We start from the raw sequence: 52,855 nt of genomic DNA on the forward strand, positions 1-52,855 counted from the left end.
CCGCCCGCAGCGGCCGCGCGTCCAGCAGAGCGGTAGGATTCCTTGTGGCGCTCACCGGGTTCGCAAACCTTCACGCCCATATCAACGATGCCCGGAGCGAGGCACATGCCGCCGCAGTCGATTACCTCGGTCGCGGTCACGTTGTCGGCTTCGTTTCCGCGATAAACGGCGGAAATCTTTCCATTCTTGACCGCAATCGAACCGCTCTCGTCGGTGAGAGTGACCGGATCGATGAGGCGTGCGTTCTTGAAGAGAATATCGTTCATGTCCAACCCCTCGGGCAGGCGGCCCGTTAGGCGGGGTCTAACGCTTATCGGCGGCAGTGAAAAGGTCGCAGAGGTGCCACGTCAGGACGCGGCGCGCTCGATTTCGGCTTTGGTCTCTGCGGGATCGGGGCGGTAGCGGATCAGAATCTTGTCGCCGGTGATGGTGACAACCTGCACGGCGGTCCAGATCACATTGACCGCTTTGATGTTGGACAGCGTCGTGCTGCGGTTCATCGGCCCCATAAGGCGGTAGTTGGTGAGAACCCACACGTCTTTGCGTTCGTCGGGGCCAAGGTACAGCGTCCGCACACCGATTGCGGCCATCGCGCCGACCACGCCCGTCCACCAGTACGCATTGCCGATACCGATCAGGATGCCGGCCGCGAGGATCGAAAAGAACAGCGCGATCCACGCCTGCGACCGCCAAAAGGTCATGGTGTCGGCCTGATAGCGGGCAAGCTCGACTTCGCCATCTTCGAGCGGGAGCGTCGGAACGAAAGTGCGGTTCATGCCCAGAACCGCATTGTGTTGGTGGTGCTGACGCTGGGCCATATTTTATCCTGCGATGAACACCATCAGGATAACCAGCAGAGCCATGACGGCAAGCGCGGCCATTGCGACCATTCCGCCTATCCGCGCGTCGGATTTGGGCTTCTTGGTGGTGTTAGGCGCGCTGACGCCGAACCCTTCGCTGTCGTGTTGACCGTCAATTGACGCCTGCACGGGCTTGGTTGGCTGGTTGTCGTAGCGGCCCACGAAATCCACCGGCGCTTTCGGATCGAAATCCAGCGGGCCATCACGGAGCGACGAGGAATAGATGATCAGCACAGGCTTGGTGATGGCATCGAGATTAGCGGCATCGGCAGCGACCTGTTCATGATGGAGGCCATTCGCCTCCGACAGATAGCGGCTCAGGCTGTATCCGGCGAGGTTCGCGGGATCGAACAACTCGATGAAATCCGTGTCGATGATCTGGCCGGTGGCGGCGTCGATTCCGCTGGCCTTGAAGGCGTCAAACTCGCTCTCCGGAATGTCGACCGTGAAAACCCAAGCGGTTCCGATGTGGCCATTCGGGATGTGGAGCGGGTTGTCGGTCATACCATCGTGTCCTGTTGCTCTGCCGCGCGGCGGGCGCGGAGGTTGCGAGCCAGCAAATCCATGGCGGCCATGCGGACGGCAACGCCCATCTCGACCTGCGTCTGGATCACGGAGTGGTTGATATCGTCAGCAATCGTGCCGTCGATTTCCACACCGCGGTTCATCGGCCCCGGATGCATGACGATAGCGTCTTCCTTGGCGTAGGCAAATTTCTCGGCATCGAGGCCGAAGCGGTGGAAATACTCGCGTTCCGACGGAATGAAGCCGCCGTCCATGCGTTCTTTCTGAAGGCGGAGCATCATGACGACGTCGACGTCCTTCAGACCTTCGCGCATGTCGTCGTACACCTCGACGCCGAATTCCTGCACGCCCGAGGGCATCAGGGTCGGCGGAGCGATCAGGCGGATGCGGTTCTCCATCTTGCCGAGCAGCAGAATGTTGGAACGGGCCACGCGGCTGTGGGCGATGTCACCGCAAATCGCGATGTTCAGGCGATGCAGGCGGCCTTTGGCGCGGCGGATGGTGAGCGCGTCAAGCAGCGCTTGCGTCGGATGCTCGTGACGGCCGTCACCGGCGTTCAGGACGGCACAGTTCACTTTCTGCGCCAGAAGGTCGACAGCGCCCGAGGAGCCGTGACGCACGACCAGCAGATCGGGGTGCATCGCGTTCAGCGTCAACGCGGTGTCAATCAGCGTCTCGCCCTTTTTGACCGAAGAAGTCGCCATCGACATGTTCATCACGTCCGCACCGAGGCGCTTGCCCGCAAGCTCGAAGCTCGACTGGGTGCGGGTCGAATTCTCGAAGAACATGTTCACTTGGGTCAGGCCCGCGAGCACGTCCTTGTGCGCGATGCCTGCACGGTTGTCGTTGGCGTAAGTGTCCGCCAGATCGAGCAAAGTCGTGATTTCCGTCGGGTGGAGGTGTTCGATTCCCAGAAGGTGGGCAGCGTTGAAAGTCATTTTGTCCTCCGATGGCGCGGCTGCCTGCTTATAGGAACAGGTCAACACGGCGGCAAGCGGCGCAGGCGCGTTTGCCTCTGCACATCGGTTCAAAAACCGAATAGTGTCGCCGCTATGGATTCTGCGGTTGATTATTGGACAGCACGGGCCCTGCTGGAATGGCAGGTCGAGCTTGGCGTGGACGAGGCTATTCTCGACGCGCCCGTTGACCGTTTCGAAAAGGTCGAAGAGCCTGTTGCCGTCGAGGCGAAGCCCAAAGGCCCGCCTGTTCCTCCGCAGCCCGTGGAGGTCGACCCCGCTCAGGAAGCCACTACTGCCGCATCCGCTGCCGTGTCCCGAGAAGCGCTGGGCGATGCGATGCAGGCGTTCGAACATTGTGAACTAAAGCTGGGGGCGAAGAACTTCGTCTTCTGCGACGGCAATCCCGATGCCCGCGTGATGATCATCGGCGAAGCGCCGGGCCGCGAGGAAGACCTCGCCGGTAAGCCGTTCGTTGGCCGCGCGGGTCATCTGCTGGACAAGATGTTCGGCTGCATCGGCCTCACGCGCAGTTCGCCCGATCCGGCAAAGTCGATCTACATCACCAACGTGATGCCGTGGCGCCCGCCTGCGAACCGCACGCCCGATGCCAAGGAAATCGCGATGATGCTGCCGTTCCTGAAGCGGCACGTTGAACTGGTGTCGCCCGACTTCATCGTCCTGATGGGCAATACGCCGTGTCAGGCGCTGCTCGGCAAGGGCGGGATCACCCGTATTCGCGGCAACTGGACCGAGGCGCTGGGCAAACCCGTGCTGCCGGTGTTCCACCCCGCTTATCTGCTCCGCCAACCGCTCGCCAAGCGCGAGGCTTGGGCGGACCTCCTCGATTTGAGTGCAAGACTGGAAGACTGACTATGAGCCGCATCGACCAAACCAAAGAGTTCATTCCGGTGCGGATCGCCGTTCTGACAGTCAGCGACACCCGCTCGCTCGCTGATGACCGTTCGGGCGATACGCTGGTGGAGCGCATTGCGGAGGCCGGTCATGTGCTGGCCGCTCGCAAGATCCTGCCCGATGAGCGCGACGCGATTGCCTCGCAGCTCCGTGCATGGTGCGTGGATGACGGCATCGACGTCGTCATTTCGACCGGTGGCACAGGTCTGACAGGCCGCGATGTGACCGTCGAAGCGCACCGCGATGTCTACGAGAAAGAAATCGACGCCTTCGGGACGGTGTTCACCATCGTCTCGATGCAGAAGATCGGAACAAGCGCTGTGCAGAGCCGTGCGACCGCTGGTGTGGCTCTGGGCACGTACCTCTTCGCACTGCCGGGAAGTCCGGGTGCCTGCCGCGATGCTTGGGATGAAATCTTGGTCAAACAGCTCGATTTCCGGCACCGCCCCTGTAACTTTGTCGAGATCATGCCGCGCCTCGATGAACATATGCGACGGAAATAACGTAAACCCGCGTATGTAGACTTGAGCTCGGCCGGTGACCTGTCACAGTCCCGCCGACGTCAGTGACGGGAACACTACATATGCGATTTCTACGCAGAAGCCTAACAGGCTTATTTCTACTGGGATTAACGCTTGCTCTATTGGTCTTGGCAGGCAACACGCTGCGGCTCGCCGTGGCCGAGAAAATGGCGCAGGAACCGCGATCGTTCGGTCAGCGCGAGAGGGTCGCGTCTGTTGATGTCGTGACCGTGACGCCTGAAACAATTGCTCCTGAAATGACGGTCTTCGGCGAAATTCGTGCGCTGCGGACACTGCTTTTGCGTAGTCCCGTGGCAGGCACAGTGATTGAAACCGATCCGGCGTTTGTTGAAGGCGGCAGCGTCGAGGCCGGTCAGTTGCTAGTCAAGATCGACCCTACCGATGCCGAGTCTGATCTGTTCCGCGCCGAGGCCGATCAGCGTGATGCCGAAGCCGAACTACGCGACGCTCAGAGCGCGCTGGAGATTGCCCGCGACAGCCTCACCGAAGCGCAGGGCCAGGCCGACCTTCGCCAAGCCGCGCTGGATCGCGCAAGGTCGCTGCGAGAGCGCGGCACGGCCACCGCTGCCGACGTTGAAACCGCCGAGCTTGCCGTGGCATCCGCCCAATCCACCGTCCTGTCGCAGCGCAATTCCGTCGCTCAGGCCGAGGCGCGCGTAGATCAGGCGATGACCTCGCTCGACCGTGTGAAGCTGACCGTCGAAGAGGCAGAGCGCACCGTCGCCGACACCGACATCAACGCGAATTTTGACGGCACGCTTTCGGGTGTCTCTGCGCTTCAAGGCGGCCGCGTCACAGCCAACGAACAGATTGCGGAACTCATTGACCCGTCCGCGCTTGAGGTCGCTTTCCGCGTTTCGACCGCCCAATACGTCCGTCTGCTAGGTGACGATGGCGATCTGCTTGATCTGCCAGTGACCGTTGCGCTTGAGGTCTCCGGCTTCTCGCTCGAAACGACGGGCCGTATCACACGCGAAAGCGCCACTGTCGGTGATGGCCAGACTGGCCGTTTGCTGTATGCGCAGCTTGATCCCGCGCCGGGCCTGCGTCCCGGTGACTTCGTTTCGGTCAAGATTACAGAACCCGATCTTACCAATGTGGCCAGCGTCCCGTCGACTGCTGTTGGTTCGGATGGCGGTGTTTTGGCCCTTGGCGAAGATAACCGTCTGGAATTCGTGATGATCGAGCTGCTCCGCCGTCAGGGCGATGACGTGATTATCTCCGTGTCCGACCTCGCGGGTCGCCAGATCGTCGTGACCCGCTCGCCGCTTCTTGGCTCCGGTATCAAAGTGGAGCCCGTTGGCGGCACAACCGAGGAAACCGCCGAAGCGACCGAGATGATCGATCTCGACGATGAGCGTCGCGCCAAGTTGGTTGCCTTCGTGACTGCTAGCCAGATGCCGGACGAGATGAAGTCGGGCATCCTCGCGCAGCTCGAACAACCGTCCGTCCCCGCCGCGACTGTAGAGCGGCTCGAAAGCCGGATGGGAGGCTGAGATGGCCAAAGGTTCCGATATCTGGGGGCGGGGTGCTGGCGGTATCCTGTCTTATTTCACGCGCCACCGGACTGCAGCCAACCTGTTGATGGTGCTCATGGTCGTGGCTGGCGCGTTCTCCTACCCGAACCTGCGGGCACAATTCTTTCCTGACGTTGTAACCGAATCCATTCGCGTGTCGGTCCAGTGGGACGGGGCAGGGGCCGAAGACGTCGACCGCGCTATTGTGCAGGTGCTTGATCCGGTCCTGCTCGCCGTCGACGGGGTGAGCGGCACCAGTTCCCGTTCTTCCGAAGGGTCTGCCCGCATCACGATGGAGTTCGAGCCGGGTTACGATCTGGACCAAGCCGAGAAAGACGTCGAAGCAGCACTGGCCTCGGTGTCCAACCTGCCGGACGAGGCCGAAGACCCGACGATTTACCAGTCTGCATGGCGTGACAGCGTGACGGACGTGGTCATCACCGGTCCTGTGGGTGTCGACCAACTGTCCCGCCTCGCGGACGAAATGGTCACGCGGCTCTTCGCCGCTGGCGTGACCCGCACCACTATCCAGGGTGTCGCTGCGCCCGAAACGGTGATCGAGGTTACCTCGTTATCGCTCATGCAGCACGACGTGACGCTGAGCGAGATTTCCAGCGCCATCGCGGCAGAAGTCAACGCCTCGCCAGTGGGTGATGTCGCCGGTGCAAGCCGTGTGCGGACAGGCGTTGAAAAACGCAGTGCCGAGGCAATTTCGGGCATCGTCCTGCGCTCCGAAGACGACAACAGCGAGCTGACCATCGGGGATGTGGCGACGATTACAGTTCAAGGCCCCGACCGTGACCGCGCTTTCTATGTCGGTGAGAATCCCGCTATCGAGATCGGCGTGGTCCGCACCGCACAAGGCGATGCCATCGGTCTGCAACACTCGGTCGAAGACGTGGCGGAGGCCATGCGCCCGACCCTTCCCGCAGGCGTCAGCATTGATCTGGTGAACACACGGGCGGAGCAGATCACGTCCCGCCTCGATATTCTGTTGGTGAACGGTGCCGAGGGTCTCGCGCTCGTAATCCTGCTGCTGTTCCTGTTCCTGAATGCCCGCACCGCGATCTGGGTTGCGATGGGTATTCCGGTGTCGATGCTGGCGGCGATTGCGCTGATGTATGTGGGCGGGCTGACGATCAATATGATCTCGCTTTTCGCGCTGATTATTACACTCGGCATCATTGTGGATGACGCGATTGTCGTGGGCGAACATGCCGATTTCCGTGCGCGCCACTTGGGCGAGCTGCCAGTCGTGGCCGCCGAGAACGCTGCGCGCCGCATGTTCAGCCCTGTGTTCTCCGCGACGATCACAACCAACATCGCGTTCTTCGGCCTGATGATCATCAGCGGCCGGTTCGGAGACCTGATTTCCGACATTCCGTTCACCGTGGTCGCCGTGCTTACCGCGAGTCTGTTCGAATGTTTTATCGTCCTGCCCCACCACCTGTCGCACAGCGTCGGTGGGCGCGAGCGGTGGTATGATCTGCCGTCGAAGTGGGTGAACGCGGGCTTTGGCTGGTTCCGCGAGAACGTGTTCCGCCGCATTATCACTGCCGTCATTACGGCCCGCTACGCTGTTATTGCGGGTGCGATTTTCCTGCTCGCCACGCAGATTGCGGTGTTCGTGCGCGGCGACGTGCAGTGGCGGTTCTTCTCCTCACCCGAGCAGGGTCAGGTCAGCGGCAATATCGCCATGCTCGCCGGTGCGACGCGTGAAGATACGCTTGATATGATTGCGGAGCTACAACGCGCGACCGATGCCGTCGCGGAGACCTACGAGGTCGAAACAGGCGTAGACCCGATCAAATACGTCATCGCGCAGGTTGGCGGGAACTCCGGTCGCGGTCTGACGGGGGCCGAGGACAAGGAAACCTGGCAGCTCGGCGCGATCACTATCGAACTGATCGGTCAGGACGAACGCCCCATGACGTCGAGCGAATTCGTCGCGGCGTTGCAGGCCGAGGTGCAGACCAGCCCGATGACCGAAACGCTCAGCTTCCGTTCGTGGGGCGCAGGGCCGGGGGGTAACTCGCTTGAGGTCGAACTGGGCGGCGCGGATGCCGACACGCTGAAGGCCGCTGCCGAAGCGCTGAAGACCGAACTTGGCCAGATCCCCGAAGTCTCGGGTCTTGAAGATTCGCTGTCCTACGACAAGGAGGAGCTGGTCCTGACGCTCACCCCGCAGGGGCAGGCGCTGGGCTTTACCATCGACCAGCTAGGTGCCGAACTGCGCCGCCGTCTGTCAGGCATCACTGCCGCGACCTATCCTGACGGGACACGCAGCGCACAGATTACGGTGCAACTGCCCGAGGACGAACTGACGGCAGACTTCCTTGACCGGATGATGATGCGTGCCTCGTCGGGTGACTACGTGCCGCTCGCGGATATCGTCACGGTCAGCCGCGAAACGGGTTTCAGCACCGTGCAGCGCGAGGACGGGATCATGCTGATCTCTGTCACCGGCGATCTGGATGACGAAAATCCGGACCGCGCGGTCGAGGTCAAACTGTCGATGAACGAGGACATCCTGCCCAAGCTGGAGACGAACTACGGCGTCACCGCGACGCTCGGCGGTCTGAGCGAGCAGGAAAACCGCTTCCTCAATGATGCGCGGCTCGGCCTGATCTTCGTCCTCTCGGGCATCTACCTGACCCTGTCGTGGATTTTCGCAAGCTGGACCCGTCCGCTCGTCGTGATGTCGGTTATCCCGTTTGCGCTTGTCGGCACGATCTGGGGACATAACCACTGGTCCGAGCCGATGAGTATGTTCACGGTCGTCGGCCTGCTCGGGATGGTGGGGATCGTGATTAACGACTCCATCGTTCTGGTGACGACGGTCGATGAATACGCCGAAGAAAGGGGCCTGTTCCCTGCCATCATCGACGGCGTGTCGGATCGTTTGCGTGCCGTGTTATTGACGACGGCGACGACTGTGCTTGGGCTCGCGCCGTTGCTCTATGAGCGGTCGAGCGATGCGCAGTTTCTCAAGCCCACGGTGATCACACTTGTCTACGGTCTGAGCTTCGGTCTGGTGATTGTGCTGCTTGTCGTGCCGTCGCTGATGGCGATCCAAGCGGATATCTCGCGGCAGATATCATCCTTCCGCCATGCGCTCCGCGCGCCGCGACGGATTTGGGTGCCGACGGTGCTTGGCGTCCTGCTGATGCTTGGTGCGCTTGGTGCGGTCGTCGTTCCGGCGATGCTGGGTGCACCACTTGCTGGGCTGCCGGCAAGTGTGGCAGCGTCCTTCGGACTGTTCGCTGCGATTTTGGGTGCCGGCCTGCTGGCGATCTACGCCATCTCGGCCATTGCGTTGGGGAGGAGGGCTTAACCGCCCACTCCCGCGCAGCCTTTGATGTCTACGGCACGTTCGCTGCCCAGAACGGTGAACCGCAGCCGCGAACGGTCGAGCGCAATCGGCTGTCCGCGCGGCGCAACGATATCCGCCTCTGCGACAAGGGTTTGGCCTTCACGCCAGCTTTCTGTCTCCGAAACCCAAAGCTGCGGATCGGGCGTTTCAATGACCACGACTTCTTCGCTGCCCGCCGAGGGCATCGGGATATGCGCGGTGACAGTGATGCCATCTTCGCTAGGCTCGGCCTCGCATTTCACGGGACCGACGTTCGCCCGCTGCGCGGGCATGGGGCGATCCATCAACGCGCCGGCGATAGCGGGCGTGGGCCGGTTGCCGTCAGGCAGAAGCGCATCGAAGCTGAGCTGCACGGGCATACAGATATCGTCGCAAACGCCCAGCTCGACCTGTCCCTTGAGGTGGACCTGACCGCCAGTTGCGCCAAGCTCCAGCGGGATGACGACCGAATCGTGGTAGCCGATGGTCTGCATTCCGTTCGAGTCGAACACGTCCGGCGTGGGCCAGTGGATCGAAACGCTGTCGAAGTTCTCCGACCCCGCCCAAGAGAAGAGTGGCGGGATTCCCGCATCCCCCGGCGCACGCCAGTAGGTTTTCCAGCCCTGCTGAAGGTTGATCCGGATACCGGTCATGTAAGTGCCAGTGCGGGTCGTCCAGCCGGGCAGCACTTCGATATGCGCAATCGGGTCGTCCGCATGGGCAGACGTCGCGAGCAGAATAGAAGTGATGAAGGAAAGAGCAGCGTTTCTCATGAGATGCAATTTACGCGGCGCGGCGAGCATGGAAAGTCACGTTGCAGCGAGACTAATTACAAGCCGCCCTTGATCGTGGCTCTTTCGCACCACATCATCAGGGTATGGAATTTGCTTCGACAAACCTTTCGGGAAAACTTCTCGTCGCCATGCCCGGTATGGGTGATCCGCGTTTTGAAAACGCTGTTGTGTATGTGTGTGCCCATACGGAAGAGGGCGCGATGGGACTTGTGGTGAACAAGCCCGCGCCTGAAATCCGGTTCAAAGACCTTCTCGGGCAATTGCAGATCGAGGCCGATGCGCCGCGTGATCTGCGCGTCCATATCGGCGGTCCCGTCGAGCACGGTCGGGGATTCGTCCTGCACTCGTCCGATTATCATTCGGAGCACGGCACGCTTGAGGTCGATGAAAACACCTCCATGACCGGCACGACCGATGTGCTGCGCGAACTGGCGCATGGCAACGGGCCGAAGGCGTCGCTACTGGCGCTGGGCTATTCCGGTTGGGGGCCGCTCCAGCTTGAGGAAGAGATCGGCCAGAACGGTTGGCTGACCTGCGATGCGCGCGACGACATCGTGTTCGGACGTGCGAATGACCTGAAATGGAGCGCCGCGCTCAAGCACATGGGGATCAACCCGCTCACGCTTTCCAGCGAAGCGGGTCACGCCTGATCAGTCGACCATTGCCTGAATGAGCGCCTTAGCTTCGGCGCTATTCCAGTCCGCGCCGCCAGTGAGGCGGGCGACTTCGTTGCCCTCTTTGTCGACAACAATCGTCACTGGCAGGCCAAGCACCGCCATCGAACGGGCGACCTTCATCGAATTGTCCATGTAGATCGGCAGACTATCGACGCCGATCTCTTCGAAGAAACGGTCGACGGCGGCGGGCGGGTTGCGTCCGGTCGCGATGGTGATGACTTCGAAATCCTCGCCCCCCATTTCATCCTGAAGCGCGGCCAGTGACGGCATCTCTTCGCGGCAGGGCGCGCACCACGTCGCCCAGAAGTTCACGACGAGTACTTTGCCCTCGTGATCGGCAAAAGTGGTCTCCGCGCCATCGCGGCTCTGGAAGGCCATATCGCTGAGCTCTCGCGGCTCGCTGTGCCAGTTCAGTGCGCTCATCTCGCCAGTCAGTTCTGCTGGCGGGGTGCTTTCTGCCAGCGCGCCGTTTGCAACAAGCGCGAGTGACGTATAAAGCAGCGCAGACACAAGTTTCCGCATGGGACCTCCGATTATGACCAAGACTTCGAACGCGATGTGGGGCGGGCGTTTCTCCGCCGGACCGGACGCCATCATGGAGGCGATCAACGCTTCCATCGATTTTGACAAGCGTCTGGCACGACAGGACATCGAGGGTTCCCGCGCCCACGCCGCGATGCTCGCCGCGCAGGGCATCATTACCGATAAAGATGCCGAAGCCATTCGGGAAGGCCTGCTCACCGTATTGTCAGAGATTGAAGCAGGTGATTTCCAGTTTTCAAAGGCGCTCGAAGACATTCACATGAATGTCGAAGCCCGCCTGAAAGAAATCATCGGCGAGCCTGCAGGTCGTCTTCACACTGCACGTAGCCGCAACGATCAGGTCGCCGTCGACTTCCGTCTGTGGGTTCGCGACCAGTGCGATGCCGTCGATGGCGCGCTCGAAGCCCTGATGAAGGCACTCATCGGTCAGGCCGAAGCCGCCGCTGATTGGGTGATGCCGGGCTTTACGCACCTGCAAACCGCGCAGCCCGTGACTTGGGGCCATCATATGCTGGCCTATGTCGAGATGTTGAACCGCGACCGTTCGCGTTTTGCCGATGCCCGCAAGCGCATGAACGAAAGCCCGCTGGGCGGGGCTGCGCTGGCAGGTACCGGTTTCAATATCGACCGCCACATGACCGCAGAGGCGCTGGGCTTCGACCGTCCGTCGGCCAACTCGCTCGATTCGACTTCGGATCGCGACTTCGCGCTCGAATTCCTCGCTGCCGCATCGATCTGCGCGATGCACCTCAGCCGTTTTGCCGAAGAGCTGGTCATCTGGTCCTCGGCCCAGTTCCGCTTTGTCGTGATGTCGGACCAGTGGTCGACCGGTTCGTCGATCATGCCGCAGAAGAAGAACCCCGATGCAGCCGAACTGATCCGCGCCAAAATCGGCCGTATCTTCGGTGCCAACGTCGCGCTGATGACCGTGATGAAGGGCCTTCCGCTGACCTATTCAAAGGACATGCAGGAAGACAAAGAGCAGGTCTTCGACGCCGCCGACAACCTGATGCTGTCGCTCGCCGCGATGACCGGCATGGTCGAAACCATGGCGCCGCAGCGTGAAAACCTGCGCAAGTCGGCGGCTTCGGGCTTCTCGACCGCGACCGACCTTGCCGACTGGCTGGTGCGCGAACTGGGCATGCCGTTCCGCGATGCCCACCACGTCACCGGCGCGCTTGTCGCGATGGCCGAGGGCAAGGGCTGCGACCTGCCTGACCTGACCATCGAAGACATGAAGTCCGTTCACGATAACATCAACGAAGGCGTCTTTGACGTTTTGACCGTTGAAGCATCGGTCATGTCGCGTCAAAGCTACGGCGGTACTTCACCTGTTCAGGTGAAAAAGCAGATCGCACGCTGGAAAGAGTTGCTCGCATGAAAACCGTTGTCGCTGTCCTGACCCTTGTCGCCCTCGCCGCTTGCGGTGCTGACGGTGCCCCGATCCGCCCTGTGGCGAACCTCGGGCTTACGGTGAACCAGAACGGACAGCTGGCCACTTCCTGCAACGTCGGCGGCACGAACGGTACCGTTTCGCTGAACGTGGCCTGCTGATGTCCCTGCTGCGCGGCATCTATATCGTCTTGGCTGTGTGGGGCGCGGTGCGTCCCATGCAGCACTTCATCACCTACATGCGCGAAAACCAAACCGGCCTCGGCGGTCTGATCGACGCATGGTATGTGAACGAGGCGACGACGGGCCTGACATGGGACCTGACGATTGCCGCGATTGCTCTGACGGTCTGGGTGCTGGCCGAGGTTTCGGTGCGACGCAACTGGTCCGCGCTGATCGCGATCCCCGCGACCTTCTGCATCGGTGTGAGCTGCGGCCTACCGCTCTACCTTTTCATGCGGACACGCCCTGTAAACTAAGGGCTTGGGGTTTCCGCCCGATTTGATATGAGACGTCCCGAAGCGCGGAGGGTCTCATGGATCATTTTATCTACCAGAATGGCGTGTTGCACGCCGAAGACGTTGCCATCACCGACATCGCCAAAGAGGTCGGAACGCCGTTCTACGTCTATTCCAAGGCCACACTTCTGCGTCATTTCCAGGTTTTCGATGAATCGCTCGAAGGCATGGAGCACCTCGTTTGCTTCGCGATGAAGTCGCTGTCGAACATCGCCGTGCTCAAGCTGCTCGGTCAGGCGGGGGCTGGCATCGACGTTGTGTCAATTGGCGAATACCTCCGCGCCAAGGCCGCCGGTATCTCGGGCGACAAGATCGTGTTTTCGGGCGTCGGCAAAACCCGCGAAGAAATGCGTATCGCCATCGAAGGCGGCATCCGTCAGTTCAACGTGGAATCCGAGCCGGAGATGGAAGCGCTGTCCGAAGTCGCCGTATCGCTCGGCGCTGTGGCTCCGATCACTATCCGCGTGAACCCCGACGTCGATGCGAAGACCCACGCCAAGATTGCGACCGGCAAGAAAGAGAACAAGTTCGGTATCCCGATCAGCCGCGCGCGCGAGGTCTACGCACGCGCCGCCGAGCTGGACGGTCTGAAGGTCGTCGGCATCGACGTGCACATCGGCTCGCAGTTGACCGACCTCGAACCGTTCCGTCTGGCCTATCGCAAAGTAGCCGAACTGACGGAAACGCTCCGCGCAGACGGTCACCAGATCACCCGCCTCGATCTGGGCGGCGGTCTGGGCATTCCCTACACCCGCTCGAACGAGGTGCCGCCGCTGCCGATGGACCTCGGTCAGGTCATCCGCGAAGAAGTCGGCCACCTCGGCTGCGAGGTCGAGATCGAACCGGGCCGACTTATCGCGGGTAACTCCGGTCTTCTGGTGTCCGAGGTTATCTACGTCAAGGAAGGCGAGGACCGCCGTTTCCTCATCATCGACGCAGCCATGAACGACCTGCTGCGCCCCGCGATGTACGATGCTCACCACGATATCGAGCCCGTTATCGAACCTGCTGCGGGTGCCGAGAAGACCAACTTCGATGTAGTCGGTCCGATCTGCGAGTCCGGCGATACCTTCGCCAAGGGCCGCGAGATGACCGACCTTAACCCCGGTGATCTGATCGCGTTCCGCTCTGCCGGTGCTTATGGCGCAGTGATGGCGAGCGAATATAACTCGCGTCCGCTGATACCCGAGGTGCTGGTCGACGGCGATAAATTTGCAGTTATCCGCCGACGCCCCACCTATGAAGAGATGATCGCTCGCGATATCGTTCCCGAGTGGCTCTGACGTGTTAAAGGTCGGAGCGAACCGACCGGAGTAAGCACACTGACCGATCCAACACGCAGTCTATCGCACTTGCGTCTACCAGTACTCGCAACCCGCATCGGCCTCTTGGCCGAGCGCATCGTGCGTTCGTACTGGCCGGTCTGGACGGTGGCTTTCTTCCTACTCGCGCCGCTGATGTTCGGCTGGCAGGATTTCCTGCCGCTGGAAGCGTTCTGGGCAATTATCGCCACAGGCATCGTGGCGCTCGCGGTGACGCTCTACCTCGGTTGGCGCAAATTCCATTTCCCGACCGAAGCCGAAGCCATCGCCCGCGTCGACGGTGCGCTCGAAGGCCGCCCGATTTCCGCGCTGAACGACGCGCAAGCGATCGGCAGCACCGACGAAGCGTCGAAAGCCGTCTGGGCCGTGCACCTCGAACGTATGCTCCACCGCACCCGCGACGCGCGGCCCGTGTCGCCTGACCTGCGGGTATCGGAGCGCGATCCGTTTGGCGTCCGCTATATGGCGCTGCTGTTTTTCCTCGTTGCTGTGATGTTCGGATCGGTCTGGCGCATCGGCACTGTGGCCGAGATTGCACAGAACGGCACGCCGACCGCTGCCGTGATGGGGCCGACGTGGGAGGGCTGGATCGAACCGCCCGCATATACCGGAATGCCGACGCTGTATCTTCCCGACCTGACGACCGACCGGATCGAAGTGCTCTCCGGCTCGAAAATCACCGTGAGGTTCTACGGCGATATCGGTGATCTGACGCTGGCCGAGACGGTCTCTGCCCGCGCAGGGTCCGACGTTCCGCCCGCGTCGCAACAGCAGCAATCGTTCAACGTCCAGCAGGGCGGGAAGATTGACATCACGGGGCAAGGTGGCCGCAGCTGGGACGTGACGCTTTTGCCCGACAATGCTCCTTCGGTGAGGTTGGATGGAGAGATAGAGGTCGACGCAAAGGGCGTCATGACCCAGCCGTTCCATGCCAGCGATGACTACGGTGTGGTCGGCGGGACCGCCACATTCACGCTCGATATGTCCCGTTTGGACCGCCACCACGGCCTGCTGACCGACCCCGATCCGCACGAGCCGCTGATTGTCGATATCCCGCTTCCGATTACAGGTGACCGCAGCGATTTCGACGCCTCGCTTGTCGAGGATTTCAGCGAAGAACCGATCGCCAACCTTCCCGTCGTGATGCAGATCGCGGCGGAAGATGCAGCTGGCAATGTCGCGACGAGCGAACCCCACGAAATCATCCTTCCCGGTCGCCGCTTCTTCGAACCTATCGCCAAGTCAGTGATCGAGATGCGCCGCGATCTGCTTTGGGCCAAGGCCAATGCTCCGCGTGTTACGCAAATCCTGCGCGCGCTGTCGGCCAAGCCCGAAGAACTGTTCACCGACATGGAGCCTTACGTCGCCATCCGCGATGCCATCGTGACGCTTGAAAACGGGATTGAGGCGGGCCTCAGCGATGAGGTCCAGAACGACGTGGCCGCGCAGCTGTGGGCGATTGCCGTCGATCTAGAGGAAGGCTCTCTGGCGAACGCGCTGGAGCGTCTGAACCGTGCCCGCGAGCGTTTGAATGAAGCGATGCGCAACGGCGCCAGCCCTGAGGAAATTCAGGAACTGATGGATGAACTGCGCGAGGCGACCGAAGCCTACACGCAGATGCTTGCCGATCAGGCCGGCGCGCCCGAAGACCAGACAGACAGTCCCGATCAAAGGCAGGGCAATTCGATGACGTTCACTCAGGACGAAATCAACGCTCTGATGGACCGCATTCAGGAGCTGATGTCCGAAGGCAAAATGGCCGAGGCGCAGGAGTTGATGCAGCAACTCAACGACCTCATCGACAATATGCAGGTCCAGCAGGGCCAAGGGCAGGACGGGCCGCGCACGCAGGGTGAGCGGTCGATGGAAGAGCTTGGCGATACCTTGCAGGAACAGCAGGAGCTGTCCGACGATGCCTTCCGCGACCTGCAAGAACAGTTCAATCCTGGCATGACACAGGACGGCGAGCCGCAGTTTGGTCAGGAAGAGGATGGCGGCGAGCAAGACGAAGGCCAAGGCGAACAGAGCCTTGCGGATCGCCAGCAGGCCCTCCGTAACATGCTCGAACGCCAGCGTCACAATCTGCCTGCGCTGACCGGCGAGGAAGCCGAGATTATGCGACGCTCGCTCGAAAATGCAGACCGTGCGATGGACGAGGCAGAACAGGCGCTCCGCGACAACAACATGTCCGAGGCGCTGGATCGTCAGGCCGAAGCGCTCGATAGTCTGCGCGAAGGGATGCGCAATCTTGGTCAGGCGTTGACCAACAATCGCGAGCGTGAAGAGGGCTCGGGCAATGACCGCGCAGGTGCGACGCGCGGCAGTGACCAACAGGCGCAGAACACCGATCCGCTGGGTCGCCAGCTGGGTCAGTCGGGCCGTTCGGATACCGACCGCGGGATGCTTCAGGACGAGGACGTTTACCGCCGTGCGGGCGAGTTGCTCGATGAAATCCGCCGCCGTGCAGGTGAGCTTAATCGTTCGGAAGACGAACGCAGCTATCTTGAGCGGCTACTCGATCAGTTCTGATCAGGCAGCTTCGGCAAGAAGCCCCTGCACCCATATATCAAGCGCATTGCGCAGGCCGTCGACCCACACAACGTAGCTGTCGAGGTAAGGCTCAGCCATCGGCAGCGACAACGCTATCTGCGCGGCAAGCACGTAGACGGTCACCGCGACAGCAGAGATCAGGATCATGCCGAAGAAGCCAGTACGGAAACCGCGACGGCGATCCTGAACGGCTTCGGTCGGCGACGGCTCGTTCTCTGCGCGGTCACTTGCTGGGCGCAGGGTCGAATTGATCTCTTCGATATCCGGCAGCAAATCACGGCGGGGCGTGTCAGGATCGGCCGGCTGCTCACCGCGAAGACGCGCCATTCTCGCGCGCGCTTCGGCAGCGCGGCGCTCTTCGAGCGAAGACGGCTCTTCGAGGCCAAGCTCGGTCTGGGTTTCAAAAAAACCTTCAGGTTCGGGATTGGCGGCGCGGCGTTCGGCCTCGCGTTCTGCCTCAGCCTTCAGGATTTCGGCGACATCGGGGTCGATCGACCGACGCGGACCGGAGGGCGCAACGAAATCGTCGTCATCATCCTCGTCTTCGTAGTCGTCGTATTCGGGCGCCACCGGAGGCGCGACAGGTGCGGCAGGCGCAGCACGTTCGGTGGCGCGGGGCGGAACGGGCGGCGGAGGAGCAACGGGCTCTTCGACTTCGACTTCGGGGATCGAAATACCAGCGTCGGACAATTCGAACGTCTCGGAATCGCCCGGCTTTTCGAACCAGGTGTGCGCACAGTTCGAACACTGGACGTCGCGGCCCCCATCGGGGATCACGTCATCGGGTACTTCGTATTGTGCTCCGCAATTCGGGCAAATCAGACGCATTACAGTTTCCCAATCTGCCGCGAGAACGCGGACGGTCTTGAATTCCTTCCATTACTAACAACCACAAAGCGCGGACAAAAGCAAAACCACGCCCAACCGATGTCGGGACAATTGAATTCGGCTGATCTTTTGGGCAGAAGACACAGGCACCGGGGCGAAAGGACCAATCTTTGATAGAACTCGACCGAGTCGCATACTCTTACGGCGGGGCTGAACTGTTTTCGAACGTGTCGCTTACACTTGCCCCCGGCTCATTCCAATTCCTCACCGGCCCGTCTGGCGCGGGCAAGACGACGTTGCTGAAGCTCTGCTACGGCGAGCTGGTCGCGACCGCTGGTCATGTGCGCCTGTTCGGGAAAAACGTGCGCGAATTGCAGCGTGACGATATCGCGCTCTCGCGCCGGAACATCGGGGTCGTCCATCAGGACTGCCAGTTCCTCGACCACCTGAGCGTTGCCGAGAACGTCGCGTTGCCGCTCACTGTTGCTGGCCGTGCGGATGAGGCGAGTGAATACCTTGAGGATCTGCTGAGCTGGGTGGGTCTGCGCAATCAGGCTGGCCAGCGTCCGCCAGAACTGTCCGGCGGTGAACGTCAGCGGGCGGCACTGGCCCGCGCGGTCATCATCTCGCCCGACGTCATCATCGCGGACGAGCCAACCGGCAATATCGACTGGGAAATGTCCCAGCGTCTGCTGAAGCTTCTTGTCGAGCTGAACCGCATGGGCAAAACGATCCTGCTGGCGACGCACGATCTGAACCTGATCCGTCAGGCGTCCAAGATGCAGGTGCAGGCCCGCGTTCTGCGCCTGATGAACCAGCGTCTGCATGTAGCTGGGGTCGATCTATGATCGCTGTCATCCGCCGTTATTTCTCGATGCTCGCAGGCGACCCGCTAGCTGACCGTTCGGTTCCGCCAACGGGTTTCACCGCGAACCTGACCGTTTTCACTTCGGGCGCGATGGCGTTCCTTGCGGTGTTTGCGCTGGCGCTTGGCCTAGCTGCTGGCCAGCTCGCGGACCGCTGGGCATCAGAGCTTGCTCGCACTTCGACGCTCCGTATTTCGGCGCCTGCCGATCAGCTGGATGCGCAGGTGGCGGCTGCGGTGAACCTGCTCGAAACGACTCCGGGCGTGGCGAGTGCCCGTGCATTGGACATGGCCGAGCAGCAGGCACTGCTGGAACCGTGGTTCGGTCCCGACTTGCCCATCGACACCCTGCCGATCCCGCGTCTGATCGAAGTTGTGGAGGAGGGCGCGGGCTATGATGCCACCGGCCTTCGTGCGCGTCTTCAGGCCGAAGTTCCGGGTGCGATCCTTGACGACCACACTCGTTGGCGGGAGCCGCTGGTTGCCGCTGCCGACCGCCTTCGCCTTCTGTCGATCCTGTCGATTGCGCTGATCGCAACAGCCACCGCTGCCATGATCACTCTGGCGGCAAATGCTGCGCTTGCTGCGAATGCGCAGGTGATCAAAGTGATGCGCCTCGTCGGCGCGCGCGACATCTACATCGCGGGTGCGTTCGTGCGCCGCTTCACCATTCGCGCGTTCGGTGGCTCTGCCATCGGTGCGCTGGCTGGCACGCTGGCCGTTCTACTCCTCCCAAGCAGTGACGTTGCGGGCGGCTTCCTGACGGGGCTGAGTTTCAGCGGTGCGTCGTGGTTCGCGCCTGCCTCCATTCCGCTGCTGGCTGCGGTCGTCGCGTTCCTCGCGACCCGTTCGGCTGCGCTTCGTACATTGAGGGCACTTTCATGAGCAACGCGATCCAGTGGGTTCGTTCCTTTATTTTCATCGTGATCGCCTATTTCCTGATGCTGGTCATCGCGATCGTCTTCCTGCCTTGGGCGCTCTTTGACCGTCGCGGCGCATTCGCTGCTGCCCACGCGTGGTGCAAATGGGTGCGGTGGTCCGCGCGGTGGATGGTGGGCCTCGACACCGAAATTCGCGGCACTCCGCCGACCGGAGAGGTGCTGATCGTCGGCAAGCACCAGTCGTTCCTCGATATCATCCTGATTTACTCGGCCGTTCCGCGCGGTAAGTTCATCATGAAAAAGGAACTGATATGGGCGCCGATCGTCGGTCAGTACGGCAAGATGATGGGCTGCATTGCCGTGGATCGCGGCAAGCGCGGCGCGGCGATCAAAAAGATGGTCGCCGAGGTCAACGCCGGTCGTCGAGATCCGGGCCAGCTGATCATCTTCCCGCAGGGCACCCGTGTGGAGCCAGGTGACAAGAAGCCGTACAAGATCGGTTCTGCGGTGCTCTACGGCGAAATGGGCACTGACTGCGTACCTGTGGCCTGCAATGTCGGGATGTTCTGGCCCGCCCACGGCATCATGCGCCGCAAGGGCACTGCGGTGATCGAGTTCCTGCCGACCATCAAACCGGGTCTGAGCACCAAGGAATTCATGGCGACGCTCGAAAACACCATCGAGACGCACTCCAACGCACTGATGGACGAAGCCCGCGCCCAACTTTCGCGCTGAAGCGTCCGGCACACGAAAAAGCCGCGCGGCCCATTCGGATCGCGCGGCTTTTTCGTGTCTGGAGTTGCTTAGGCGGCCAGGCCCTTGGCGCCCATGTTCAGGAATTTCTTGCGGCGGGCATCGCGGATCTCGGTGCCGTCCTTGCCGTTCATGTCTTTCAGCATCGAGGCGATGGTGTCTTTAACCGCGTTGATCGCAGCGTCCGCGTCGCGGTGTGCGCCGCCAAGCGGCTCTTTGATGATGCGGTCGATGATGCCCAGCTCATTGAGGTTCTGGGCGGTCAGGCGCAGCGCCTCGGCGGCTTCGCGCATCTTGTCCGAATCTTTCCAGAGGATCGACGCGCAGCCTTCCGGCGAGATGACTGAGTAGATCGCGTGCTCCAGCATCGCGACGCGGTTGGCGGTCGCGAAGGCGACAGCGCCGCCCGAACCACCTTCACCGATGATGATCGAAATCATCGGAACTTTGATCGACAGGCATTTTTCGGTCGAGCGGGCGATAGCTTCGGACTGGCCGCGCTCTTCAGCGCCCTTGCCCGGATATGCGCCAGCGGTGTCGACGAGCGTGATGACCGGCAGGCCGAAACGGTCCGCGAGGTCCATCAAGCGGATCGCTTTGCGGTAACCTTCGGGGCGGGCCATGCCGAAGTTGTGCTCGATGCGGCTCTTGGTGTCGTGGCCTTTTTCGTGGCCGATGACGACGACAGGCTGGCCGTTAAAGCGCGCGAGGCCGCCCATAACGGCAAGGTCGTCGGCAAAGTTACGGTCACCGGCGAGCGGGGTGTATTCGTCGAACAGCGCGTCGATGTAGTCGCGGCAGTGCGGGCGCTCGGGGTGACGGGCGACCTGACATTTGCGCCACGGGGTGAGCGAGCCATAAAGCTGTGCAAGCAGGTCGGACGCTTTCTTGTCCAGGCCGGCGGCTTCTTTTTCGACATCCATCTCGGGATTGTTGCGCGCCAGTGCGCGGAGTTCTTCGGCCTTGCCTTCGATTTCGGCGAGCGGTTTTTCAAACTCGAGGTAGATGGTCATCGGGTGCCTTCCGGACTGCTATAATGCGTTCGATATAATGGTGCATCGGTGGGGTTTGCAACTCGGCTACCGATAATGGGCATAAAGCCGAGGAACAAGTTGTTCCCGTAGGGGCAATTTGGCAGGCTTTCACCATACGGCAAGGGAGGACGTCATGAAACGTATCATCACCGGCGCGATTTGCTCGCTTATGCTTGGATCGCCCGTCTGGGCGCAGGGTAAGGTCGACTTCGGCAGCGACTCGAGCATGTTTGCGAACGATGGCGAATGTGACGACCCCCGCTTTGAAGGCACGGGCATGACGGCGACGCCTTTGCTTGATGACGATATCATGGCGGATGCGACTGACTGCCGGAACGCGTTCAACGCCGGAACGATCACGATAAAACCCGCTCCTGGCACCGACGAGCTGGCGGTCTACGAGATGATCGACGGTATCATCTTTGGCGATGACACCAGCGAGTGGGCCAAGGACGGGGAGTGCGACGACCGCCGCTTCTTCGGGCGCGGCATGGCGTCGGTTCTGGACTGGAGCAATGTTGGCATGGACCGCACCGACTGCCTAAACGCCTATGTCGACGGCAATCTGGAGCTTTGGAATGCGGAGCGGTCAATGCGGGCGACCAGCTGTGATGCGATCGATTTCGGCGACGACGAAGGGGAGTACCCCTTCGACAGCCAGTGCGACGATCCGCGGTTTGAGGGTCTGAGCGAGGCGATGTCGGTCGTGTCGGACACGATTGGTCACGACGCGACCGACTGCCAGCGGGCTTGTGTGTTCGGGACGGTGTCGCTCCGAAATTACTGAGCGGCGATCATTTCCGACTGACGGACGATGACTTCGGCCTGCTTGATCGACGCGATGTCGACGAGGCGGCCTTTGTAAACGGTCGCGCCTTCGCCGCGTGCTTTGGCGTCTTCCATCGCGGCGAGGATTTCGCGGGCCTCTGTGACGGCCTCATCCGACGGGGTGAAGACTTCGTTGGCGAGTGCGATCTGCTTGGGATGGATCGCCCATTTGCCGACCATGCCGAGCGTGGCCGAGCGGCGGGCCTGAGCGCGGTAACCTTCGTCGTCGGAGAAATCGCCGAACGGCCCGTCGACCGGCAGAACGCCGTGGGTGCGGCAAGCGGCAACAATGGCGGCCTGTGCCCAGTGCCAAGGGTCCGAGAAGTGGCGGTTCTCGCCGTGCTGCATGTAGTAGTTTTCCTGCGTGCCGCCGATGCCTGTGGTCTGCATTCCCATCGAGGCAGCGAAGTCGGCAGCGCCGAGGCTCATGGCCTGAAGGCGGGGGGAGGACGCTGCGATTTCTTCGACGTGCGCAATGCCCGCGGCGGATTCGATGATGACTTCGAAGCTGATCGGCTTGGTGCGGCCCTTGGCGCGCTCAATGGCGGTCACGAGGGCATCGACGGCGTAGACATCTGCCGCACATCCGACCTTGGGGATCATGATCTGATCGAGGCGGTCGCCGGCCTGCTCCATCAGGTCGACGACATCGCGGTACCAATATGGCGTATCAAGGCCGTTGATGCGAACGGACAGATATTTGTTGCCCCAGTCCACCGTGTTGATCGCTTCGATAGCGTTGGCGCGGGCCATATCCTTGTCAGAGGGCGCAACCGAATCCTCGAGGTCGATGTTGATGATGTCAGCGGCGCTCGCAGCCATTTTGGCGAACAGCTTCGTGTTCGAGGCGGGGCCAAATAGCTGGCAACGGTTCGGACGGGCGGGAGCAGCGGGCTGGATTCGGAAGGACATAAAATTCTCCGAGCAATGATGTTACTTAACAGTTCTGCTTTTGGTTATTAAATTGCCCGATGGTGTGCAAGGTCATTTTGCATTTGCAGCATAAATACGCAGCTAAGGACGCAAGCGGATAGGGGCCAATACTTTCGAGATGTGGAAAACGTAAAGAACAAGACCTTCTGGCAATAGGAGGCATATTATACGAGTGAAATATTAGAGCCGATATTTTTGAACCCTTGGATTTGCTAGAAATATAAGTGCTATGAGTACCACTTTTCGCGAGTTGTTGACCCGGGTCGATGGCCCGACGCTGCTGGAGAAACTCGATCTCGGGCCCAGCGAGGTTCTTGATGACCTATGTGCGCTCGCTTGTGATCTGACCGGCATGGACGCCGCCGCTGTCGCGATGGCGCTCGACAAAGACATTTCCGTGATCGGGCATCATAAGATGCCTGCCACCCGCTTCCGTCGTTCGATCTATAATTCGATCCAGTAAAAGAATTTCATCGAAACAAACGAGCCACTGAAGGTTTTCCCGAACGCGCCGCTGTTTGACGGCGAAATCGCTCGCTTTACTTACACCGCCCGCGCCCGCGTGATGGTCGAGGGCGAGATGGTCGGCGGGTTCTTTGTCTACAGCAACAGGCAGCAAAAGCTGCGTGATCGCGAACTGCAAATGACACTGACCGATTTCGCAGGGATTGCCGCCGAAGTCGTGCTGTCCAAAGCGAGCCTCAAGTTGATGCTCAAAGACGTTTTCTCATTGGCGAGTAGGTGAGTAGATGCCGTCGATTGTAATCAGGAACCTTCTTAGATCCACGGACTCGGTTCGTATTCTGCAAGGGCTGAACCTCGGTCGACGTGCCACGTTCGACCGGCTCGCATCACTCGCGTGTCGTGCCACGGGCCGTTCGCGGGCTGCGTTCTACCTCAACCTCCGCTCGGTCGAATTCGTCATTGGTGCGCATGGAGATATAGTGAAGGAGCAGTGGGAGCGCGAATTGCCGCCGCATATCCATGACGCGGAATTCTTCGACATTGCCGATGCCATGCTTGTGCTGGGCGATCTGGATAGCGTGAACGGTAATTATTCCGTCACGAAAGGTCTGACGCTGGTGGGCGTCATGCATGAGGGTGTGAAGCTGGGGAACCTCGTTGTCGCGGATAGCGAAAATGCCGGACCATTGACGGACGCCGAAAAGTCGAGCTTGCTGAAGATCGCAAAGATGGCGGGCGAGATGATCGACTACTATTCGCAGATCGCGCTGCTGGCGCAGGATGCGCGGAAGATCGTCACCGAAACTTCAGTCTATTCGGTGTTGCCGCCTCACGGGGCTTGACGGTGGGTCAGGGTTGCCCGATGACGCTAGGCGTCACTTTTATCGGAGGATCCCATGACCCGCACCGTCTATGTCAATGGCGAGTATGTGCCCGAAACGGAAGCCAAAGTATCGATCTTTGACCGAGCGTTTCTCATGGCGGATGGCGTCTATGAAGTAACCTCCGTCATCGACGGCAAGCTCGTTGATTTCGACGGCCACGCCAAACGTCTGGAGCGTTCGCTTTCCGAGCTGGAAATGCGCAACCCCGTCACCATGGACGAGCTGCTGGAAATTCACCGCGAGCTGGTCAAGCGCAACGACCTCGAAGAGGGCGGCATCTACCTTCAGATCACCCGCGGCGCACCGGCTGACCGTGATTTCGCATGGCCGGATCCGGACGAAGTACCGTCAGGCATCGTGCTGTTCACCTTCGCCAAAAAGCTCGTTGAAATGCCGTCGATCAAGACTGGCATCAAAGTCATCTCGATCCCCGACGAGCGCTGGTCGCGCCGCGATATCAAGACAACCCAACTGCTCTACCCGTCGTGGGGCAAGATGATGGCCAAGAAGAAGGGCTGTGATGACGCGTGGATGGTCGAGGAAGGCGTCGTGACCGAAGGCACCTCGAACAACGCGTACATCGTCAAGGGCAACACGATCATCACCCGTGCTCTGTCGAACGACATCCTGCACGGCATCACCCGCGCTGCCGTTCTGCGTTTCGCCGAAGAAGCCCAGTTCAAAGTCGAAGAGCGCGATTTCACCATTGCCGAAGCGCAAGAGGCCGACGAGGCGTTCATCACCTCGGCAACGACCTTCGTGCAGCCGGTGGTGGAGATCGACGGCGCGGCCATCGGCACGGGCAAACCCGGCGATGTGTCGCTGCGCCTGCGCGAGATTTACATTGAGGAAAGCCTCAAGACCGCCAAGTAAACGAGAGGCCGCCTTCGGGCGGCCTTTTTATTTGAAGGCCACGAGGGTGATGTTGTCCAAGGTGATGACGCCGCCTTCGATCGCGGCGAGGATCTGATCGCCGTTGTAGACGACGGTCGCGGCCCCTTCGGTCACGAGGCGGATGTCGGCGGTTTCAGGCGACTCCATCTCGATCATGAGGGTATCCTCGGCTGGGACGAAATCCTTGATCCACGCCGGATCATTTTGGACATCCTCGACGCAGAACACATCTGCGCCTTCGCCGCCAATGCCGATGGCGCCCATCAGGTGCAATACGTCGTCTCCCGCGCCGCCGCTCAGGGTCGACATCAGGCCGCCGCGCATCACATCATCGCCGTTGCCGCCAAACAGGTGATTCCGCCCGAACACGTCGAAAATCCGGTCGTCGCCATCATCGCCGTAGAGCCAATCATAGCCGCTGCCGCCGTAGATGATGTCGTCGCCGTTGTCTCCGTGGACAGTGTCGGCGTCCGTGCCGCCTTCGATAAAGTCGTTGCCGTCCCCGCCGGAGATGATGTCGTCCCCGCCGTCACCTGCGATGATATCATTGCCACCATCGCCGGCGATCACGTCTTCATCCGCGCCGCCGCTGATCGTGTCTTCGCCGTTGCCGCCGTAGAGCGTGTCGTTTCCGTTGCCGCCTGCAAGCATATCGTCGCCATCACCGCCCGTAGCAGTGTCATCGCCGTTGCCAAGAAAGAAGCTGTCCGCGAGCGAGGTGCCGACGTAGTTATCGTCGCCATCATTGTCGTTGGTTCCGGTCGAGCCGCCTTCGTTTCCGTCGTCCGTGTTATCATCGGTCGACGAATCCATGACGATTGCGCTCGAGAAGAGCGCAACGCCAAGTGAAGCCAATAACAACGTGAGCAGCATAGTTCGTTACCATGAATCTATTCTGGCAACGGTAACGGCGGCTCAATGGCCCATTTGAGTCCCGTTATGCAAAAAGAGGGCCAGAACTATCCATCCTGGCCTAAAATCATAAACTATTTTGCCGTGTCACCGACGTTGCGCGCGAAAGCCTCTTTGAATTCGGCTTGTTTGCCCGCGTCCGCTTCGGTCTGGTGCAGGTCGCGCCATTCCTCGAATGGCATTCCGTAGAAGATTTCTCGCGCTTGGGCCTTGTCCATTTCGATGCCGCGCTCGTTCGCGGCCTCTTGATACCAACGCGACAGGCAATTGCGGCAAAAGCCTGCGAGGTTCATCATGTCGATGTTCTGCACATCGGTGCGATTTTCCATCAGGTGTTCGCGCAGGGCGCGGAATGCTGCGGCTTCGAGTTCGATGCGCGTCTGGTCGTCCATGATTACTCCTCCTGAAATGCCTTTTGGCGGTCTGCCGCTTAAGGATAACGTTCGTGACACTCTGTAAGGTAGGGATTTGAGGTCACATCTCTAGGCGGGTGGTGTCATATTTTCGTAGGTTCGAATAGTCTAGTTGAGGCCGAAGAGCTTTTGCGCAATAAGGGGCGCAAATGGTGCGTTAGCGTTAACGGACCTTATCACACGGCAGATACGAGGACTTAGGGATGAAACGTCACCGCAACGTAAAGATCGTTGCTACGCTGGGCCCGGCTTCCAGCAGCTACGAAATGATCCGCGCACTTCATGAGGCAGGAGCCGACGTGTTCCGCCTGAACATGAGCCACGGTGAGCACAGCGAGATCCAAGCGCGCTACGATATCATCCGTCAGGTCGAGAAAGACTGCGGCGGCGCGATCGGCATTCTCGCCGACCTTCAGGGACCGAAGCTGCGCGTCGGCGTTTTCAAAAACGGCGAAGAGATGCTAGAAGTCGGTCAGGACTTCCGCCTCGACCTCAAGGACGAAGAAGGCGACAGCACCCGAGTCAAACTTCCGCACAAGGAAATCTTCGACGCTCTCGAGCCGGGTGCGAACCTGCTGGTGAACGACGGTAAAATCCGCCTCAAGGTCAAAGACTGCGGCCGTGATTTCGCTGATTGCGAAGTTACCGTCGGCGGCATTATCTCGAACCGCAAGGGCGTGAACGTTCCTGACGTCGTGCTGCCGGTTCCCGCACTGTCGGACAAGGACCGCAAGGACCTCGAGTTCGTTTGTGGCCTCGGCGTCGACTGGCTGGCTCTGTCGTTCGTTCAGCGTCCGTCGGACATGGAAGAAGCCCGCGCGCTGTGCAACGGTCGCGCTGCTATCCTCGCGAAAATCGAAAAGCCGGCCGCTGTCAAAGCATTCGACGACATTCTCGCAGTCTCCGACGGCATCATGGTTGCTCGTGGTGACCTTGGCGTCGAACTGCCGGTTGCCAACGTGCCGCCGATCCAGAAGCGCCTGATCCGCAAGTGCCGCGCTGCTGCCAAGCCGGTTATCGTTGCGACCCAGATGCTCGAATCGATGATCGAAAGCCCGATGCCGACCCGTGCGGAAGTTTCGGACGTTGCGACCGCGATTTACGAAGGCGCAGACGCGATCATGCTTTCGGCAGAATCGGCCGCTGGTCAGTTCCCGGTCGAAGCTGTGACCACCATGAACAACGTCGCCAATGAAGTGGAATCGGACCCGACCTACGTCGAGATCATCGAATCCCAGCGCCGTATCGCGCACGAGACCGTCGCCGACGGCATCGTTTCGGCGGCTCGCGAAATTGCTGAAAAGACCAAGATCGCCGCGATCTGCTGCTTCTCGCAGTCGGGTACCACGGCTCTGCTCGTGTCGCGTGAACGTCCGCGCGTTCCGATCATTGCCCTCACCACGTTCGAGCGCACCGCGCGCCGTCTGTGCCTGAGCTGGGGTGTGAACACCGCGATGACCGACAGCGTTGACCGCTTCAAGTCGGCCGTCATCGGTGCGATCCGTGCAGCCAAGGCCGAAGGCTTCGCCGAAGAGTCGGATAAGATCATCGTCACCGCCGGTGTTCCGTTCAACACGCCGGGTTCGACGAACATCCTGCGCGTCGCTCCGTGCGAAGAACGTTTGATCCACAGCGCCGATAATGAGTAAGGTATCCTTATTCATTAGGTAATGTGGATATGGACACAGATTTATTACTGGTAGTTGGCCTGATTTTGCTAGGCCTCGCGCTCCCACCCATTGTGGGGGCGCTTTCCGAAGGAAGAGCTCCGAAGGCTGCATCGATCATGGTGTTCGCCGGAGGATCGTTGGTCGTTCTTGCCCTGAACAACCACACATACAAGCTGGATGAAGTGCCCGAAGCTTTTATGCGGGTCGTGGCGCGTTTCATCCACTAACGCTCTTGCCAAAATCGCCGAGCAGCCCTATACGGCCCGCTCTAACCGTGTGACCGGCTCATGTGGCATGCCGAGTCGCGCGTAAACCGCACCTTCCGAAGGAGACGGAAATGCCCAAAATGAAGACTAAATCGAGCGCCAAAAAGCGCTTCAAAGTGACCGCGTCCGGCAAGGTCAAAGCTGGTCAGGCTGGCAAGCGCCACGGCATGATCAAACGCACCACGAAGTTCATCCGTGACGCTCGTGGCACCACGACGCTCTCCGCACCTGATGCGAAGATCGTCAAGTCCTACATGCCCTACGACCGCTAAGGAGGCCTGAACCATGTCGCGCACCAAAGGTGGTACCGTCACTCATCGTCGTCACAAGAAGGTCCTTGACGCGGCCAAAGGTTATTATGACCGCCGCTCCCGCACCTTCAAAGTCGCTCGTCAGGCCGTAGACAAGGCCAACCAATATGCGACCCGCGACCGTAAGACCCGCAAGCGTAATTTCCGCGCTCTGTGGATCCAGCGTATCAACGCTGCTGTCCGTGCATATGACGAATCGCTGACCTACTCGAAGTTCATCAACGGTCTGGCCAAAGCCGGTATCGAAGTTGACCGTAAGGTACTTGCTGATCTGGCCGTCCACGAGCCGGAAGCATTTAACGCCATCGCTGAAAAGGCACGCGCCGCTCTGGCCGCCTAATCACTCGCGTTAGCACACGATTGAAAAGGCCGTCCTGCGGGGCGGCCTTTTTCTTTGCCCGCAGCCCAGCTTAAGGCGCAATGCTTGTGCCTTCGGGGTAGGCGGGGTAATTGCAAGCCAAGCAAGTTGCAAAGGGCATGTCATGGACGACCTGAAAGCCAAATATCTGGACCTGATTGCCAATGCCTCGGACGAGGCGGCCATCGAAGAAGTCCGTCTTGCCGCCGTTGGCAAGAAGGGTGAAGTAAGCCTCAAGATGCGTGAGCTGGGCAAGATGACGCCCGAAGAACGGCAGGTCGCCGGTCCCGCTCTGAACGCGCTGAAGGACGAGATCAACGCCGCGCTGACCGCCAAGAAAACTGCGCTGGCCGATGCCGCGCTGGAAGAGCGTCTGAAGTCCGAATGGCTCGACGTCACGCTGCCGTCGCGCCACGCACGTCAAGGCACGGTCCACCCCATCAGCCAAGTGACCGAAGAGGTCATGGCGATCTTCGCGGACATGGGCTTCACCGTGGCCGAAGGCCCCCAGATCGAAAGCGACTGGTACAACTTCGACGCCCTGAACATCCCGAGCCACCACTCGGCCCGCGCTGAGATGGACACCTTCTATATGAAGACGCCGGAAGGTTCGAACGACGCGCCGCCGGTGCTGCGCACGCACACCTCGCCGGTACAGATCCGTGCGCTGGAAAAGAACGGCGCCCCGATCCGCGTGATCGCGCCGGGCCGCGTTTATCGCGCCGACTACGACCAGACCCATACCCCGATGTTCAATCAGGTCGAGGGCCTCGCCATCGGCAAGGACATCAGCATGGCGAACCTGAAGTGGGTGCTTGAGGAATTCCTCTCGGCCTTCTTCGGCAAGCGCGTGAAGACCCGTTTCCGCGCCTCGCACTTCCCGTTCACCGAGCCGTCGGCAGAAGTCGACGTGCAGTGCAAATGGGAAGACGGCAAGGTCACCGTTGGTGAGGGCGATGATTGGCTCGAAATCCTCGGCTCCGGCATGGTGCACCCGAAGGTTCTGGAAGCCGCCGGCGTCGATCCGAACGAAGGGCAGGGCTTTGCCTTCGGTATCGGCATCGACCGTATCGCCATGCTGAAGTACGGCATCCCCGATCTGCGCGCCTTCTTTGACAGCGATCTGCGCTGGCTGCGCCACTACGGTTTCTCTGCCCTCGACGTGCCGACCCTGCACGGCGGTCTGAGCCGCTAAGGAGATATTACGATGAAATTCACTCTTTCCTGGCTCAAGAAGCACCTCGATACTGATGCGTCGCTGACCGAAATCGAAGAAGCCCTGACCGATCTCGGCCTCGAAGTCGAAGGCGTCGAGAACCCCGCCGATGCGCTGAAAACCTTCACCATCGCCAAAGTCACCAGCGCAGAGCAGCACCCCGACGCCGACCGTCTGCGCGTCTGCAAGGTCGCTTCGGACGAAGGCGAAGTGCAGATCGTCTGCGGCGCACCAAACGCCCGCGAAGGCATCACTGTCGTTCTGGCCAAGCCGGGCGACTACGTTCCGGGTATCGACGTCACGCTCAGCGTCGGCAACATCCGCGGCGTCGAAAGCCGCGGCATGATGTGTTCCGAGCGCGAGCTGGAACTGTCGGACGAGCACAACGGCATCATCGAACTTTCCTCGGGCGAAGTCGGCCAGACCTTCGTTGACTGGCTTGCGCAGAACGACCCGTCGAAGATCGAACCGGTTATCGAGATCGCCATCACGCCGAACCGCGGTGACGCTCTTGGAGTTCGCGGCATCGCGCGCGACCTTGCTGCACGTGGTCTGGGCAAGCTCAAGCCGCTATCGGTCGAGCCGGTTCAGGCTTCGTTCAAATCGGAAATCGACGTCACCATCGACGACGACACGCTGGACGGCTGCCCGCTGTTCTGTGGTCGCCTGATCAAAGGCGTGAAGAACGGCCCGTCGCCGCAGTGGCTTCAGGACCGTCTGACCGCTATCGGCCTGCGCCCGATCTCGTTCCTCGTGGACGTGACGAACTTCTACACCTACGACCTGAACCGCCCGCTGCACGTCTTTGACGCGGACAAGGTAAACGGCAACCTGCGCGTTCACCGCGCTGCGGGTGGTGAAGAGATTATTGCGCTCGACGAAAAGAGCTACACCATTCCTGTCGGCACCATGATCATCTCCGATGACACCGGTGTTGAAAGCATCGCGGGCATCATGGGCGGCGAACTCACCGGCTGCACCGACGAGACGGTCAACGTCTTCGTCGAAAGCGCATGGTGGGATCCGATCCAGATCGCCTACGCGGGCCGTGCGCTGAAGATCAACTCCGACGCCCGCTACCGTTTCGAACGCGGCGTCGATCCGGAATTTACGCCCGAGGGCCTCGAACATGCGGTGCGCATGATCGTCGACATCGCGGGCGGTGAGGCGTCCGAACTGGTCCAAGCCGGTGCCGTTCCGGATCACAGCCGTGCCTACAAACTGGATTCGAAGCGCGTGCAGAGCCTCGTTGGCATGGACATCCCCGAAAGCGAACAGCGTCAGACGCTGACCGCGCTCGGTTTCCGTATGGAAAAGGATATGGCGCACGTGCCGTCGTGGCGTCCGGACGTTCAGGGCGAAGCTGACCTCGTCGAGGAAGTCGCCCGCATTGCGTCGCTGACGAAACTCGAAGGCAAGCCGCTATCGCGTGCCTCGGCAGGCGTGCCGAAGCCGGTTCTGACCCCGATGCAGGTGCGCACCTCGACTGGCCGCCGCACCGCTGCGTCGCTCGGTTACAACGAGTGCGTCACCTATTCGTTCATCGACGAAGCGGCCGACAAACTGTTCGGCGGCGGCACCGATGTGACCCGTCTGGAGAACCCGATCTCGTCCGACATGAGCCACATGCGTTCGGACCTGCTGCCGGGGCTGCTGCGTGCTGCTGCTCGCAATCAGGCGCGCGGTATTTCGGATCTGGCGCTGTTCGAGGTTGGCCATGTCTTCCAAGGCGTAGAGCCGAACCAACAGAACCTGCAAATTGCAGGTATCCTCGTTGGTCGCACTGGCCCCAAGGACGTCCACGGCGCATCGCGTCCGGTCGATCTTTATGACGCCAAGGCCGATGCCGAGGCGATCCTTGCGGCTATCGGCGCTCCGGCAAAGATGCAGATCATGCGCGGCGGTCCGGATTGGTTCCACCCCGGTCGTCACGGTCGCTTCTGCCTCGGTCCGAAGAAAACGCTCGGCATCTTCGGTGAGCTTCACCCGAAGATCATCAGCGAGTTCGATCTTAAGGGGCCGGTCGTGGCCTTCACGATCTTCCCGCAGGACATCCCGCTGCCGAAGAACGCGACCTCCAGCCGTCCGGCCATGGACATCTCCGAACTGCAAGCGGTCGAGCGTGATTTTGCGTTCATCGTCGATGCGGATGTCGAGGCGCTGACGCTGGTCAACGCCGCTGCCGGTGCCGACAAGGCGCTGATCGAAGAGGTTCGCGTGTTCGACGAATTCATCGGTGGCAGCCTCGGCGAAGGTAAGAAATCGCTTGCGATTACTGTCCGCCTCCAGCCCAAAGATGCGACGCTGAAGGACAAGGATATCGAGGCCGTAGGTGCCAAGATCATCGAGAAAGTGACTAAGGCGACGGGCGGCACGCTCCGAGGCTAAGACTAGAAAGGGCGGTTCAACGAGCCGCCCTTTTTCGTTATGACTGGGGCCGTTCGGCCCATCCGGCAAATATCTTCTCCAGCGCGACAACCGCGTAGTAGAGGAGTATGCCGAGCACCGCCAAGGCGATCAGGACGGCGAACATCAACGGATAGTTCGCGTTGGTTTCTCCCGACTTGAAGAGCGCACCGAGCCCGCGTCCGTGCGGGGATACAATCTCGACCAGATTGGTGCCGATGAAAGCCAGCGTGACCGCGACCTTCAGTGCGCCGAAGAATTCGGGCAGCGTTTTCGGCAGCGCGATTTTCCAGAAAATCGTCATTTTCGACGCGCCAAGCGCCCGTAGGATGTCGCGGTATTCGGGTTCCAGTGTCGACAGGCCAATGCCCACCGAGACGGCAATCGGGAAGAAGCTGATCAGGAACGCCATCAGCACCGTGTTGAAATCGTGCTGGCCAATGAAAATCAGCGCGATGACAGGGACGAGCGTCGCCTTGGGCACCGCGTTGAAGCCGACGAGCAGCGGGTAGAGCGCATCGCGGGCCGTTCGCGAAAAGCCCATGATCATGCCGATCAGCGTGCCCACGACGACCGCGATCAGCAGGCCGACGACCGTCCGCCAGAGCGTCTGCCAGCCCATGACAAGGAATAGCTTCCAGAAGCGGGCGTAAGCTTCGGGCAGGTCCGAGGGCGATGCCATGACGTAGTTCGGCCAGTCGTTGACCCAGACGATGAACTCCCACAGCAGCAGGAACACCACGATTGCGATAAGCGGAGTGAGGATCTTACGCATGTGTTTCCTCCCGCCCTTGAGCGATGCGGATCTGGTCGCGGAGCGTGTGCAGCATTTGGCCCGCCTGCTGTTCATAGAGCACATCAATGGTCCGGTCCGCAGGCAGCGTCACGTCGAGCACGTATTGGGTGCGGGCAGGGCGGCCCGACAGCACGACCACCTGATCACCGAGGAACACACTTTCGCGCAGGTCGTGGGTGATCAGCACGCATGTGAACGGTTCCTTGGCGCGAAGGTCACGCATTGTCTGCCACAGGTCTTCACGCGTGAAGTTGTCGAGCGCGCCGAAGGGTTCGTCCATGATCAACACTTGAGGCTTATGAACGATGGCACGGCAGAGCGAAGCGCGTTGGCGCATCCCGCCTGACAATTCGCTGGGGCGCTTATGCTCGAAACCGGCGAGGCCGACGAGCTCCAGCAGCTCCATAGCGCGCTTTTCGCGGTCGGCTTTTGACATCGACGGCGCAACGATTTCCAGCGGCAGCATGACGTTCTGCATGATCGTCCGCCACTCGAGCATAACGGGGTTCTGAAACGCCATCCCGACCGTCTTGCGCGGGGACTTTACCAGCTCGCCGTGGAGCCAGACCTCGCCGCTGTCGGGCTTCATGAGGCCGGTCACAAGGCGGGTGAGGGTGGACTTGCCGCAGCCGGAAGGTCCGACGACAGCGCAGAATTCGCCCTCCGGCACCGATAGATCGAGGCCGTCGAGCACGGGGAGCGGTCCATTCGCCGTTTGGTAGGCGTGATGGACGTCTTTGATTTCGATAAGGTTCGTCATTCAGGGGAGGCCCCCGCCGCGTGGACGGGGGCAACCATCTTATTCGAGCGAGAACCCGCCCTCAGGCAGGTAGCTGCTGTCGAAATACAGGCTCGCGTCGGGTTCGTTGGAGAACTCGTAGACGGTCTTGGTCTGTTCGATGGCGTTTGCCATGCGCTCGTCATCAATGCCGCCGAAGCCGTTTTCCTGCACATAGGCGGTGTTCACGTTGTCCGAGATCGCCATTTCGAGGCGCTCTTTTTCGAGGTCCGCGTCAGCCGCCGGATTGCGGGCGATCAGGGCTTCGATTGCTGCATCTGGGTCGGCGATGGCGTCTTTCCAGCCTTCACCGATCGCTTCAAGGAAGGCGGTCACCACATCAGGGTTTTCAGCAGCGAAGTCGGTGTTCACGATGATCGCGTTGCCGTAAAGGTCCACGCCATAGTCGGTCATCAGAAGGACCGACAGGTCATCCTCTGCCACGCCGAGGCGCTTGAGGTTGAGGGTCGACGAGAACGAGAAGCCGGTGACGGCAGCGACTTCACCAGCGGCTAGCATCGGCTCGCGGGTCGGGAAGCCCACCGGCTCCACGGTGATCGCGTCCATGTCGAGGCCGGTTTGCGCGGCGAAGATCGGGAACTGCGCCCATGCACCGTCGGGCGGTGGAGCGCCGAGAACTTTGCCAGCTAGGTCGGCGGGCTCTTCGATGCCAAGCGACTTGCGGCCAACGACTGCGAAGGGCGGCGCGTCATAGATCATCATGATCGCGGTGACCGGCGCGCCGGGGTTCTGGTCGAGGAAGCGCATCAGCGAGTTGATATCGGCAAAGCCGAGCGGGAACGCACCTGTGGCGACTTTCGGAATCGCGTCGAGCGAACCTGCGCCTTCGGAGATTTCCACCGACAGGTCCTTTTCAGCAAAGGTGCCGTTGTCGACTGCGAGGAAATAGGGTGCGGACGGGCCTTCGAATTTCCAATCGAGCGCGAAAGGAATGTTGGTTTCCGCGAACGCCGGAGCAGCCATGGCAGTCAGCGCGGCGAGTGAGATGATTGATTTCTGAAACACAGGAATCTCCGCTGTTGAACGTGATGGCTCAGCCTAGTCTTTTTGTTCGCACCCATGCCGATGGTCAGATTTGAACGGATGGTATAATTCGAACCTTATGCACTGATGCTAGGCTGATTCTCGTCATTGCGCTCTAATTCTGTGCAGCTTGGGTACAGCGCAGATGGGCAATGAACGGGCAATTGAGCGAGACGCGAGCACAATGGCGTTGAGTTGGGCAAATCGCCGTGGCAGAGATTTTCCATGATGTACCCTCTTTCCTTTGCCGGTGACGGCTTCGACCGCTCTGCCGAGGAGCGCGATCAGGCCGATGTGATTTATACCCAAGCCGAAACGCGCAGCATTGCTTTGTGGCGTGGTAAGCCGCTGGTAGAAGAGGACAGGCTGGTCCGTTTGCCAGTCGATCACGAGATTTTCGACGACAAAGGCGACTGCATCTATCTGGGCCGCCCCGAAGGGCAGCCGCTGTTCGCGACCGACATTTCCAGATGGGAACCTGCGGATATTGAGGATGCCGCCCTTGGCGCGTTCCTCGACGACTCGCGCCAGATCCACCCTCTACTGCCGAGCGAGCAGAGCTTTATCGACATGCGGGCAATGCTCACGGTGCTTGATCCATTCGAGGCAGATATCGCCGCGACGGCGAAGGCCGTGCTCGAATGGCAGCGGAGTCACGGGTATTGCGCCAAATGTGGAGACAAGACCGAAGCCGTCAAAGGCGGGTGGCAACGGAGCTGTAGCGCCTGCGGTGCCCAGCACTTCCCGCGCACCGATCCCGTCGTCATCATGATGGTCGAGCGCAACGACCGCGTGCTGGTCGGTCGCGGTGCGACGTGGCCCGAGCAGATGTATTCGGTCCTCGCCGGCTTTGTCGAACCAGGTGAAACCATCGAAGCTGCCGTCCGCCGCGAGGTGTTCGAGGAGACCGGTATCACGGTGGGCGAAGTCCACTATGCCGCCAGCCAATCGTGGCCGTTTCCGTCTTCGCTTATGATCGGCTGCACGGCTGTCGCGACGAGCGACGAGATCAGAATCGATCCCGAAGAACTGGCCGATGCCAAATGGTTAACGCGCGAAGAGCTAGCATTGGTGTTCTCCGGAGGGCACCCTGAGGTTGCCCCGCCACGCAAGGGACCTATCGCAGGTCGATTGCTGGCAAATTGGCTTGCGGCCACGCGCGATTAAGCACAATCTGCGCGAAATCTTGCAGTCCTAAAGAGAGGGTCTAGGGTGCGTTTCTCGACCAAAGAAGACATCGAAGCTCCGATCGCGCACGTCTACGAACGTGTCACCGATTTCCGGATGTTCGAACGGTCTATCCTGCGTCGGGGAATCGATCTGCGCCGCAACGACGATAGCGAGACTGTCGGCGTCGGGACTGCATGGGACGTGAAGTTCCGCTATCGCGGCAAGGAACGCGCTGCCCACATCGAAATGACCCGCCTTGATGCGCCTGCGCACATGGAAGCCAAATTCGAATCCGGCGGTATCGACGGTCAGACGACGCTCGAACTGGTGCCGTTGTCGCCGTCGCGCACGCGGATGATGCTTGTCGTGGATCTGTCGCCGCGCACGTTGGCGGCGCGTCTTCTGCTCCAGTCGCTGAAGCTGGCAAAGGGCAACCTGACCCACCGCTTCAAGAGCAAGGTTGCCGATGTGGCCGAGGACATCGAAACGGCCTACACCGGCATCTAATCCTTAGCTGCGCTCGTAGCGACGCGCGGCTGCGGGGAACACACCCATCAGTTTGATGTGGTCGGTGAAGTAGTCGAGCTCTTCCATCGCCAGTTGCACATTGCGATCGTCGGGGTGACCTTCGATCTCGGCGTAGAATTGCGTCGCGGTGAAATGGCCGTCGACCATGTAGCTTTCCAGCTTGGTCATGTTGACGCCATTCGTCGCGAAACCGCCCATCGCTTTGTACAAAGCTGCGGGGATGTTGCGGACGCGGAAGACAAAGCTGGTCATCATCCCGAACTTCCCGCGGCGGCGGAAGTCAGCGTCACGCGCCATGATCAGGAAGCGGGTGGTGTTGTTGGCCTGATCCTCGATGTGACGCGCAAGAACGTTCAAGCCGTAGATATCTGCGGCCAGTTCGCTGGCGAGCGCACCGCGGCTCACATCGCCGAGTTCCGCAACTTCGCGCGCGGCGCGGGCATTGTCGCTGCTGGCAACGGGCTTGATACCGTGCTCACGCAGGAAGCCTGCACACTGCGGGAGGATAACCGTGTGACCGTGGGCCTCGCGCACGTCTTCGACCTTGGCGCCTTTGACGCCAAGCAGGTTCACGTGAACGCGGACAAAGGCTTCGTCGATGATATGCAGGCCGCTTTTCGGCAGCAGATGGTGCACGTCAGCGACGCGGCCATAGGTCGAATTCTCGACCGCGACCATGCCAAGCTCGGCCTCGCCTTTGCGGACGGATTCGATCGTGTCCTCGAACGAAGTGCAGGGAAATGGTTCAAAATCGGGACGAGTCTCGACGCAGGCCTGATGGCCATAGGCGCCCAGTTCCCCCTGAAATGCGATACGTCCGGTCATTTGTGCACCTCCTCAGCCCCTCAATATTGTTTTTTGGGCAATAAGTCGCGGTTCTATTGCTTGCAAGAGTGGACAGGAACCATGTAGATAGCCCCGAAACTGCGAACAGAATGGAACGCGACATGTTCGACACAATGACGATGACCAAGGTTCTGGGCGGTGTATGTGGCGCCTGGCTTGTTTTTCTGCTGGGCGGCTGGGCCGCTGACGAAATCTACACCGCCAACGAAGGTGGCCATGGCGATCACGCGCAAGCGTATTTGATCGACACCGGTGCTTCGGATGAGCCGGTTGAAGAAGGTCCGTCGTTTGAAGAAGTCTTCGCAAGCGCCGACGCTGCTGCTGGCGAGAAGGTTTTCCGCAAGTGCTCATCGTGCCACAAGCTAGAAGAGGGCGTAAACGGCACCGGCCCGACCCTTTACGGCGTTGTTGGCCGTCCGGTCGACAGCATCGAAGGCTTCGCCTACTCGGGCGCGCTGGAAGAAGTCGTCGATGTCTGGACCCCGGAAAACCTGAGCCACTTCATCGAGAACCCGCGCGGCTTCGCACCGGGTACCGCAATGGGCTTTGCCGGTCTGCCGAAAATCCAGGACCGCGCCGACCTGATCGCGTACCTGTCGACCATCGGCCAGTAAGCTTTACTGCTGACAGAATTTACAAAGGCCGTCCTTCGGGGCGGCCTTTTGCTTTGCGTAGATCACGAATTGGTCAAATTCCATTCATCCACCGTGTCAAAATCCAATCATCGCTTGAAACGGATGTGTGACGGACCGTAGCCTGAGAGAAACGCCACTCTTCAAGGGATTACGTTTATGAAGCATCGCCGCGCCGCCAGTTCGATTGCACTTGCCAAACCAACTCAGAGCGGACATCTCATGCTTCTTGGCGGGGTCGTGCTCGCCGCCGGTGCATTTGCGAGCCAGGCCTTTGCGCAGGATGAGCGCATCATCACGCACGGCATCTCGACCTACGGCAATCTGGTCTATGACGACCCAGATTTCGAGCACCTCGACTACGTAAACCCCGATGCGCCCAAAGGCGGCGAGATCTCGGTCTGGATGGCCGGCGGTTTCGACAACATGAACCCCTACGCGACCCAAGAGGGCACCCCCGGCTATCTGTCGTCGATGATGTACGAGAGCATGTTGGTCGGCACTGCCGACGATCCGGATGGCGCTTATTGTTACCTCTGCACCACGATGGAATATCCGGAGAGCAAAGACTGGGTGATCTTCCACCTGCGTGATGATGTCGAGTTCTCTGACGGCACCCCGCTCACCGCTGCGGATATCGAATTCAGCTTCAACCTGCTGCTGGAGCAAGGCACCGAATCCTACCGCTACGGCGTGAGCAAGATGATCGACACTGTCGAGGTCATCGACGATCAAACGATCAAGTTCACCTTCAACCCCGATGCGCCGCGCAACGGTCTGATCGAACAGATGGGCGCGACCTCGATCTTTTCTAAGAAATGGTACGAAGAGACCGGCGCCCGCCTCGACGAGGCCCGTTTTGAAACGAGCCCCGGCACCGGCCCGTACACGGTTGGCAGCTACGAGGTGAACCACCAGATCATCTACGAACGTAACCGCGATTTCTGGGGCGAGGACGTGCCGCTGAACATCGGGCGCAATAACTTCGACAGTATCCGTGTCGAGTATTTCGCCGATACCAACGTTGCCTTCGAGGCGTTCAAGGCAGGTGAATTCACTTTCCGTCAGGAGAACTCTTCTCTGTCGTGGGCGACGGCTTACGACTTCCCCGCCATCAACAACGGCTGGGTGAAGAAGGAAGCGCTGGATAAGGGCAACGTTCCGAGCGCGACCGGTTTTGTGTTCAACCTGACCAAAGAGAAGTTCCAAGATCCGAAGGTCCGCGAAGCCATTTCGCTGATGTTCAACTTCACTTGGACCAATGACAACCTTCAGTACGGGCTGTTTTCGCAGCGTGAAAGCTTCTGGCAAGGCACCGACCTTCAGGCGAATGGCGTGCCGGAAGGCCGCGAGTTGGAAATCCTCGAGTCGGTGTCTGATCTGATCGAACCGTCGATCCTCACGGATGAAGTCACGACGCCGCATACTTCTGGCGACAGCCAGCTGGACCGCCGCAACCTGCGCCAAGCGCTCGCGCTGATGGAGGAGGCAGGCTACGTATCTGGCCCGAACGGGATGCTCGAAAAAGACGGCCAGCCGCTCACGCTCGAATTCCTTGGCTATGCGCCGACCATCGAACGTGTCGTAGCGCCGTTCATCGACAACCTGCGCCGCCTTGGCGTGGATGCTGAATGGAACCAGATCGACTCGGTCCAGTATATGGAGCGGACCCGTAGCTTCGACTTCGATATGACTCTCGACGGTTACAATGTCGGCCTGATCGAGGGTGAGAGCCTTGGCCAGCGCTTTGGTAGCGACGGTGCGGGCGACGTCTTTAACCCCGCGCACTACAGCAATCCGGCCGTCGACCAGATCATCGAGATCGTGAAGAATGCCGACAGCTACGATGAGATGACGGCTGGCGTGCGCGCTATCGACCGCATCATGCGCAAGGACCTCTATGTCGTGCCGGTCTGGTACCTGCCGAACTACTGGGTCGCCTACTACGACATGTACGAGCATCCCGATCCGCTGCCGCCGTATGATCTGGGCTACCTCGACTTCTGGTGGTACAACGCCGACAAAGGCCAAGCGCTGAAAGAGGCAGGCGCACTGCGGAACGGCCTGTAAGGCAGATCAATGGGCGCATATATTTTCCGACGGCTTTTGCTGATGATCCCGACGTTGCTCGGGATCATGGTACTCAACTTCGCCGTCATTCAGTTCCTTCCGGGTGGTCCGATCGAACAGAAGCTGGCCGAGCTTGAGGGTATGGGTGATGCGTTCGCCAATATCTCTGGCGGGTCCGCCGATTTTGAGATCGAGGCGACGGGTACAGCCGCAACGAGCGCCTATCCGGGCGCGCAGGGTATCGATCCCAAGTACATCGAAGAGCTCGAAATCCGCTACGGTTTCGACAAGCCTCCGCTTGAGCGGTTCCTCATCATGATGTGGGATTACATCCGCTTCGATTTTGGCGAGAGCTGGTCGCGCAAAATCTCGGTCGTCGATCTGGTGCTGGAAAAGATGCCTGTGTCCATCACGCTCGGCCTCTGGTCGACGCTGATCGCCTACTGCATTTCCATCCCGCTCGGGATCAAAAAAGCGGTGCGTGACGGCACGTCGTTCGATACGTGGACGTCGGGCATGATCATCGTCGCCTACGCGGTGCCGGGGTTCCTGTTTGCGATCCTGTTGATCGTGCTTTTCGCCGGTGGTTCGTATTTCAGCATCTTCCCACTGCGGGGCCTCACCAGTTCCAACTGGGAACAGCTAAGTCCTATCGGGAAAGCACTGGACTACCTGTGGCACATCACGCTGCCCGTTCTGGCCTCGACGATTTCCGCGTTCGCGACGCTCAGCCTGCTGACCAAGAACAGCTTCCTCGACGAGATCAAGAAGCAGTACGTCGTGACCGCGCGGGCCAAGGGCTTGGGCGAGCGGCGGGTGCTCTACGGGCACGTTTTTCGCAACGCGATGCTCATCGTGATCTCGGGTTTTCCGGCGCTGTTTATCTCGGTGTTTTTCGGTGGCTCGCTGATTATCGAAACGCTCTTCAGCCTCGATGGGCTCGGGCGTATGGGCTACGAGGCCACCCTGAACCGTGACTATCCAGTGGTATTCGCAACACTCTACGTGTTCTCGCTGATGGGCCTGCTGGTCGGGATCATCACCGACATCACCTACATCTTCATCGATCCGCGGATCGACTTCGAGTCGAGGGGCTAAAGGATGCGGCTTTCTCCTCTGAACCAACGCCGCTTGCGCAACTTCAAGCGCAATCGCCGTGCCCTGTGGTCGCTGATTATCCTCGGCACGCTGTTCTTCATCAGCCTGTTCGCCGAGTTTCTGGCCAACGACAAACCGATCCTCGTGTCCTATCGCGGCGAGTTACGTAGTCCCGTGCTGACCTTCTATTCGGAGCGTGACTTCAACGGCGACTTCCCGACCGAGGCTGTCTATTCGTCCCCCGAGGTAAAGTGCCTGATCGTTACCGGCGGCGCGGACGAGTGTTTCGACGATCCCGAAGGGATCTACGAAGAGGTCGAAGCAGGCGGCACGCCGGACGTCACCGACTTTTCCAAGGGTTGGATGATCTGGCCGCTTATCCCGTACAAGTACGACACCATTGTGGACACGCAAGGCGTAGCGCCGGCCCCGCCGAGCACGGACAACCTGCTGGGCACCGACGACACCAAGCGCGACGTGCTGGCGCGCGTGATCTACGGCTTCCGTCTGTCGATCAGCTTCGCGCTCGTTGTGGTGTCGATCTCGTCTGTCGTCGGCGTTCTGGCTGGTGCTGTGCAGGGCTATTTCGGCGGGTGGCTCGACCTGACCTTCCAGCGATTTATCGAGATCTGGGGCGGGATGCCGTCGCTCTATGTGATGATGATCCTCGTTGCGATCCTCGGCAAATCGTTCTGGCTGCTGGTCGTGATTACCGTGCTGTTCAGCTGGCCTGCTCTGGTCGGCGTGGTTCGCGCTGAATTCCTGCGTGCGCGGAACCTTGAATACGTGCGTGCCGCCCGCGCGCTTGGCGTGCGTGACCGGACGATCATGATTCGTCATGTCCTGCCGAATGCGATGGTTGCGACGCTCACCATGCTGCCGTTTCTGCTAACCGGCGCGATCGCGACGCTGGCGACGCTCGACTTCCTCGGCTTCGGTCTGCCCAGCTCTGCCCCTTCGCTCGGCCACCTCACGGTTCAGGCCAAGCGGTACCCGTGGGCGCCGTGGCTTGGCTTTACCGCCTTCTTTACCTTCGCATTCATGCTGTCGCTTCTGGTCTTCATCTTCGAAGGCGTCCGCGATGCGTTCGACCCGCGAAAGACGTTCAAATGACCCCGCTGCTCCGAGTTTCCGACCTTCGAATTGCTTTCCGTCAAGACGGCGAACTGCGTTCCGCCGTGCATGGCGTGTCGTTCGATATACAGCGCGGCGAAACCGTCGCTCTGGTTGGCGAGTCGGGATCGGGCAAGTCGGTGACCGCGCTATCTACCGTCGATCTGCTGCCCGACAACGCAGAGATCGAAGGTTCGATCCTGTACAAGGACAAGGAACTCGCGAAGGCCGACGAAAAGACTCTCCGTTCGGTTCGCGGTAACGACATCAGTTTCATCTTCCAAGAGCCGATGACTTCGCTCAACCCGCTGCACACTATCGAAAAGCAGCTGCGCGAGGTGATCGAACTCCACCAGGGAACGCGCGGGCCAGCGGTGCGTGAACGGATCATCGAACTGCTGACCCGCGTCGGTATCCGTGATGCGGAGTCGCGACTGAAGAGCTTCCCGCACGAACTGTCGGGCGGTCAGCGTCAGCGTGTGATGATCGCGATGGCACTGGCAAATGGTCCTGACCTGCTGATCGCGGACGAGCCGACAACGGCCCTCGATGTGACCATTCAGGCGCAGATCCTCGAGCTGATGGACGAGTTGAAGCGCGAGGAAGGCATGGCGATGCTCTTCATCACGCACGACCTGACCATCGTCCGCAAAATCGCCGACCGCGTCTGCGTGATGAAAGACGGCGAGATCGTCGAGCATGGAACGACTGCCGAAGTGTTCGGCAATCCGCAGCACCCCTATACGCAAATGCTCCTCGCTGCCGAGGCGCAGGGGCGGCCTGTACCGGTGCCGGACAATGCGCCAGTCATCGCAGAGACTGACGAACTGCGCATCTGGTTCCCGATCCGCCGCGGCCTTCTGCGTCGCACCGCTGGCTACGTGAAAGCGGTGAATAGTGCGTCCCTGACCGTGAGGGCAGGGGAGACGCTCGGCATCGTCGGCGAATCCGGGTCGGGCAAGACTACCCTCGCGCTCGCTGTCATGCGGCTGATCCAGTCGAAGGGGCGCATCGCGTTCGTTGGCAAGGATACGAACGGCCTCAGCCAACGCGAACTGCGCCCGCTCCGTGCCGATATGCAGATCGTTTTCCAAGACCCCTACGGCTCGCTATCGCCGCGCATGACGGTCGAACAAATCATTGCCGAGGGGCTAGGCATCCACAACATCGACCCGACCCGTAGCCGTACCGAAATGGTGGCGGAGATCATGACGGAGGTCGGCCTCGACCCCGCGATGATGAACCGGTACCCGCATGAGTTCTCGGGCGGTCAGCGCCAGCGTATCGCGATTGCGCGCGCGATGGTTCTGCGTCCGAAGCTTGTGGTGCTGGACGAGCCGACGTCGGCGCTCGACCGCACGGTTCAGGTGCAGATCGTCGATTTGCTGCGCGATCTACAGCGCAAGCACGGGCTGGCGTACCTGTTCATCTCGCACGATTTGACCGTCGTCCGCGCGCTGTCGCACCGGATTATGGTCATGCGTAACGGTGATGTTGTGGAAGCGGGTGAAGTGGATGCGGTATTCGATAACCCGCAAACCGACTACACCCGTGAATTGATGGCGGCCGCTTTTGACGGCCGCGCCACTTCTTATTCTGCCTGACCAACCATGAAGCAGGTCTGGTCGCGCGCCTGAAGGCGGCGGCAGGCCAGTTCGGCGCGCTCACGGGTCATGCCCATGAAGTTCGCGTCGAAGCCGCGCGGGCTTTGCACGACGCGGCGCACCGTGCCGTCGAGGCTGCTCATCTCGTTTAGAGCCACACGCACCAGAATGCGCTCAGCCTCATAGCGCGAGTTATAGCGGCCCACGTTGATGCCCCAATGCTGACCGCCCGACGTCGAAACGCGGGTCACGACGACCGGCTCTTCGGCGGCGACGGTGGTCGCTTGGGCAACGGCAGCGGCGATATCGGCTGGATCAGTGGCAACATCGGGTTCAACCGCAGCGACCTGGATCAGTTCCTCAGCTGGTACGATCTGCGCAGGACGCATCCGCGGCATCGGCGCTTCTTCGAGGCCGGCGACGACTGCTTCGATAACCGGTTCGATGACCGGTTCCAGCACAGGCTCGACGACTGCTTCGGCGATCTCGGTCGGAGCGGCAACCTCGGCCGTCACGGCCATCGCAGCGGCGAGCGCTTGGGCGACGGCTTGGGCTTCGTCCGGATCCATCGGCGTGTTCGGCATCGCGCGCCCGACGGGCCGTGCACTGGCGAGCACAGCGCCAGTGGTGCGGATGATCTTGCCAGCCGGAACGCTGACAGCCGCAGCGCCATTCGCGGTCACGATCGGCGCCGATCCGTTACCTGGTGAATAGGCGGGAAGGGGCGGACGAGCGATGCGGGCGTTATTCGGCGCGCGGGCAAAGCCGACATCCAGCAACTCGGCTGCTTTGGCGTTACGTGCCGGGGTCGAGGTCGAACCCATCACAACAGCGATGATGCGAACGTTGCCGCGCTGCGCCGAAGCGACGAGGTTGTAACCCGCAGCGTTCGTAAAGCCGGTCTTGATCCCGTCAGCACCGCGATAGGCACCGAGGAAGCGGCGGTTCGTGTTGTAAACGGTCGCCATGCCCGCGTCGGTCGAGGTGCGCGAGAAGATGTTATAATATTGCGGGAAGTCGTAGACGACGTGACGCCCCAGAACGGACATATCGCGAGCGGTCGACAGGTGGCCGGACTGCGTAAGGCCGTTTGCATTGCGGAAGGTCGTGCGGGTCATGCCCATCGACTGCGCCATGCGGTTCATGCGGGCGGCGAAGGCTTCTTCGGAACCCTCAAGCGCGATCCCGATCGCGGTGGCGGCGTCGTTGGCCGACTTCACAGCCGCAGCGCGGATCAGATAGCGGAAGCGAATCTGTTGGCCGGTACGCAGGCCGAGCTTGCTTGGCGGTTCCGACGACGCGGCGCTGGTGATGGTCACCGGCGTATCCGCCGTAATCTCACCACGCTCCATTGCCTGAAACGCGAGGTAGAGTGTCATCATCTTCGTCAGGGACGCCGGATGAAGCCGCGTATCGGAGTTGTAGGATTGGAAAACCTCGCCCGTGCGGGCGTCGATTACATAGTGCGCGTTAGGAACCGCACTCGCCTGTTGGGGCGCAAAGGACAAAAGCCACAATGCACCAAGAAATAATACCCCAATGAGGGTCCGGATATTCGGACGACCTGCCACGTCGCTCACCATTTTTTACTGCCTCTGGGTGCCGAGTTTTTTATGGCACCTCTGTAATTAACAGTGAGCGTAACACAGCGATCTCATTGCGCAAACTCCCCTTTTTCAGCGGCCTGCACGGCGCAATTGTAGCAGAATCGCAAATCTCGTTATTTTGCTAAGCATTGGCACAAGATGTGACAAAACGGCGAAATCGCGTCTGCAATCTATCCGAGCTTTGCTATCAGATCGGGTAGGTCGTTTAGGCTTCTGATTTTACAGAATCGGGAGTGATCGGGTTCGTCCGCTTTTTCGTATTCCCACGTTAATTCATGGGGCACATAGACGCCCCAGGCCCCCGCCTCGATGGCTGGAATCACATCAGATTTCAGCGAATTGCCGACCATCATCACGCGGGCCGTGTCGTGGCGAGCAAAAATCCGCTGATAGACCTCTGCGGTTTTGTCGCTGACGATTTCGACGGCGGAAAAGTGGTCGCCAAGGCCCGATTGGGCCACTTTGCGCTCCTGATCGAGCAGGTCACCCTTGGTAATCACCAGCAGATCGTAGTTCGCGGCGAGGCGGGGAATCGTCTCGGCCACGCCTTCCAGCAGTTCGATCGGGTGGCGCAGCATTTCCCGCCCGTTATCAAGGAGCTGCTGAATAACGTGTTGGGAAACGCGGCCTTCCGTCACTTCGAGCGCAGTTTCGATCATAGACAGGGTGAAGCCTTTGATCCCGAACCCGTAGAACGCGATGTTCTTGCGCTCCGCCGCGAGCAGGCGGTCATGCAGGTGGTCCGGCTCCACATAGTCGGAGAGCAGGTCCGCGAACCTCTTCTGGCTGAGTTTGAAGAACCGCTCGTTATGCCAGAGCGTGTCGTCGGCATCGAAAGCGATCGTCCATCTGTGGGCCATTTGAAAGTGTCCTGAATAACTGCGGGGTTTTCTTATGGGTACGTCTGACTATATACATCCGCAATGGCCCACCAGATAACGGTAGAACATGACAGCTGACATCTTGATGATGGCGCAGAATGGCGATGATGACGACGGCGATTTCGGCGTCAAACTTGACGTGCGCCCCAAGACGAAGCGTCCACCGCTCTACAAGGTTCTGATCCTGAACGACGACTATACTCCGATGGAGTTCGTTGTTCATGTGCTCGAACGGTTCTTCGGCATGACCCATGCCCAAGCGTTCGAACTGATGCTGACCGTGCATAAGAAAGGCGTCGCCGTTGCCGGTGTCTTCTCGCACGAGATTGCCGAAACCAAAGTTGCTCAGGTGATGGATTTTGCCCAACGGCACCAGCACCCGCTGCAATGCACCATGGAAAAAGAGTGACGCGCCTGCGTCCCGTAAGGTCCTGACGATATGTCCCGCTCCCGTTTGTCCACGGCCCTGACCGAGGGCCTTCTGTCGTTGCCGGAAGGCGACATCAAAATCATGCGCCCTGACGTCGACTATGACGTGGCCGAGCTGCCTCGCGAACGCGTCTTCATCGACACCGGTTTCAAACCCGCCGCCGAGGCGTGGGAAACCGCGGGCTACAAGCTCGGTGATGGTGCTGCCGCTGCGACTATCGTTGTCGTGCCGCGCGCCAAGGGTCTGGCCCGCGCGATGGTTGCCGAGGCGTCGAAGTCGGGATTGGTGATCGTCGACGGACAGAAAACCGACGGCATCGATAGTATATATAAAGAGTGCCGCAAGCGCCTCGGTGACCTGCCGACCGTCACCAAGGCCCACGGCCGCATGTTCTGGTTCGACGGCACCGAAGTTTTCGACGACTGGGCTGACACTGGCGCGCAGCAGGGTGAGCATGGTTTCTGGACCACGGCGGGTGCGTTCTCTGACGGTGCAATTGATCGCGGTTCGGCGCTGCTGGCCAAGGCGCTGCCTGAAAAGCTGCCGTCGCGCATGGCGGATTTCGGTGCGGGCTGGGGTTACCTCTCTGCCGAAGTGCTGAAGAGCCCGAACGTCCAGTCGCTTGATCTGATCGAGGCGGAAGCGCTGTCGCTGAATTGCGCCGAGATGAACATCACTGACGCCCGCGCGAATTTTCATTGGGCCGATGCCACCAAGTGGGCGGCGAGCCAACCCTACCAAGGCATCGTCATGAACCCGCCGTTCCACACTGGCCGCGAAGGTGATCCGAACCTCGGCAAAGCGTTCATCGCTGCCGCTGCGCGGAATCTCACGCCGTCCGGAAACCTTTGGATGGTTGCGAACCGTCACCTCCCCTACGAGGTCACGCTTCGCGAGAAATTCCGTAACGTCGAAGAGATTGGCGGCGACGGCGCTTTCAAGCTATTCCTTGCATCCAAGCCCATTCGCTAAGTTATTCAGGCTACCGGAGTTTTCAGATGTCCTTCTCTCTTGCAGGTAAGACCGCGATTGTGACCGGTGGCGCCAACGGCGTCGGTCTGGCTATCGGCCGTCATTTCGTCGAGCAGGGCGCGAACGTCATGTTCGCCGACATGGACGAAGAGGCGCTCCAGCGCGAAGTCATGTCCGACTTCGAACCCGATGGCCCTGCGCGCATCTTCGCAGGCGACCTGCGCAAGAAGCTGAATGTAAAGAACCTGCTGTCCGCCACGATGGACGCGTTCGACGGCATCGACATTCTGGTGAACGCATCGCGTCAGGTAATGCCGACCGATCCGCTGAGCCCTGATGATGACAGCGTGATGATGCTGCTCGAACAGAACATGCTCACCGCGCTCAAATTGAGCCAGGCTGTCGCTCGTAAGATGATCAAGCTGTCGGAAGACCGCGAGGACGAGACCGTCGGCACGATTATCAATCTGTCGTCGATTGCGGCCCGCCGCACACACCCCGATCTGATGGCTTATTCGATTTCGGCGGCTGCCTCCGACCAGATGACCCGTTCACTGGCGGTTGCTCTCGCGCCGAACCGTGTCCGTGTGAACGCCGTTGCTTTCGGCAGCGTCATGAGCGCTAGCCTCAAGGGCAAGCTTAAAGAGCACGACGATTATCGCGAAGACATCCTGCGCCACACCCCGCTCCAGCGGATTGCGAGCCCGCTCGAGGTTTGCGAGGCGGTGCAATACCTGGCCTGTGACGCGTCCGATTTCGTCACCGGCCAGATTATCACCGTAGATGGCGGGCGCACCCTTATTGATGCAGTGGGCTGTCCCGCCCACTGATCAGGTTTCGGGGTACTGCGCCTGACATTGAGCAATGGCGCTGCCCACGCTGGCCTGAAGCGCATCGCGACGCTCGATCAGCGATTCCAGCTTGGCCGTTTCGGCATTCAGGTCGATCGCAACCGGCACGTTGACGTCCTCGGTGATGACCTGCTGACACGGCACGCGGACGACCTCGCCGCTATCCAACTCGTCCGAACAGACGCGATTCACGGTGCGCACTTCCTGACGTTCCTCGATAGCGTAGCCGCGTTCAATGTTGCCACGCGTGACGGTAATCAGGTTGTTCACGACGTTGAGGTTACGCTGCGCTTGGCTGATGCAGCGTTCTTGCGGGCTGGCGCATGCGGCGAGACCGAGGGGGATGAGAAGCAGTAAGCGCTTCATGATGGAACTCCATAGCAGTAGTCGACATACGTTTTAATTGATATGGGCCGTTGATATTCAATATCGAACGGAGAATGAGGCGATGACCGACATGATGGAGCAGGAAAAAGCGACCGCAGCGGCATGGTTCCGGACCCTTCGCGACCAGATCGTAGCTGCGTTCGAGAATCTTGAGGACACCCAAGAGACCGGCCCATTCGCAGATCAGCCCGCCGGACGTTTTGAAGTGACCGAGACCAAGCGCACCGCTGATGACGGCTCTGACGCCGGTGGCGGCCTGATGAGCGTCATGCGCGGAGGCCGTGTTTTCGAAAAGGTCGGCGTCAATATCTCCGAAGTTTACGGCACCCTCGGTCCCGCTGCGCAACGTTCGATGGCAGCGCGCGGCGTTCCGGGAATCGCGGACGATCCGCGTTTCTGGGCTTCGGGCATTTCGCTGGTCGCTCACATGCAGAACCCGCACACCCCTGCGGTCCACATGAACACCCGTATGTTCTGGACCCCGAACGCATGGTGGTTCGGCGGCGGTTCGGACCTGAACCCGTGTATCGAGTATGACGAGGACACCGCACATTTCCATGCAGTGCAGAAACAGCACCTCGACCCGCATGGAGAGGACCTCTATCCGCGTTTGAAAGAGTGGGCGGACGAGTACTTCTACATTCCGCACCGCAATCGTGCGCGCGGCGTTGGCGGAATATTTATGGATGACCAATGCTCGGGCGACTGGCAGGCAGACTTTGCCCTGACGCAAGACATCGGCAAGGCGTTCCTGCCGGCCTTCGTTCCGGTCACCGAAAAGCGCCGTAATACTGAGTGGGATGATGCGGACAAGGAAACCCAGCTTCAGCACCGCGGGCTCTATGCCGAGTATAACCTCGTCTATGACCGCGGCACCAAATTCGGCCTCGCCACGGGGCATGACGCCAACGCGGTTCTGATGAGCCTGCCGCCGATGGCAAAATGGTACTGATGAGACAGGCGGCACTGGAAACGGTGCCGCCTTTTCGGTTTCGGAAATCCATAAGTTTTACCAATCGCTACGCATAGAAATTCAAAGTTATCATTATGGAGCGACTCGGCTACCGTCATCCCAGATTTTGAATTGATGATCCCTTGGGAGGACACAATGGACGGTAACGATACCCCAGCAGGCTGCCCCGTCATGCACGGCGCAAAGCACACCCGTCATTCCGGTCGTTCGAACCGTGACTGGTGGCCGAACCAGCTCAACCTGAAAATCCTGCACCAGAACGCACCCGCGTCCGACCCGCTGGCCGATTTCGATTATGCAGAAGCCTTCAACGCTCTCGACTACGATGCGCTGAAAAAAGACCTGCACGATCTGATGACGGACTCGAAAGAGTGGTGGCCTGCCGACTACGGTCACTACGGTCCGCTCTTTATCCGTATGGCGTGGCACAGCGCAGGCACCTACCGCACCGGTGATGGTCGCGGCGGCTCGACCTCGGGCACCCAACGTTTCGCGCCGCTGAACTCGTGGCCGGATAACGTGAACCTCGATAAAGCCCGCCGCCTGCTGTGGCCGATCAAACAGAAGTACGGCAACGCAATCAGCTGGGCCGACCTGATGATCCTGACGGGTAACGTCGCACTGGAATCGATGGGCTTCAAAACCTTCGGCTTCGGCGGTGGACGTGAAGACATCTTCGAGCCGGAAGAGGATATCTACTGGGGTTCGGAAACCGAGTGGCTCGCGCTGAGCGACAACGACAACAGCCGCTATTCGGGCGAGCGTGTGCTCGAAAACCCGCTGGCCGCTGTGCAGATGGGCCTGATCTACGTGAACCCCGAAGGTCCGGACGGCAATCCCGACGCCGTCGCTTCCGGTCGTGATATCCGCGACACCTTTGGCCGTATGGCTATGAACGATGAAGAAACCGTTGCTCTGGTCGCAGGCGGTCACACCTTCGGTAAGGCACACGGCGCGGGCGATGCCGCGCTCATCGGTCCCGATCCTGAAGGCTCGCCGATGGAGCACATGGGCCTCGGCTGGTCGAACGGCTTCGGCACCGGCGTCGGCGCACATGCGACGGGCTCGGGTATCGAAGGCGCTTGGAAGCCGAACCCGACGACTTGGGACATGGGCTACCTGAAGGTTCTCTTTAAGTACGATTGGGAACTGACCGAGTCGCCCGCCGGCGCAAAGCAGTGGCGCGCCAAGGACGTCGAGCCCGAAGACATGGTCGAAGACGCGCACGATCCGTCGAAAAAGCACGCGCCGATGATGACCACCGCCGATCTCGCGATGCGCTATGATCCGATCTACGAACCGATCGCTCGCCGTTTCGCCGAGAACCCGGACGAGTTCGCCGACGCTTTCGCGCGCGCTTGGTTCAAGCTGACCCACCGCGATATGGGGCCGAAGGTGCGCTATCTTGGTAAAGAAGTCCCGAGCGAAGACCTGATCTGGCAGGATCCCGTTCCTGCGGTTGACGCGCCGACGATTGATGGGTCGGATGTGGCTGACCTCAAGGCGCAGATCCTCGCATCGGGCATCTCGCAGCGCGAACTGATCTATACCGCATGGTCCTCGGCCTCGACCTTCCGCAACTCGGACAAGCGCGGCGGTGCCAATGGTGCCCGTATCCGTCTCGAACCGCAGAAGGGTTGGGACGTGAACGAGCCGGAACAGCTGGGCGGTGTGCTGAGTGCGCTCGAAGGTGTGCAGTCTGCGTTCAACGCGAAGGGCGATAAGAAGGTCTCGATGGCCGACCTGATCGTTCTGGGCGGTGCTGCCGCTGTCGAACAGGCTGCGAAGGCGGCAGGCGTTGATGTGACCGTTCCAGTTTCGGTCGGCCGCACCGATGCGACGCAAGAGCAGACCGATGCTGAGTCGTTCGAACCGCTCGAACCGAAAGCAGACGGCTTCCGCAACTACCTCGCCGCGGACTTCAGCGTCTCGGCAGAGGAACTGCTGGTGGACCGCGCCCAGCTTCTGGGGCTGTCGGCACCCGAGATGACCGTGCTGGTTGGTGGCCTCCGTGTGCTTGACGCCAACCACGGCCAGACGACTAAGGGTGTGCTGACAAAGAGCGTGGGTACTCTGACCAACGACTTCTTCAAGAACCTGCTCGACATGGGCATCGTCTGGAATCCGGTCGACGAAGACCAGAACCTGTTCGAGGGCCGCGCCCGCGAAGGGGGCGAGCTGAAATGGACTGCGACCCGCGTTGATCTGGTGTTCGGTTCGAACTCCCAGCTGCGCGCTCTGGCAGAGGTCTACGGACAGCACGATCTGACCAATAAGTTCGTCCATGACTTCGTCAAAGCATGGACGAAGGTCATGGATGCGGACCGCTTTGACCTGAAGTGAGTCCTTTTGGTCCGGAATCGACGCTTCGACAGGCGGCGATTCCGGTGATTCAGAGCACTGAAAGGCGCCGATCCTCGGATCAGCGCCTTTTTTGGTGAGTTTCGGGCGTGACGGAGTAGGTTAGGCCAAAGGCCTTTCAATAAATCTGGTCGCCCGAACGCCTTATTTTATAGGCCCTCGGAGAAAAGATGACAGAAATCCAACAAAAGTTTCGTTTTCGACTTGCGCCCATTCTGCAGTATCCGTAAAAGCCCCTTCACCGGCGGCGCTGAGGCGCGGCGGGGACGGACGGGGCGGCCACTGAGGCTAGCCGGTTCGGGAAATTTCGAGGCAGGACTGGCGAGGCGCGCCG

At 60.4% G+C, this 52,855-nt stretch carries 54 protein-coding genes (1 of these 54 cut by a window edge); 36 read left to right on the forward strand and 18 right to left on the reverse strand.

Annotated elements, in window-relative coordinates; genetic code table 11:
• The 4 genes from pyrC to HCZ30_RS14195 form a co-directional block, all read right to left on the reverse strand.
• On the reverse strand, positions 1–266 hold the start of the coding sequence (gene pyrC / locus HCZ30_RS14180; protein ID WP_167638961.1) for a dihydroorotase. Its footprint begins 1,018 nt before the window's first position; only the first 266 of its 1,284 coding nucleotides appear in the window; it begins with the start codon at positions 264–266; its stop codon lies off the left edge, out of view.
• 81 nt (positions 267–347) lie between these two features.
• Positions 348–818 carry a hypothetical protein gene (locus HCZ30_RS14185; RefSeq protein ID WP_167638962.1) on the reverse strand — a complete coding sequence of 157 codons (471 nt, stop codon included), beginning with the start codon at positions 816–818 and terminating at the stop codon, positions 348–350.
• A gap of 3 nt (positions 819–821) precedes the next feature.
• Positions 822–1,364, reverse strand: a complete 543-nt coding sequence (locus HCZ30_RS14190) for a hypothetical protein (protein WP_167638963.1) — start codon at positions 1,362–1,364, stop codon at positions 822–824.
• Positions 1,361–2,323, reverse strand: a complete 963-nt coding sequence (locus tag HCZ30_RS14195) for an aspartate carbamoyltransferase catalytic subunit (RefSeq protein ID WP_167638964.1) — start codon at positions 2,321–2,323, stop codon at positions 1,361–1,363. Before HCZ30_RS14195 ends, HCZ30_RS14190 begins: the two co-directional genes overlap by 4 nt.
• A 114-nt stretch (positions 2,324–2,437) precedes the next feature.
• Between HCZ30_RS14195 and HCZ30_RS14200 the strand changes: the two genes are divergently transcribed.
• The 4 genes from HCZ30_RS14200 (at position 2,438) to HCZ30_RS14215 (ending at position 8,649) form a co-directional block, all read left to right on the forward strand.
• A complete protein-coding gene (locus HCZ30_RS14200; protein WP_167638965.1) occupies positions 2,438–3,214 on the forward strand; it encodes a uracil-DNA glycosylase in 777 nt (258 codons plus the stop codon).
• A gap of 2 nt (positions 3,215–3,216) precedes the next feature.
• Positions 3,217–3,759: a molybdenum cofactor biosynthesis protein B gene (moaB, locus tag HCZ30_RS14205; protein WP_167638966.1), complete on the forward strand. Its 543-nt coding sequence runs from the start codon at positions 3,217–3,219 to the stop codon at positions 3,757–3,759.
• A 185-nt stretch (positions 3,760–3,944) separates the two neighbouring features.
• Positions 3,945–5,294: an efflux RND transporter periplasmic adaptor subunit gene (locus HCZ30_RS14210; protein ID WP_348640400.1), complete on the forward strand. Its 1,350-nt coding sequence runs from the start codon at positions 3,945–3,947 to the stop codon at positions 5,292–5,294.
• 1 nt (position 5,295) lies between these two features.
• Complete coding sequence (locus HCZ30_RS14215) at positions 5,296–8,649, forward strand: efflux RND transporter permease subunit (RefSeq protein WP_167638968.1); 3,354 nt, start codon at positions 5,296–5,298, stop codon at positions 8,647–8,649.
• Here HCZ30_RS14215 and HCZ30_RS14220 read toward each other — a convergent pair.
• Entirely contained in the window at positions 8,646–9,440 is a 795-nt protein-coding gene (locus HCZ30_RS14220; protein ID WP_167638969.1) for a protein-disulfide reductase DsbD domain-containing protein, read from the reverse strand. The two genes, HCZ30_RS14215 and HCZ30_RS14220, sit on opposite strands and share 4 nt — an antisense overlap.
• A 104-nt stretch (positions 9,441–9,544) precedes the next feature.
• On the opposite strand from HCZ30_RS14220, the gene HCZ30_RS14225 reads away from it, so the two are divergent.
• The gene (locus HCZ30_RS14225) at positions 9,545–10,111 is read left to right on the forward strand and encodes a YqgE/AlgH family protein (protein ID WP_167638970.1); all 567 of its coding nucleotides are present in this window, start codon (positions 9,545–9,547) and stop codon (positions 10,109–10,111) included.
• On the opposite strand, the gene HCZ30_RS14230 is transcribed toward HCZ30_RS14225, so the two are convergent.
• Positions 10,112–10,660 carry a TlpA disulfide reductase family protein gene (locus tag HCZ30_RS14230; protein ID WP_167638971.1) on the reverse strand — a complete coding sequence of 183 codons (549 nt, stop codon included), beginning with the start codon at positions 10,658–10,660 and terminating at the stop codon, positions 10,112–10,114.
• Positions 10,661–10,673: 13 nt separating this feature from the next.
• Here HCZ30_RS14230 and argH point away from each other — a divergent pair, with 13 nt between their 5' ends.
• The 5 genes from argH to HCZ30_RS14255 all read left to right on the forward strand — a co-directional run bounded on the left by argH (position 10,674) and on the right by HCZ30_RS14255 (position 16,442).
• Complete coding sequence (argH, locus tag HCZ30_RS14235) at positions 10,674–12,062, forward strand: argininosuccinate lyase (protein ID WP_167638972.1); 1,389 nt, start codon at positions 10,674–10,676, stop codon at positions 12,060–12,062.
• Positions 12,059–12,235 (forward strand): hypothetical protein, encoded by a 177-nt coding sequence (locus HCZ30_RS14240; protein WP_167638973.1) that lies wholly within the window; start codon positions 12,059–12,061, stop codon positions 12,233–12,235. Before argH ends, HCZ30_RS14240 begins: the two co-directional genes overlap by 4 nt.
• A complete protein-coding gene (locus HCZ30_RS14245; protein WP_167638974.1) occupies positions 12,235–12,552 on the forward strand; it encodes a DUF2834 domain-containing protein in 318 nt (105 codons plus the stop codon). Before HCZ30_RS14240 ends, HCZ30_RS14245 begins: the two co-directional genes overlap by 1 nt.
• Positions 12,553–12,608: 56 nt before the next feature.
• Entirely contained in the window at positions 12,609–13,874 is a 1,266-nt protein-coding gene (gene lysA, locus HCZ30_RS14250; protein WP_167638975.1) for a diaminopimelate decarboxylase, read from the forward strand.
• A gap of 69 nt (positions 13,875–13,943) precedes the next feature.
• Positions 13,944–16,442 (forward strand): DUF4175 domain-containing protein, encoded by a 2,499-nt coding sequence (locus HCZ30_RS14255; protein WP_246212849.1) that lies wholly within the window; start codon positions 13,944–13,946, stop codon positions 16,440–16,442.
• On the opposite strand, the gene HCZ30_RS14260 is transcribed toward HCZ30_RS14255, so the two are convergent.
• Positions 16,443–17,291: a zinc-ribbon domain-containing protein gene (locus HCZ30_RS14260; protein ID WP_167638976.1), complete on the reverse strand. Its 849-nt coding sequence runs from the start codon at positions 17,289–17,291 to the stop codon at positions 16,443–16,445.
• Between the two features lie 170 nt (positions 17,292–17,461).
• On the opposite strand from HCZ30_RS14260, the gene HCZ30_RS14265 reads away from it, so the two are divergent.
• From HCZ30_RS14265 to HCZ30_RS14275, 3 genes are read left to right on the forward strand one after another with little or no spacing between them, the layout of a single operon-like run.
• Positions 17,462–18,139 carry a cell division ATP-binding protein FtsE gene (locus HCZ30_RS14265; RefSeq protein ID WP_167638977.1) on the forward strand — a complete coding sequence of 226 codons (678 nt, stop codon included), beginning with the start codon at positions 17,462–17,464 and terminating at the stop codon, positions 18,137–18,139.
• Positions 18,136–19,041: a cell division protein FtsX gene (locus tag HCZ30_RS14270; RefSeq protein ID WP_167638978.1), complete on the forward strand. Its 906-nt coding sequence runs from the start codon at positions 18,136–18,138 to the stop codon at positions 19,039–19,041. The genes HCZ30_RS14265 and HCZ30_RS14270 overlap by 4 nt, the downstream gene beginning before the upstream one ends.
• Positions 19,038–19,772: a lysophospholipid acyltransferase family protein gene (locus HCZ30_RS14275; RefSeq protein ID WP_167638979.1), complete on the forward strand. Its 735-nt coding sequence runs from the start codon at positions 19,038–19,040 to the stop codon at positions 19,770–19,772. Before HCZ30_RS14270 ends, HCZ30_RS14275 begins: the two co-directional genes overlap by 4 nt.
• Before the next feature lie 68 nt (positions 19,773–19,840).
• Here the strand turns inward: HCZ30_RS14275 and HCZ30_RS14280 are convergent, their stop codons facing one another.
• Positions 19,841–20,803, reverse strand: a complete 963-nt coding sequence (locus tag HCZ30_RS14280) for an acetyl-CoA carboxylase carboxyltransferase subunit alpha (protein WP_167638980.1) — start codon at positions 20,801–20,803, stop codon at positions 19,841–19,843.
• Positions 20,804–20,957: 154 nt separating this feature from the next.
• Between HCZ30_RS14280 and HCZ30_RS14285 the strand changes: the two genes are divergently transcribed.
• Positions 20,958–21,611, forward strand: coding sequence for a hypothetical protein (locus HCZ30_RS14285; protein WP_246212851.1), 654 nt, complete (start codon positions 20,958–20,960; stop codon positions 21,609–21,611).
• Here the strand turns inward: HCZ30_RS14285 and HCZ30_RS14290 are convergent.
• Complete coding sequence (locus HCZ30_RS14290) at positions 21,605–22,564, reverse strand: L-malyl-CoA/beta-methylmalyl-CoA lyase (RefSeq protein ID WP_167638981.1); 960 nt, start codon at positions 22,562–22,564, stop codon at positions 21,605–21,607. The two genes, HCZ30_RS14285 and HCZ30_RS14290, sit on opposite strands and share 7 nt — an antisense overlap.
• 250 nt (positions 22,565–22,814) lie before the next feature.
• On the opposite strand from HCZ30_RS14290, the gene HCZ30_RS14295 reads away from it, so the two are divergent.
• The 4 genes from HCZ30_RS14295 to HCZ30_RS14310 all read left to right on the forward strand — a co-directional run bounded on the left by HCZ30_RS14295 (position 22,815) and on the right by HCZ30_RS14310 (position 24,807).
• Entirely contained in the window at positions 22,815–23,048 is a 234-nt protein-coding gene (locus HCZ30_RS14295; RefSeq protein ID WP_167638982.1) for a hypothetical protein, read from the forward strand.
• Between the two features lie 99 nt (positions 23,049–23,147).
• Entirely contained in the window at positions 23,148–23,330 is a 183-nt protein-coding gene (locus HCZ30_RS14300; RefSeq protein ID WP_217703059.1) for a hypothetical protein, read from the forward strand.
• A gap of 4 nt (positions 23,331–23,334) precedes the next feature.
• Positions 23,335–23,892, forward strand: coding sequence for a hypothetical protein (locus tag HCZ30_RS14305; protein ID WP_167638984.1), 558 nt, complete (start codon positions 23,335–23,337; stop codon positions 23,890–23,892).
• A 54-nt stretch (positions 23,893–23,946) separates the two neighbouring features.
• Positions 23,947–24,807 (forward strand): D-amino-acid transaminase, encoded by an 861-nt coding sequence (locus HCZ30_RS14310; protein WP_167638985.1) that lies wholly within the window; start codon positions 23,947–23,949, stop codon positions 24,805–24,807.
• 27 nt (positions 24,808–24,834) lie between these two features.
• On the opposite strand, the gene HCZ30_RS14315 is transcribed toward HCZ30_RS14310, so the two are convergent.
• Positions 24,835–25,701 carry a calcium-binding protein gene (locus HCZ30_RS14315; RefSeq protein ID WP_167638986.1) on the reverse strand — a complete coding sequence of 289 codons (867 nt, stop codon included), beginning with the start codon at positions 25,699–25,701 and terminating at the stop codon, positions 24,835–24,837.
• 113 nt (positions 25,702–25,814) lie between these two features.
• Positions 25,815–26,132 (reverse strand): DUF1244 domain-containing protein, encoded by a 318-nt coding sequence (locus HCZ30_RS14320; protein ID WP_167638987.1) that lies wholly within the window; start codon positions 26,130–26,132, stop codon positions 25,815–25,817.
• A 224-nt stretch (positions 26,133–26,356) separates the two neighbouring features.
• Between HCZ30_RS14320 and pyk the strand changes: the two genes are divergently transcribed.
• The 6 genes from pyk (at position 26,357) to pheT (ending at position 32,362) form a co-directional block, all read left to right on the forward strand.
• Positions 26,357–27,802 (forward strand): pyruvate kinase, encoded by a 1,446-nt coding sequence (pyk, locus tag HCZ30_RS14325; RefSeq protein WP_167638988.1) that lies wholly within the window; start codon positions 26,357–26,359, stop codon positions 27,800–27,802.
• Positions 27,803–27,831: 29 nt separating this feature from the next.
• A complete protein-coding gene (locus HCZ30_RS14330; protein WP_167638989.1) occupies positions 27,832–28,050 on the forward strand; it encodes a hypothetical protein in 219 nt (72 codons plus the stop codon).
• Between the two features lie 110 nt (positions 28,051–28,160).
• A complete protein-coding gene (gene rpmI, locus HCZ30_RS14335) occupies positions 28,161–28,361 on the forward strand; it encodes a 50S ribosomal protein L35 (protein WP_167638990.1) in 201 nt (66 codons plus the stop codon).
• Positions 28,362–28,374: 13 nt separating this feature from the next.
• Entirely contained in the window at positions 28,375–28,740 is a 366-nt protein-coding gene (rplT, locus tag HCZ30_RS14340) for a 50S ribosomal protein L20 (RefSeq protein ID WP_167638991.1), read from the forward strand.
• A gap of 142 nt (positions 28,741–28,882) precedes the next feature.
• The gene (pheS, locus tag HCZ30_RS14345; protein WP_167638992.1) at positions 28,883–29,953 is read left to right on the forward strand and encodes a phenylalanine--tRNA ligase subunit alpha; all 1,071 of its coding nucleotides are present in this window, start codon (positions 28,883–28,885) and stop codon (positions 29,951–29,953) included.
• A gap of 12 nt (positions 29,954–29,965) precedes the next feature.
• Positions 29,966–32,362 (forward strand): phenylalanine--tRNA ligase subunit beta, encoded by a 2,397-nt coding sequence (gene pheT / locus HCZ30_RS14350; RefSeq protein WP_167638993.1) that lies wholly within the window; start codon positions 29,966–29,968, stop codon positions 32,360–32,362.
• Positions 32,363–32,399: 37 nt separating this feature from the next.
• On the opposite strand, the gene HCZ30_RS14355 is transcribed toward pheT, so the two are convergent.
• From HCZ30_RS14355 to HCZ30_RS14365, 3 genes are read right to left on the reverse strand one after another with little or no spacing between them, the layout of a single operon-like run.
• On the reverse strand, positions 32,400–33,155 hold the full coding sequence (locus HCZ30_RS14355; protein ID WP_167638994.1) for an ABC transporter permease: 756 nt from the start codon (positions 33,153–33,155) through the stop codon (positions 32,400–32,402).
• Complete coding sequence (locus HCZ30_RS14360) at positions 33,148–33,936, reverse strand: ABC transporter ATP-binding protein (RefSeq protein ID WP_167638995.1); 789 nt, start codon at positions 33,934–33,936, stop codon at positions 33,148–33,150. Before HCZ30_RS14360 ends, HCZ30_RS14355 begins: the two co-directional genes overlap by 8 nt.
• A gap of 39 nt (positions 33,937–33,975) precedes the next feature.
• On the reverse strand, positions 33,976–34,980 hold the full coding sequence (locus HCZ30_RS14365) for an ABC transporter substrate-binding protein (RefSeq protein WP_432442771.1): 1,005 nt from the start codon (positions 34,978–34,980) through the stop codon (positions 33,976–33,978).
• Between the two features lie 243 nt (positions 34,981–35,223).
• Between HCZ30_RS14365 and nudC the strand changes: the two genes are divergently transcribed.
• Together nudC and HCZ30_RS14375 are read left to right on the forward strand one after the other, a co-directional pair.
• Positions 35,224–36,165, forward strand: coding sequence for an NAD(+) diphosphatase (gene nudC, locus HCZ30_RS14370; RefSeq protein ID WP_167638996.1), 942 nt, complete (start codon positions 35,224–35,226; stop codon positions 36,163–36,165).
• 45 nt (positions 36,166–36,210) lie between these two features.
• Positions 36,211–36,675 (forward strand): SRPBCC family protein, encoded by a 465-nt coding sequence (locus HCZ30_RS14375; RefSeq protein ID WP_167638997.1) that lies wholly within the window; start codon positions 36,211–36,213, stop codon positions 36,673–36,675.
• A gap of 3 nt (positions 36,676–36,678) precedes the next feature.
• Here HCZ30_RS14375 and HCZ30_RS14380 read toward each other — a convergent pair whose 3' ends face one another.
• Positions 36,679–37,521, reverse strand: a complete 843-nt coding sequence (locus HCZ30_RS14380; protein WP_167638998.1) for a prephenate dehydratase — start codon at positions 37,519–37,521, stop codon at positions 36,679–36,681.
• A gap of 122 nt (positions 37,522–37,643) precedes the next feature.
• Between HCZ30_RS14380 and HCZ30_RS14385 the strand changes: the two genes are divergently transcribed.
• The 5 genes from HCZ30_RS14385 to HCZ30_RS14405 all read left to right on the forward strand — a co-directional run bounded on the left by HCZ30_RS14385 (position 37,644) and on the right by HCZ30_RS14405 (position 44,059).
• The gene (locus tag HCZ30_RS14385) at positions 37,644–38,156 is read left to right on the forward strand and encodes a c-type cytochrome (protein WP_167638999.1); all 513 of its coding nucleotides are present in this window, start codon (positions 37,644–37,646) and stop codon (positions 38,154–38,156) included.
• Positions 38,157–38,333: 177 nt separating this feature from the next.
• Positions 38,334–40,244, forward strand: a complete 1,911-nt coding sequence (locus tag HCZ30_RS14390; RefSeq protein WP_167639000.1) for an extracellular solute-binding protein — start codon at positions 38,334–38,336, stop codon at positions 40,242–40,244.
• Between the two features lie 9 nt (positions 40,245–40,253).
• Complete coding sequence (locus HCZ30_RS14395; RefSeq protein ID WP_167639001.1) at positions 40,254–41,342, forward strand: microcin C ABC transporter permease YejB; 1,089 nt, start codon at positions 40,254–40,256, stop codon at positions 41,340–41,342.
• Positions 41,343–41,345: 3 nt separating this feature from the next.
• Positions 41,346–42,455 (forward strand): ABC transporter permease, encoded by a 1,110-nt coding sequence (locus HCZ30_RS14400; protein WP_167639002.1) that lies wholly within the window; start codon positions 41,346–41,348, stop codon positions 42,453–42,455.
• Complete coding sequence (locus tag HCZ30_RS14405) at positions 42,452–44,059, forward strand: ABC transporter ATP-binding protein (RefSeq protein ID WP_167639003.1); 1,608 nt, start codon at positions 42,452–42,454, stop codon at positions 44,057–44,059. Before HCZ30_RS14400 ends, HCZ30_RS14405 begins: the two co-directional genes overlap by 4 nt.
• Here HCZ30_RS14405 and HCZ30_RS14410 read toward each other — a convergent pair.
• Positions 44,047–45,642, reverse strand: a complete 1,596-nt coding sequence (locus HCZ30_RS14410; protein ID WP_167639004.1) for a D-alanyl-D-alanine carboxypeptidase family protein — start codon at positions 45,640–45,642, stop codon at positions 44,047–44,049. The two genes, HCZ30_RS14405 and HCZ30_RS14410, sit on opposite strands and share 13 nt — an antisense overlap.
• A 194-nt stretch (positions 45,643–45,836) precedes the next feature.
• A complete protein-coding gene (locus HCZ30_RS14415; RefSeq protein WP_167639005.1) occupies positions 45,837–46,526 on the reverse strand; it encodes an HAD family hydrolase in 690 nt (229 codons plus the stop codon).
• An 88-nt stretch (positions 46,527–46,614) separates the two neighbouring features.
• Here HCZ30_RS14415 and clpS point away from each other — a divergent pair, with 88 nt between their 5' ends.
• From clpS to HCZ30_RS14430, 3 genes are read left to right on the forward strand one after another with little or no spacing between them, the layout of a single operon-like run.
• Positions 46,615–46,956 (forward strand): ATP-dependent Clp protease adapter ClpS, encoded by a 342-nt coding sequence (gene clpS / locus HCZ30_RS14420; RefSeq protein ID WP_167639006.1) that lies wholly within the window; start codon positions 46,615–46,617, stop codon positions 46,954–46,956.
• A gap of 30 nt (positions 46,957–46,986) precedes the next feature.
• The gene (locus HCZ30_RS14425; RefSeq protein WP_167639007.1) at positions 46,987–47,949 is read left to right on the forward strand and encodes a class I SAM-dependent methyltransferase; all 963 of its coding nucleotides are present in this window, start codon (positions 46,987–46,989) and stop codon (positions 47,947–47,949) included.
• A 26-nt stretch (positions 47,950–47,975) separates the two neighbouring features.
• Positions 47,976–48,779, forward strand: a complete 804-nt coding sequence (locus HCZ30_RS14430) for an SDR family NAD(P)-dependent oxidoreductase (RefSeq protein WP_167639008.1) — start codon at positions 47,976–47,978, stop codon at positions 48,777–48,779.
• On the opposite strand, the gene HCZ30_RS14435 is transcribed toward HCZ30_RS14430, so the two are convergent.
• Positions 48,780–49,166 carry a hypothetical protein gene (locus HCZ30_RS14435; protein WP_167639009.1) on the reverse strand — a complete coding sequence of 129 codons (387 nt, stop codon included), beginning with the start codon at positions 49,164–49,166 and terminating at the stop codon, positions 48,780–48,782.
• Positions 49,167–49,248: 82 nt separating this feature from the next.
• Between HCZ30_RS14435 and hemF the strand changes: the two genes are divergently transcribed.
• Both hemF and katG read left to right on the forward strand, forming a co-directional pair.
• Positions 49,249–50,139: an oxygen-dependent coproporphyrinogen oxidase gene (gene hemF / locus HCZ30_RS14440; protein WP_167639010.1), complete on the forward strand. Its 891-nt coding sequence runs from the start codon at positions 49,249–49,251 to the stop codon at positions 50,137–50,139.
• 156 nt (positions 50,140–50,295) lie between these two features.
• Positions 50,296–52,503: a catalase/peroxidase HPI gene (gene katG, locus HCZ30_RS14445; RefSeq protein WP_167639011.1), complete on the forward strand. Its 2,208-nt coding sequence runs from the start codon at positions 50,296–50,298 to the stop codon at positions 52,501–52,503.
• Positions 52,504–52,855 lie beyond the last annotated feature (352 nt).

Source organism: Marivivens donghaensis, assembly GCF_011806565.1.
Taxonomy (GTDB): Bacteria; Pseudomonadota; Alphaproteobacteria; order Rhodobacterales; family Rhodobacteraceae; genus Marivivens; species Marivivens donghaensis_A.

Excerpts from the sequence above, each read along its gene's own strand:
- HCZ30_RS14190 (WP_167638963.1), bottom strand. The coding sequence starts at position 1,364 with ATGACCGACAACCCGCTCCACATCCCGAATGGCCACATCGGAACCGCT.
- pheT (WP_167638993.1), top strand. The coding sequence starts at position 29,966 with ATGAAATTCACTCTTTCCTGGCTCAAGAAGCACCTCGATACTGATGCG.
- HCZ30_RS14360 (WP_167638995.1), bottom strand. The coding sequence starts at position 33,936 with ATGACGAACCTTATCGAAATCAAAGACGTCCATCACGCCTACCAAACG.
- HCZ30_RS14210 (WP_348640400.1), top strand. The coding sequence starts at position 3,945 with ATGGCGCAGGAACCGCGATCGTTCGGTCAGCGCGAGAGGGTCGCGTCT.
- HCZ30_RS14290 (WP_167638981.1), bottom strand. The coding sequence starts at position 22,564 with ATGTCCTTCCGAATCCAGCCCGCTGCTCCCGCCCGTCCGAACCGTTGC.
- HCZ30_RS14430 (WP_167639008.1), top strand. The coding sequence starts at position 47,976 with ATGTCCTTCTCTCTTGCAGGTAAGACCGCGATTGTGACCGGTGGCGCC.
- HCZ30_RS14380 (WP_167638998.1), bottom strand. The coding sequence starts at position 37,521 with ATGACCGGACGTATCGCATTTCAGGGGGAACTGGGCGCCTATGGCCAT.
- HCZ30_RS14220 (WP_167638969.1), bottom strand. The coding sequence starts at position 9,440 with ATGAGAAACGCTGCTCTTTCCTTCATCACTTCTATTCTGCTCGCGACG.
- HCZ30_RS14215 (WP_167638968.1), top strand. The coding sequence starts at position 5,296 with ATGGCCAAAGGTTCCGATATCTGGGGGCGGGGTGCTGGCGGTATCCTG.
- rplT (WP_167638991.1), top strand. The coding sequence starts at position 28,375 with ATGTCGCGCACCAAAGGTGGTACCGTCACTCATCGTCGTCACAAGAAG.
- HCZ30_RS14310 (WP_167638985.1), top strand. The coding sequence starts at position 23,947 with ATGACCCGCACCGTCTATGTCAATGGCGAGTATGTGCCCGAAACGGAA.
- HCZ30_RS14400 (WP_167639002.1), top strand. The coding sequence starts at position 41,346 with ATGCGGCTTTCTCCTCTGAACCAACGCCGCTTGCGCAACTTCAAGCGC.
- pyk (WP_167638988.1), top strand. The coding sequence starts at position 26,357 with ATGAAACGTCACCGCAACGTAAAGATCGTTGCTACGCTGGGCCCGGCT.
- HCZ30_RS14185 (WP_167638962.1), bottom strand. The coding sequence starts at position 818 with ATGGCCCAGCGTCAGCACCACCAACACAATGCGGTTCTGGGCATGAAC.
- HCZ30_RS14195 (WP_167638964.1), bottom strand. The coding sequence starts at position 2,323 with ATGACTTTCAACGCTGCCCACCTTCTGGGAATCGAACACCTCCACCCG.
- HCZ30_RS14330 (WP_167638989.1), top strand. The coding sequence starts at position 27,832 with ATGGACACAGATTTATTACTGGTAGTTGGCCTGATTTTGCTAGGCCTC.
- HCZ30_RS14415 (WP_167639005.1), bottom strand. The coding sequence starts at position 46,526 with ATGGCCCACAGATGGACGATCGCTTTCGATGCCGACGACACGCTCTGG.
- katG (WP_167639011.1), top strand. The coding sequence starts at position 50,296 with ATGGACGGTAACGATACCCCAGCAGGCTGCCCCGTCATGCACGGCGCA.
- HCZ30_RS14435 (WP_167639009.1), bottom strand. The coding sequence starts at position 49,166 with ATGAAGCGCTTACTGCTTCTCATCCCCCTCGGTCTCGCCGCATGCGCC.
- pheS (WP_167638992.1), top strand. The coding sequence starts at position 28,883 with ATGGACGACCTGAAAGCCAAATATCTGGACCTGATTGCCAATGCCTCG.
- hemF (WP_167639010.1), top strand. The coding sequence starts at position 49,249 with ATGACCGACATGATGGAGCAGGAAAAAGCGACCGCAGCGGCATGGTTC.
- HCZ30_RS14425 (WP_167639007.1), top strand. The coding sequence starts at position 46,987 with ATGTCCCGCTCCCGTTTGTCCACGGCCCTGACCGAGGGCCTTCTGTCG.
- HCZ30_RS14280 (WP_167638980.1), bottom strand. The coding sequence starts at position 20,803 with ATGACCATCTACCTCGAGTTTGAAAAACCGCTCGCCGAAATCGAAGGC.
- HCZ30_RS14225 (WP_167638970.1), top strand. The coding sequence starts at position 9,545 with ATGGAATTTGCTTCGACAAACCTTTCGGGAAAACTTCTCGTCGCCATG.
- HCZ30_RS14230 (WP_167638971.1), bottom strand. The coding sequence starts at position 10,660 with ATGCGGAAACTTGTGTCTGCGCTGCTTTATACGTCACTCGCGCTTGTT.
- HCZ30_RS14355 (WP_167638994.1), bottom strand. The coding sequence starts at position 33,155 with ATGCGTAAGATCCTCACTCCGCTTATCGCAATCGTGGTGTTCCTGCTG.
- HCZ30_RS14245 (WP_167638974.1), top strand. The coding sequence starts at position 12,235 with ATGTCCCTGCTGCGCGGCATCTATATCGTCTTGGCTGTGTGGGGCGCG.
- HCZ30_RS14200 (WP_167638965.1), top strand. The coding sequence starts at position 2,438 with ATGGATTCTGCGGTTGATTATTGGACAGCACGGGCCCTGCTGGAATGG.
- lysA (WP_167638975.1), top strand. The coding sequence starts at position 12,609 with ATGGATCATTTTATCTACCAGAATGGCGTGTTGCACGCCGAAGACGTT.
- HCZ30_RS14405 (WP_167639003.1), top strand. The coding sequence starts at position 42,452 with ATGACCCCGCTGCTCCGAGTTTCCGACCTTCGAATTGCTTTCCGTCAA.
- HCZ30_RS14305 (WP_167638984.1), top strand. The coding sequence starts at position 23,335 with ATGCCGTCGATTGTAATCAGGAACCTTCTTAGATCCACGGACTCGGTT.
- HCZ30_RS14285 (WP_246212851.1), top strand. The coding sequence starts at position 20,958 with ATGAAACGTATCATCACCGGCGCGATTTGCTCGCTTATGCTTGGATCG.
- HCZ30_RS14395 (WP_167639001.1), top strand. The coding sequence starts at position 40,254 with ATGGGCGCATATATTTTCCGACGGCTTTTGCTGATGATCCCGACGTTG.
- moaB (WP_167638966.1), top strand. The coding sequence starts at position 3,217 with ATGAGCCGCATCGACCAAACCAAAGAGTTCATTCCGGTGCGGATCGCC.
- HCZ30_RS14320 (WP_167638987.1), bottom strand. The coding sequence starts at position 26,132 with ATGGACGACCAGACGCGCATCGAACTCGAAGCCGCAGCATTCCGCGCC.
- HCZ30_RS14315 (WP_167638986.1), bottom strand. The coding sequence starts at position 25,701 with ATGCTGCTCACGTTGTTATTGGCTTCACTTGGCGTTGCGCTCTTCTCG.
- HCZ30_RS14260 (WP_167638976.1), bottom strand. The coding sequence starts at position 17,291 with ATGCGTCTGATTTGCCCGAATTGCGGAGCACAATACGAAGTACCCGAT.
- HCZ30_RS14410 (WP_167639004.1), bottom strand. The coding sequence starts at position 45,642 with ATGGTGAGCGACGTGGCAGGTCGTCCGAATATCCGGACCCTCATTGGG.
- argH (WP_167638972.1), top strand. The coding sequence starts at position 10,674 with ATGACCAAGACTTCGAACGCGATGTGGGGCGGGCGTTTCTCCGCCGGA.
- HCZ30_RS14240 (WP_167638973.1), top strand. The coding sequence starts at position 12,059 with ATGAAAACCGTTGTCGCTGTCCTGACCCTTGTCGCCCTCGCCGCTTGC.
- rpmI (WP_167638990.1), top strand. The coding sequence starts at position 28,161 with ATGCCCAAAATGAAGACTAAATCGAGCGCCAAAAAGCGCTTCAAAGTG.
- clpS (WP_167639006.1), top strand. The coding sequence starts at position 46,615 with ATGACAGCTGACATCTTGATGATGGCGCAGAATGGCGATGATGACGAC.
- HCZ30_RS14270 (WP_167638978.1), top strand. The coding sequence starts at position 18,136 with ATGATCGCTGTCATCCGCCGTTATTTCTCGATGCTCGCAGGCGACCCG.
- HCZ30_RS14295 (WP_167638982.1), top strand. The coding sequence starts at position 22,815 with ATGAGTACCACTTTTCGCGAGTTGTTGACCCGGGTCGATGGCCCGACG.
- HCZ30_RS14390 (WP_167639000.1), top strand. The coding sequence starts at position 38,334 with ATGAAGCATCGCCGCGCCGCCAGTTCGATTGCACTTGCCAAACCAACT.
- nudC (WP_167638996.1), top strand. The coding sequence starts at position 35,224 with ATGATGTACCCTCTTTCCTTTGCCGGTGACGGCTTCGACCGCTCTGCC.
- HCZ30_RS14385 (WP_167638999.1), top strand. The coding sequence starts at position 37,644 with ATGTTCGACACAATGACGATGACCAAGGTTCTGGGCGGTGTATGTGGC.
- HCZ30_RS14275 (WP_167638979.1), top strand. The coding sequence starts at position 19,038 with ATGAGCAACGCGATCCAGTGGGTTCGTTCCTTTATTTTCATCGTGATC.